Source organism: Sporosarcina sp. USHLN248 (assembly GCF_037144575.1).
In the GTDB taxonomy this organism is placed as follows: domain Bacteria; phylum Bacillota; class Bacilli; order Bacillales_A; family Planococcaceae; genus Sporosarcina; species Sporosarcina contaminans.
The window spans coordinates 1-57671 of sequence record NZ_JBBCZC010000017.1; the positions used below are offsets into that span (position 1 = coordinate 1).

Sequence of the window (57671 nt, forward strand, 5' to 3'; positions counted from 1 at the left end):
GTTTTAGGGTAACAAACGCACTTTCTAGACATAAATGAATACTCAGATGAAGGCTGGCAAGCTTATGTATTTTTCATTGCATTCTTCTGCACTTTTATCTTGCAAAACACAGCGTTACAGGATGGTAGTATTTTCATAGTGTAATTCATTTAAGTTTCTTCTTCCCAATATGCTAAACTTGTATGTCCGAAAGGAAATCAAGAAGGTGGAACTCATATGGGAAGAAAAGAACATAAACAGCAACAGAAACGATTGAATACAAGAAAAAAAAGGTCTAACATAAAAAAAACAATCCGAATACTATTATTCGTAATGCTACTTGTAATCCTTTGTGGGTTGGTTATCGTGAATTTATTAATCTCATCAAGTGATGTGAGTAAATTAGAAGAACCTGAACCGAGACCGACGTTTATTTACGATCAAAACGGAGAGATCGTTAGTAAAATTTCGAATGCTAACATTGAAGGAGTTGATATCAATCAAATTCCTAAAGAGTTGATTGAAGCTGTCATCTCTGTTGAGGATCAACAATTTTACAAACATGGTGGGATTAATTATTTCGGGATTGCGCGGGCATTTACTCAAAACCTGGTAAAAGGGAAAGTTGTTGCTGGTGGGAGTACGATCACTCAACAGCTTTCAAAAAATGAATTTCTGACGCATGACCGTACGTACTCTCGTAAATTCAAAGAATTGATTCTTACGAAGAAAATCGAGAGAACCTATTCAAAAGATGAGATATTGGAACGCTACCTCAATCAAATCTATTTTGGCGAAGGAGCATGGGGTGTTCAACGAGCCGCGCACATCTATTTTGGAAAAGATGTAAGCGAATTGACGTTAAGTGAATCTGCTACATTAGCGGGATTAATTAAAGCACCTACGCATTACTCTCCTTATAAAAACATGGAAAAGTCGGTGAAACGGCGCAACCTTGTTTTATCGTTAATGAAAAATGAAAAGTATATTAGTCAAGCGGAGTTTGATGAAGCGATCGGACAAGAAATTGTGTTAGCCGATTCAACAATGACAGATTATAAAGGGAAATACCCCTATTATATCGACTATATAATTGACGAGGCGGTCAACAAATACAAGCTAACGAAAAATGAAGTGCTCTATGGAGGATTACACATTTATACAGCGTTAAATCCTGTCATCCAAGATGCACTTGAAGACGTGTATGAGGATGATCGTTATTTTCCAGAAAGTAAGCCCGATCAACTCATTCAAAGCGGTTCGGTCTTCTTGAATCCTAAAACGGGTGGAATTAGTGCCTTGGTTGGGGGCAGAGGAGAATATACGTATGGACGCTTCAATAATGCGACCGAGCTCGTTAGACAACCGGGATCATCCTTGAAGCCACTTGTCTACACGGCTGCGCTCGAGCAAGGCTATCATATGTCGGATTTGCTCGTTGATGAGCCCATCAACATTAATGGATATTCCCCGCAAAATATAGACCATAAATTTAGAGGGCAAGTGACGATGTACGATGCAGTCGCTCATTCGTATAATATCCCTCCCGTCTGGCTCTTGAATAACATCGGAATAGAAAAGGGTGTGCGCGCCGTAGAGCGGTTCGGAATCCCATTGGATGAAAATGATCATAATCCTGGCCTGGCATTAGGGGGCTTGCACAAAGGTACTTCACCCTTGCGAATGGCTCAAGCTTTTTCTGCATTCGCGAATAATGGAGTCATGATGGATGCTCATGCTATTTTAGAAATAAAAGATTCAGAAGGCGAAGTCATTGGAAAATGGCGTGAACAGTCTGTAGAAGTAACAGATGCGGAAATTGCCCAGCAAATGACCTATATGCTGCAAGGCGCTGTCGAAGAAGGCACGGCCAAGAAAGCCCAGATTTCAGGAATAGACGTAGCCGGTAAAACAGGTACCACTCAGCTGCCATTCACGGGTATGGATGGATCAAAGGATCACTGGTTCGTCGGATACACTCCAGACATCGTAGGTGCGGTTTGGTTAGGCTATGATCAAACGGATCCTGAACATTACTTAACATCGACGAGTAGCTACACAGCGCCTCCGATTTTTGGGCAAGTCTTATCAAGGTCAATGAGTGAATACCCTACGAAGAAATTTGATTTACCATTAATCGCGAAAGATAAACAAGACCTTGAAAAACAGAAAGAAAAGTTGAAGGAGAAAGAACAGAAACTCGAAAAAGAGAAGAGGAAAAAGGAGAAGAAAGAAGAGAAAGAACGGAAAAAGAGAGAGAAGAAAGACAAGAAGGAAAGAGAGAAAGAAAAGATAAAGAAAGAAATGAAGAAACGGCAAAAAGAGATGGAAAAAGAAATAGAAAATGGCCTTAACCGGTTTAAGAAGTGGATTCAGGAAGAATAAAGCAAAATGGAAAAAGGATATTGAGAAGTTGGTCTCGTGTAATGATCAACTTGATTTCGATGCATTTATGAGGTAGTGGTTAGCTACCTTTGTCTGGAGTTAAGAAGCTTCGTCGCAAAGAAAATATAAACAGGTTCTGATCATTAAAGAAAAATGATTAGAGCCGGTTCTTTTGCGTGAACTCGAAGTTGTAGGATATGAATATAGAACAGGATAAACTTTATCAGCATTTACTTTCAAAGTAACAGTTTTTCAATGGATTCAACTGCTTAGCTATATTAATTTTCCAAAGGATCAAGAAGAGGGGGAGTCTGATATAGGAAACGAACGGGCCGTTTCAATCGATTGCACTCCCCTTAAAGGTTTAGGAATTTTGACCGTTAATGATGAAAATACATAGGACTATGGCAATTAAGGACCGAATGGGAAACCATTTTGAGCGATAAGGAAGACTTAATAGATTACCGCCTTGCGCAATATAGGCCTTTCTGAAACGGTAGTGACTGATTGCACTCCCAAAGCCAAGTAACAAATCCAGCCATACCCGATGCGTTCGACAAACAGATGTAAACCCTGCCGTCCAACAGTCTTATTTTGGTAATAGATGAATGTAGTCAAATGGTTTAAAATTTGATTGTTGGTATAATAGTCTTAATGATATTTCATTTATAATTTTAAGGGGAAATATATATGTCGACGGAATTGATAAAATTTTTATTAGGAAATATTAAAAATAAAAAAATAGTAGTGTTATTAATTATAGGAGGAATTCTTTATTATATAAATCAATATTCCCCATTATTGTTCGATAAACTGATAGTTATGTTTATAGATTCTATAACGATTATTATTGATAATATAATTGTTTTCACATTTTTATTAGTTATAATATCTTTATTATTTATATTAATAAAGTATAGTGATCAAAAGCATGATGAACTTAAATATAGAGATTTGGGATTGAAAATATATAGGTCTGGTACTGAAAAACCGTTTAAAGTTGAAATCTATGAAAATATTAGAATGTCAAAAAAAGATACATGGAGAGAAGTTTTTTTTATCAACAATAGTGGAAAACATCTTGATCATGTTGAGGGGCAAATAGATTTTTATGATAAAAAGAACAGAGTATTTTCTATTCCATTCACTATATACCTATTAAAACATGGATATGGTCATAAAATAGTCAAACAGGAATTTAATCCATATATAGAAAGATGGGAGGAATATGATTTTTATATAAAATCATCAAGTTATGGAGAAGACTTCGTTAGTAATAGAAGGTTTTCTGGAGAGAAGTATATAAGGATTCCAGACCAAATTGAGCTAAAGAAATGGTATCACAGTTTGGGGAAATATAATTTGAAATGGATATATGAACAGTTTACTAATTTGTATCTTCACTTTAGATTTACTTTTAAAAATGAAGGGTTTTTAAAAAAACTTAAACTATTAGTATTTTCTTTAATAGGACTTGGATTATTTGGTTTCATAATTTTTATCATACTTGATTCCATCGATATTCTCAAAAAAATTATTAGTCATTGGTATAAGTCAATTAAGGAAATTTGAAGTTCTTATCAATTAAATGATTAGAGTTAAGAGAAGGTGAAAATATCTTTTCACTAATATTTTTTAAGGGGGACTTAAATAGGCAAGAAAAGTTAGATTGAGTAGAAAAGGATTTGATTCAAAATCAGGTGGGAAACCAAATCCAATTTTAAATGGAAATCTAGTTTCTATACCGATACTCCGTGCTGGATCAGGTGATTTCTATACATATAGTTTGCCTACGTTAGTTATACGGATGTTCATGCAAGAGTTGGGGGCAAAGCATCATTATGTAGAACACATAGATCCCGACACTAGAAAGACAATTCTGCAAAATTGAACTACTGAGTGGAGATGACTATTTGGACAGAGCAGACCATCCGAAGGGTTATTAAATAAAATGAAAGGTGGTAAAGGAGATATATTATTATTTTTTGGTTTGTTTAAAGAAGCAAAAATTACAGATGGAAAATGGAAGTATATACATAACGCCCAAAACATACATGCAATTTATGACTACTTGGAAGTGGATGAAGTGTTTGATATTAAGAAGGGGGAAGTTCCGCCTTCGTGGGCACGGTACCATCAACATTTTAGAAATAGGGAAGAATATGCAACTATGAGAAATGTATTTATATGGCTACTGAATCACTTACAACCTCCTCAGACAAATTAGGTTATGGAGTATTCAAACATAACGAAGACGTAGTATTAACAAAGCAAGGTTCAAAAAAGAGATCATTATGGAACCAGGCCACTGAAAAACTTGCGTTTTATAGATACAGTAGTTTACTAACAAAAGGGAAACGTTTAGAACGGATTGAAAGAGCTAATGGATTCGCATCATTAAGAAACGTTGGAAAGCCCGACTATAAGCGATAACTTATGTACGACTTTTTTTGAATCCTATGAAGTGATATTCATTAGCAGAAAATAGAATGGAGGAAACGGGATTTTTCAAAAGTAGTGTATGATTGGCAATGTCGCTAGTGGGTGACTAGGCGATCCCGCTGCTCACCACTAACATTGAAAGAAGAAGAGCCCACTTTAAGAGTGAGCTCTTCATGAATCTGATTACGCTTCTCGCAACTTCTTAATTATTTCCTCAGCATACGAATCAGTAAACCGAATGCTCCCATGATCCCGTACAATTCGCCCTTCCTTCATGCGAATATCAAGCCAATCGGTTATAAAGGAAGGCGCATATCCACCTTGGCCGAATTCCCCGCCAAATGCGATGATGTTTTCATAAACAGCTTCATATTGGTCGCGACTGGTGTCTGGATACGACTTCGTATATAACCAAAACTGCACATCGTACATGACATATGATAATTCATCTGCGTGGAAAGAAAAATGGCCTTTTTCTTCAACAATCCGTGTGCAGATGCTGCGGATTTTCTGTTCTACCTGTTCCAATTCGGTTACCCCTGAGCAGAGCTCCGCAAGCAGGGGAGAAAATTTGCCGTGCGCTACTTTATCCAAAGCTACTTCTTTGTCCTCTTCAGAAGTATCATAATGTTCATCGTTCACTATGCCTTTAATAAACACCTCAAAATTATCGGCGAGGAATGTAATCTCATAATCACCTTCTTGATCGACATGAATCACTTCAGGCTCAGAGGAAGCTTGTAACATAGTTCTTTCTCGATCGAATCAATCAGTTCATCCGTAGGTTGTTCGGATTGATTCGATTCATTTGCGTACTCGCTGTCCTCCAGAAATCGGCTATAAACATATCAGAAAAAGATGTTCTTCTGCTTTATTCCCCCGGTTAATTTATACGATTTTTCCATTTTTGTCTCCTGATGATATCTATAATTGTTGGTAGCCTATACCATACAAATAATAGTAACATTTGAGAGAAAGGATTTTAAAATTATCCTACCATTGATCTATTAATGAAGGGGAATAAGGGGTTTGTGAAGAAGTGTACTTAAACGGAGCAGGTTTGTGAAAAAACGAGGGAATTAGTAAGGAATATAATCAATATCTTTTGTAAACATCTGTAACTTTATAATTGTAAACGAATTATCTCTTGGAGGTATAAATATGAATGGAATTGATGTGTTAAAAAGGTTTGGCTTTCAAATAGACAAAGAGCCTAAAAGTATTTATCCTTTTTCACCTGTATATCGAATAACTGATAAAGGGAAAGAGTTAATTGTTAAAAGGACACAAAATCCGATAGAGGAAGCAAGAAAATTAGTAAATTATACTACATATCTAAAGAATAATGGTATTAAAGTAGTCATCCCTGTGGATATTCAAATGGACAATCCACAAGATATTGGAGAGGAAACATATGTTGTCTATCCTTTTATTGAAGGAACAACTTATAGAGGAACTGATAATCAAATATTTGATGCAGGTAAACTGCTGGGACAAATACATCAACTATCTCTTGAGGATAATAAATATGAGTTGGAAGAATATGATGTTTATGATTTTAACAATGAAGAAATTGAAGAAAGTGTTCAAGCAATCGAAGAGTTTGCAAAAAAAGTTAATCATAGAATTGATGGCATTCTATTAAAAGAAAAACTGTTACAAATCGTTACCCAACAAGAAGAGCTAAAAATTGTTGGGTTGCCAAATGTCGCAACACCACACGATTATAAAGCGAATAATTTAATTTATTCTCCGAAACCTTATTTAATTGACCCAGATAATGCTAAATGGATTCCTCGAATATTTGATTTAGCGTTAGTTTTACTTTTGTTTCATAATGAATTATCAACTGCACCAGATGAGATATTTACACCGAATCAATGGGAACTTTTCCTGTCTGGGTATAAAGAATCGGTCAGTTTAACTGATTTAGAAAAGAGTTATTGGCAAAAATCCATAGAACACGTATTTTTAGATGAAGTAATGTGGCTAATGGCTGAGTTTGAGGAAGATTGGGATAATCCTTCACAACTAAAGCTTTTTGATAGCTTGATAGATTTAGTATTCGATTCATCAAAGTATAAACTTAATTGACATTAATTAGTTGTAAAACTTTACCCTTAATAATGTAAAGTGGAACTTGATTCATGTTTCAACTCCTCATGAGCCCAAAGAGAAAAATTTTGTTTTTTTACCAGTTCTTAGTGTATTGTTTGATTAAACGAGAATTGTCTCATACCCTTGCTATTGCCATTCCTCTAGTTTCAGGACTTTTTCGAATGAACTGCGCATAAGTAGGACACACACATAAAACGCTAAGACATCTTATCGTTTTTTTTTTATAAATTAACAGAAAAGACAACTATTAGATCAATCAGCTCTGAGGAGTAAAAATTCTTCGAGATAAACCTTCCGAGATTACTGCCTCCCTGACAAATTCCGATGTATATATTTAAAAAAATACTGAATATTTCCGCTGGATCAGATCTCATTGTGCTAAGATATATAATGATATTCAACAAACGGCCAGATAGCTAAAGTGGAACATCGCTGAATGGGCTATGCATTATTTTCTAAAGGGAAATACTGTTAAAGAGGGATTATCAAATATGTTGTGGGTAGAGGGGGGCTAAAGTTGGGATTTGTTGATGACTTAGCAGGTGCTATATATGATATTTTAAAGTTTTTTATATGGGCAATTAGCTACTTAGTTGCAGGGGCGATAATTGTTGCAGTTCCTATGTACTTGACAGTTTGGGTGATTGGTTTATTTCAGTAATCATATTGGGAAGCCGTTGCGGTTAAGCAATTTGCGTCCGTTCTGCAAACGGCCCAGTTAGCTGAACAAAAATATGTTTAAATTGAAACTATTTCCAATAGATATCGTTAAACTTATGCATGGAGAATTGTTGTGAAATTTGCACTTTGTTTTTGAGAGGAGAATTGAGAAGTGAGGAAAAAAGCTATCATTGCAGGGATTTTATTTAGTTTAATTTTGTTAGTCGCGTGTAATACAACCGAGGTATTAGAAAGCGAGCAAGAAGTAGTAATTTCCCAAGAAAACGGTGGAGATGATGGAATATCAAATTTCTTATCTGAATTACAAAATGAAACAAATGAATCTATTACAAAGGAGACGGAACTTGAAAGTGATTCACTAGCAATAATGGTTGGTGGGAGTATTAACGAATTAACAGTTTCAGTAGGTTTTCCAAAGGATGCCAAAATTGATAATACATTGATTCAGCAAATAGTTGAAGAGTCTATTAAGAATGTTTCTGAAACAGAAACAGCAACAGATAGTGAAGAAGAAATAAAAACGAAAATAAAAATAAAGATTGAGGAATACTAACGGGATGTTTTGATTTATCAGCAAAAAATCGGTTGGCCGGAACAAGTAATAGAGTAAGTCTATCCTTATCTATAAGTTTCTGGATAAATAATTAATTTGAAGGATATAGTCAATAATTATAATAGGGGCTGTCCAATATGTTCCTGAAATAGAACAGGTGAGGAAAACGATTCGTTTTTCCTCACCTGTTCTTGTATTATTCTCATTTAAAATCCTGAAAGTAGCTCGTGGATGCCAGCCACTTTTAGAAGATTGTGGGCCAATGCCCAAACGGGTAGATGAATAGATCGTCTTTCCGTGAATGTCCAGTTCTTTGTGGATTGAATATCATTCTTGTAGTTGCAAATCTGTTCTTTCACATGTTTATTGAAAAAAGCAATCAAAGCTGATCTTATATTTTTTGACTATGGACCCAAGGAAATAAATGGCCAAGTTGTAATAGATCATTCAATATGCTATGGTTTAAAGTACAGACTAATAGAAATATTATAAATGGCCGCATGATCTAAAAACTCTTAAAAACTAAATAGTATGCACTAGGGGTGTTATTTAACTGAGATGAGTAGTGACTCAAACCCTTTGAACCTGATCTAGCTGAAACTAGCGTAGGAAAGTGTAAACTCTTGGATATACGAAGAGGGATGACTCTGTCTTCTTTTTGGTATGTCATCATAGTGTTACGCAACTTTCCTTTTGGAAGGTTGCGTTTTTTAATTTTTAGCTGCCATTTACCGTTTCAAATAATATACGTACAGGAGTGGTTGGGATGAGTAAAGTCGTATTGGTAACAGGAAGTAGTCAAGGGTTAGGGGCAACGATCGTAAGGACATTGGCAAACCAAGGATTTCGGGTAGTCGTCAATTACAATAAGAGCAAAGAGGCAGCCGACAAAATTGTTTCCGAGATTGGAAAGGAGCATGCGATTGCCATTCAAGCGGATGTCACCAATCGTACAGAAGTGGATCGTATGGTAGAAGAGGCAACTGACTATTTTGGGCAAATTGATGTTGTGGTGAATAATGCATTGATCGATTTTAAATTTGATCCAATCAAGCAGAAACCTTTCGCAGAACTATCTTGGGAAGATTATCAAAGACAGTTGGATGGTACGTTAAAAGCAGCATTTAACGTAATTCAAAGTGTCGTCCCTCAATTTATGGAACGACAAAATGGAAGTATTATTAGTATAGGGACGAATTTATTTCAAAATCCTGTCGTACCTTATCATGAATATACGACAGCGAAAGCAGGTTTAATCGGTTTTACACGTAATATAGCTGCCGAATTAGGGGCGTATGGCATAAAGGCGAATGTCGTTTCAGGGGGCTTATTGAAAACAACTAACGCCAGTGCTGTTACAACGCCGGAAGTATTCGATTTAATTGCCAACTCAACGCCGTTGAAGAAAGTCACCACACCTCAAGACGTTGCGAATATGGTCGCTTATTTGGCTTCAGAACATGCAAGCGGCATTACAGGTCAGAATTTTACCGTCGATGGCGGTTTAACAATGAACTGACAAATGGGGGTGTGAAAAATGGCTGAAATGAAAGGAAAACATTTAAACTTAGGTGTTTTGCTGTATGGCTGCGGACACCACCAAGCTGCTTGGCTAATGCCTGATTCAAGTGTTGAACGGATTGGTGATATTACCTATTATCAGAACTTGGCTAAGTTGGCGGAAAGGGGCTTGCTTGACGTCGTATTCTTTGCAGATAATCAATCATTTGTAGGCAAAGAAACCAGTGATATGCCGGCGTTTTGGTTTGATCCACTGATCAATTTAACAGCCATATCCCAAGTGACAGAGCATGTAGGGTTAGTTCCAACGATCTCAAGTACTTTTTCCAATCCATTTACGGCTTCACGGCAGCTTTTGAGTTTAGACCATATAACAAAAGGTCGTGTTGGTTGGAATCTTGTTACTTCAATGACTGATGTTGAAGCGCAGAATCATAGTATGGATAAGCTACCATCTCATGATGATCGCTATGAAAAAGCAGATGAATTTGCAACGTTAATGAATCAGTTGTTTCTTTCCTGGGACAGTAAAGCGTTTCTGCATCAACGTGAAGAGAAAAAGTTGATCGATCCTTCAAATATATCGCCATTTCATCATGAAGGTACCTATTTTAAGGTGCGTGGACCGTCCACTACGCCGAAAAGTCCACAAGGTAAACCGGTCGCAATGCAGGCAGGGGCGTCCAAACAAGGTATTGCATTAGCCGCAAAGCATGCCGATGCTGTTTACTCAGTGTCGTGGAACTTCAAGCAAGCAAAAAGATTTCGAGAAAAAATCAATGAGCAAGTGAAACAAAGCGAGAATAGCGACAAACATATTAAAGTGTTCCCAGGCTTAGTAACTTATGTCGGTAAGAGTCGTGAAGAGGCTTTCGCTAAGAAAGCGGCATTAGACGAACAATTACCTATTGAAACGGCTTTAAGACAGCTGAGCATTTTTGTTCGACAAGACTGCTCCAATTGGGCACTTGATGAAAAGGTTCCACCATTGCCGCCTGTGGAGGAATTTACTGGACCGGTCGGCCGATATGAGACGATATTAGAAATACTTCAGGATACAAACCCAACAGTAAGGGAGCTATTGGGGTATCTAAATGCTGGAGGAGGACATTTCACACTCATCGGCACGCCTGAAGAGATTGTCAATCAGATGGAGCTTTGGTTTGAAGCAGGGGTAGCAGATGGTTTTAATCTTATGCCTCCCACATTGCCCGGTAGCTTAGAGGACTTTGTTGAATTTATAGTACCCGAGCTGCAAAAGAGAGGTCTTTTCAAAAACAAATATGAAGGCCACACGTTGCGTGAACATTTGGGACTAGCCTAGTAAAAGATTAGTAATTGGCAAGTGATTCTATACTGCTAACCTTTAAAATCAGCACCGTGCAACGTTGTGCTATTAATATGATCAATCCCTTTACGAAATATATCAATCATTTAGTGGATAAGAAAGCTGGACGATAGTGAATCGAATTGCGTACAGTTTTTTCATCGCGAAAAACTCACGGACAATAAAATCCTTCGATCGGTTTATCAAATAGCATAAACATATCTTTGAAATACGTTTCATCAACTAACTTGTCCAAAACGCCTTTGTAATACCCCGTCAAATTACGGATTGCTTTCTTCTTCGTAGCCATCACAGTAATCATTAAAGCACGATACGCAAGGTCTTCGAATACGTGGAGATCGTCTTTGTAAATATCAAACTTCAACATGCTTCCAGATAGGGCCCTATGAATTCCGTAGAATTCACGGGCCATTTTTGTGTCTCCGATCGTTGCGGCAAGCAAGTCTTTCATTCGACTAAATAGACTTGTGGAGTACTTTGACGATTCCGTAGGAGACGTGTAGTTAAGATCTTTAGATTTTAATAAAGATTTAGAAAGAGTAGCTTCGTCTGCCGGAAGCTGCCCTTTTTCCTCGTTCTCATGCGGTTTGTCGTCATGGTCACGGTCGTTCATTTTCCCCTGGTCATCGAAAGGCAAAATGCTGTAAATGTTGGCGCCAAGCCCGCTCATGACCGGTCGGATGTAATGGATTTTCTCGATGATGCGTAGGTTGACGAGTTTGCGGATTGCCCGTCTTACTGTTACGTTGGATTTTCCAATCGCTTCCTCGATCGTTCCGTGTTTCAAATGAGCAGCCCCATATTTAACGGAGTAGCGGCGAATGACGTCTAAAACTTGGCGATCTGAATTCGTCATTTCATCATAGTGCATCATCACATGCTGTTCAGCTGCAGCGTCCATTTCCTCAATTGTGTGAAATCGTGCGTATTCTTTCAGATAATGTGTCATGCTCATTCCCCCTTTACCCTCTATATAGAAGGGAGGGGTCAAAAAGGATACTCTGGAGACAGAGAAATTCGAAATAGTTCTAAAAGCCTATGAATACCTCTTGATTTGCCTTACCTTGAATCCTACGAACTTGACGAAATGGATAAAGAGGAGTATTATATTTTAGCCGTAGAGTTAAAGTTATTTTAAAATAACATTTTCCGTAGATATAAAGAGAATTAAGAAGTAAAAGGTTGGTGAATTACATGAGAAAACAACGGAATGTGAAAGATTTTCTTTTGCACAACTTTTTAGGAATCTATGCAGTCGCTGTCTTGATGATATGGGTGAAAACATATATTGCTCAGGCTACACAATTTGATTTAGGGGTAGAAGGACCACTTCAACAATTCCTATTACTGATCAATCCACTCGGTTCAGCATTGCTGTTTTTAGGAATTTCTTTTCTGTTTAAAGGTACGAGAAAATATACTGCCCTTGTTATGATTTACACGCTCATGTCGATTCTTTTATATGCGAATATCGTCTATTATCGATTTTTTAGTGATTTTATTACATTGCCTACCCTTTTCCAAACGCAAAATTTCGGAGATTTAGGCGGCAGTGTCCTTTCCTTGTTAGAGCCTTATGATATTTTGTTCTTTGTGGACGTAATCGTCATGTTGTACCTTCGATTTTCACGCAAGGTACGAAAAGAGGCAAATCGAATTGGGTTTAAAAAAGCAGCCCCGATACTTGTAGGGGCCTTAGTCCTTTCGTTGGTCAACTTAGGGCTTGCCGAATCGAGCCGTCCGCAGCTATTGACGCGCGGCTTTGATCGGAATTATATTGTGAAATATTTAGGGATGTACAATTACTCGATTTATGACTCGGTGGAAACAGCAGCGGCCTCATCACAGCGGGCGCTTGCAGATAGTAGTGACATTACAGAAGTAATCAACTCTACACAATCTACTTACGCCGAACCGAACAAAGAGTATTTTGGGATCGCAAAAGGAATGAATGTCATCTATTTGCATTTAGAATCATTCCAAAGCTTCCTCATCAACTACAAATTGAACGGGGAAGAAGTGACACCGTTTTTAAATTCATTAACAAAAGATGAGAATACAGCGTATTTCGATAACTTCTTCCACCAAACAGGCCAAGGCAAAACGTCCGATGCGGAATTCATGTTGGAGAACTCCATTTTCGGTCTGCCGCAAGGATCTGCTTTTATTACGAAAGCGCAAAATACGTACCAAGCTGCGCCAAGCATTTTAAAGGATCACGGATATACATCCGCTGTCTTCCACGGCAATAACGGCAGCTTCTGGAATCGGAATACGATCTACAAAGCGTTTGGGTACGATCATTTCTTCGATGCAAGTTATTATGATACGAGTGACCCGATCGACATGGCCGAATACGGACTGTTGGACAAACCGTTCTATGAGCAATCTGAAAGCATGTTAGCTTCATTGCCGCAGCCTTTCTATGCGAAATTCATTACGGTTGCAAACCACTATCCGTATGCGATGAATCAAGACCTAGTGACAATTGATAAAGCCGAGACTGGAGACGCTAGTGTGGATGATTATTTCCAAACGGCGCGTTATACGGACGAGACGATTCAAACAGTCTTCACTCGATTAAAAGAAATGGGTTTATATGATAACTCAGTCATTGTGCTGTATGGTGACCATTATGGTATTTCAGACAACCATAAAAAAGCAATGAGCAAAATCATAGGGAAAGACATTACACCTTATGAAAGTGCGAACTTGCAACGCGTCCCATTATTCATACATGTCCCCGGAATGAAAGGCGGCATCAACCATACGTATGGCGGCCAGACAGACCTTCTTCCGACGTTATTGCATTTGCTTGGAATTGATACGAAAGACTTTATTCAATTTGGTTCCGATTTATTCTCGGAAGAGCATAATGAAATTGTGCCATTCAGAAACGGCGATTTCGTCAGTCCGACAATTGATTCCATCAACGAGAAGTTCTATGATAGTCAAACAGGCTTGCCGCTCGACGATCGACACTTGGAGCGCGCTGAAGAAATGAAAAAAGAAGTGGATGAGAAATTGGGGCTTTCTGATAAAGTCGTAAATGGCGACTTATTGAGGTTTTATACGCCAAAAGGATACACCCCTGTCGATCCATCTCAGTATAACTACACAAAAGATGCAAATGTAGAATTAAGCGAATGATAAAAAGCAACAAAAGAAGCATGTTCTCTCTGAATGGGGAGGGCGTGCTTCTTTTTATGCCAGCAAATCAGTTACATGAACAAGGCAGCGGTAATGTCCGCGCTGTCGAAATAGATCCGCAAGAGGATAGCGATCACTAATGTTCGTTCCATTCGTGGGCTTTATCCTTAATCAAAATAATCCCCGTATAAGCTTTCGTATTCTTGCTTTGTCATTCCAAAAAAAATCGCATCATAGTATTGTCCATTCGTATACACCATATTTCTTAATTGTCCCTCACGTACAAAACCCATTCGTTCATGAAGTTTAATCGATGGTTCGTTGAAAGCATACACATGAGGTGTTACCTTTTGGTATCGTAGTTCCATGAAAAAGTATCGCAACACGAGCAAGATCATTTCTTTGGCATACCCTTTCCCCTGATAGTTTCTGGATAGAGCAATTCCATACTTGAACGTTCCATGTCGTCTCTTGCATTGGGAAGTACTAATCTCACCTATAACATTGCCATCTACATCTTCTGCAATCCAAAAAAACTGGTCTTCGGTTTTGGGGTTTTGTTCTTTTTGTATCCATTCTATGATTTGCTCACTCGTTTGGGGCAGTTGAATTTCATCTAAACGTCTCATTATTTCATCATCATAGGTTTGAAAAAAAGAGGCGTCTTTTTCTTCAAGTGCCCGTAATCGAATTTTTTTGCCTTGCCAATAGTTATAAGACATTGTATTCACCTTTTCTCTACTAAATTTTCGATTCATCGGAGGGAAAGTCGGACTTTAACAAGGAATACATGTATAAATCATCAAATTTCCCATCAAAGTATTCGTAACTTCTTAGTAACCCTTCTTTAAGAAAACCAAGTCTTTCAACCAATTTTTGCGATGCAATATTAGGTGGTTCAATGACTGCTTCGATCCTATTTATGTTCAAATGCTCGAAGCCATATTGGATGACAGCTTTTACTGCTTCTTGAGCAATTCCTTGCCCCCAAAAATCTTTGCTTAACACAAACCCAATATCAGCTCTGAAATGTTCAGAAACCATATTATAAAAAACACAGCTTCCGATAACTTGATGATCTCCTTTTAATGTAATTCCCCATCTAATCCCTCTTTTTTCATGGAACAAGGATTCATACCTTGAAATTGCTTTTATCGCTTCATCGACGGTTTGAAATGGTTTCGTACCATAATGTTTCATCACTTCATCATCGGATAGGTACTTAAAAATATCAGGGGCATCGTCTTTTTCAATCCGTCTTAATATTACTCGATTCGTTTCTAATATCGGAAATGTATCTGATTGATTGTTCATCAAAAATTCTCTCCTTTTTTGCCTATAAGGCTTAATGAATGTTGTACTTTTAAAACGATGAAATGGTCTTGCTTGAGCAAATGGTTCAAACAAAATAGACCGATAAAATGCATATGATCAAATTACAAGTCGTAATCTCATTGAATTTTCTTAGCCTTCTTAAAGGTCTTTTGAATAGTTTAAATTATCCAATAGCAATGATAAATAGAAACAATGATTCGGAAACAAACTCACCATAAAAAAGCACTGATCTCTTTAAAAAGAAACCAGTGCAAATTATCTATTTTCTCGAATAAACGATTTTTTTAATTGTTTCGGTTGAAAGAAAATATTCTTGAGCTAATTGGCAAATGGACTTGCCACTAGTAAATCCATCTCTTATAGAAGCGTTTCTTTCATCGATTTTCTTTCTTCCGCCTGAAAGAGATCCCCATTTTTCATACGTACACTTTTGTTTTGGGATATAGATTGTTTCACCTTGAACATATTTTTGGATCTCAACTAAAAGTTCTTCAGGTAAAATAGTCGTTGCTTAATATATTTCACTTTTGCCAGCCCCTTATTTTTTGGTTAATGAAAATAAGGTGCAAAGCCAAGTTTTTGGTCAAAAGGCGATTGTTTTTAATGCTAACTCATGCAAAGAAATCGCCCATTTATTACTCGACTTTGCATGAGTTCTTGCATATTTTGTTAACAAGAAATGTCTTTCCATTTTTGCAACTCCTTTCTTGCTGAATAAGATGAACAAAACAGTATAACCTCACCAACAGTCATTCAATAACTTCAAAGGATTCACAGCTATTGATCATTAGTTTATTGTATTGGCTATACTTGTATTTTGATTACTCAATATCAGTGTCTTTTAACCATGATGCTTTTAGCAATTTTGCTTATGCTTACAGTTAATACTGACAGCAAGAGGGACAGAGCGACGATTACTAAAGATAAAAAAAGCAAAAAAATACCGCTCCCTACATCGAATGGAGAAATCCGATAAACAGTGCTAAATACTTTGAAGTAAATGAGCATAAACGCAGCTACCAAGAGATAGTAGACAACCTTATATCTTTTAGTCAAGTTTGATCCCTCCGTGTCTAAAAAGAAACCAATGCAAATAACAAAAGGTGACAATCTGCCCCCTTTAAAAATCAATCCTATGCTTTCGAAGCATATTCCTTTGCCTCTTTCTTTTTAATCCCGTACCCTAAAAAAACTCCAAGCAAAAATATAATCAAAAAATTACCGTCAAAGTTTTTTGTAAACAAACCGATCACTACCCAAGCAACAAGTATTCCCGCTATTAACATTACTAAATCTTTAGACATTTAATTACCCCTTTTTCACAGAATATTTTTTGTGAGATGATCTATTTTACTGCTATGAAATTTTTTCAAAGTTTAGCTCTGTTACTATAGATTGCTCGACTTTTTAAAGAACTTTTACAATTATAACATAATTTCACTTAATTCTTTTCACACTTTGCGCGATACAGTTGAAATTGCTATCAGTTTCAACTTCTTTTTATTTGCTCACTGAATCCACTTGGATTTCCACGCTGACACATTCAAAATTCACACAGAAGTTCATAGTGGATACGGGATGTCTATTAAAAGTTGCAAAAGAGAAAAAATACAAGTTGAATCGCATCAAGCAAATTTCTCCTATAGCTGCCCACAATTATCCGCTGCCATTCATAGTAAAATCAACCGTCAGCATCCAGAACTGAATCTATATTGGGGCCGCATAATTAAAAGTAAATGCCCATATAAACATAGAGACAAACTATTAAAGGATGGTTAATTGACGCATGTATGGTTTATCGGTTTTTTATCAACCTTTGCTGGAATTAGCGCAGGAGGACTTGTTGCAAGTTGCATAAGCGGTTTTAAAAGAAGCATTGGCACAATCTACGCTATTTGTACCGGATTGATATTAGGGTTAATTAGCTTCGAATTAATGCCGGAAGCGATAGAAATGGGAAATTGGATCATTGTTGCCGTAGGTTTCATTGCAGGAGTGATCGTCTTTCATTATCTCCATGAAAAATTGGAGAGTAAACCAATGCCTGTGAAGTCGAGTGAAATTCGTGGTATGAGAATGGGGATATTTTTAGCGCTCATCATTTCGATCCATAACTTTCCCGTAGGTGTCGTATTAGGAGCTAGTGAACAGAGCAAATTTAGCATAGCATTATTACAGGCACTAGTACTGCATAATATTCCCGAAGGTATGATCCTGTTCACCCCGTTCTTCATTGCAGGAATTAGGGTTTACCTGTTATTTCTTCTCTCTGTTGTCATTGCAATTCCTGTCGCATTTGGTGCGTTGATCGGAGAAATGATCGGCATTCAAAACAATCTCTTATGGGCATTTTTAATTAGCTCGACAATCGGAACGATATATATGGTTGTAATCAAAGAAATCTTGCCAGAATCCATACGACAAGCCTCTAATCATTATAGTTTATTCATTGCGGTAATTGCTTTTTTCATGATGGGTATATATTTGCTTTATGTATAAAGGGGGTTATAGGGAGACTAAAAAACAGGTGAAAATAGGGCACTTTTATTTATGTGGAGCGATAGAACCAACCTTACATGTTACATCCTAATCAAGTGTTGAAAAAATGAAGATAGGCTTTTTCTGTGAAAATAAGGATTGTTTATACGCCTTGTGGGCACATTTTGCATTTTTTGAATGAAGTATGCATCTTTGACGGTCGTTAAATGGATCTGTTTACGCGATGTAAAGTATGCTGTCATACATGGATTGAGGAGCGAAAGTTCATGAAAGTTTTATTTGTTTCATTTCCTATGCTCAGCTTTTTTGGTAGGTGCCTAATAGTTTAATTTGCCACAGCAATAGGTGAATTTTAACAGTTAAGATGATAGAATAATTGTTGTGCTATCCCATTATTAATTGAGAAGAAAGTAGTGAAAATGTATGGCAATTGCATCGCATTCTGTTACCATTCCTGCATCTGTAGAGAACGTATGGAATTATGTGAGTCAAATTGAAAACTGGGCAACGATGGTTCCTGCCTATAAGGAACATGAACAAATTGATGAGCATAAGTCAGTTTGGACATTTGAAGGGAATTTTAAAGGTCTTAAAAAGACAGTGAAAATGGAATTGAACATTACGGAATTCCATGAGCCATCTATGATTCGTTTCGAATTAAATGGCATTACGGACAACTTTACAGGTAGTGGAGAGTTCACTGCTGAAGAAATGGATGGGAATACATCAATGATGGGGACGCTTGAAGTGAATGCAGGCGGCTTGGCTGGCGCTGTGTTATCACCTGTTATTAAAATGGTGCTGCCAAAAGTGACAACACGCTTAACAGAAAAAATTGCTCGCCAAATTAATCGGGAAGAGCTGCCGGTTTCGTAAATAAGATTGAGAAAAGTACCTGCCTGCACAGGTGCTTTTTATTTTGCCTTTGATTAGGTTGTAGGCAATGAAAGGGTACGCATAAAGGAATATTGGCATAGGCTATTCACATAAAGTAATTTTAGGAATCTGAGCAAACGATTGAAATTATTAAATCCGTAATGAACGAATACTTCTTAGTAAATCCATTTTAATTAGGGAGTGTAGTATGGGCGCGATTAATGGAAAAGAATATATTAGCCGATTGAATCAGCTGAACAATGAGATTTGGTATGACGGTGAAAAAATTGAAGGACCGATCTCCGAACATCCAGCCTTTAAGGGGATTATTCAGTCAAAAGCTGCACTTTATGATATGCAGCATGATCCGAAAATCACAAATGAGATGACTTTTCAATCTCCAGTATCTGGGGAGCCGATTGGTCTTTCTTATTTGCAGCCGAAAACGAAAGAGGACTTAACAAGAAGAAGAAAAATGATTGAACATTGGGCTCGGTATTCAGGTGGTGTAATGGGAAGAAGTCCAGATTATTTAAACACTGTTTTAACAAGTTTTGCTTCTTCAAAAGAGTTTTTAAAGAATAAAAATAGGTGTTTTCCGAATCACTTACAAGCATTTTATGAAATGGTAAGAGAAAATGATTTGTCGTTGACACATACTTTTATTTCTCCACAAGTAAATCGTTCCCCAACTTACATTGAAAACAGTGAAGAGCCAATCGCCGCAAAAGTAGTTGATAGAAATGAAGAAGGAATTATTATTAAAGGAGCCCGTCTTCTCGCTACGCAAGGCGGCTTAACAGATGAAGTGCTAGTCTTTAGTGTTGGGAAGTTTTTATTTAATGAAGATGAAGCTTTTGCTTTTTCAATTCCATCGAATACGAAAGGGATCAAGTTCATTTGCCGAGGGACATTCATTGGCGATGAATCTTCTTTTAATCATCCATTAAGCTCACGGTTCGAAGAGATGGATTCAATTATTGTTTTTGATAACGTATTAGTGCCTTGGGAGAGAGTTTTTTATTATAACAATGCGGAGGTAGCCGAGCAATTTCCACTTGAGAGCTCCTTCCATCACTTTGCGAAGCACCAAGTAGTAAGTAGACAGATTGTCAAAACAGAGTTCGTTTTAGGGATTGCTGAGCTTTTGATTGAAACGATCAATATTAGCGGATATCAGCATATTCAAGAAAAAATGTCAGAAATCATCATTGGTCTGGAAACGATGAGAGCCTTATTGGAAAAAGCGGAAAACAATGCGAAGGTCGATCAATGGGGATATATGCGGCCTGACATCTTTCCATTACAAGTTGCAGGTAACATTTTTCCTAAAATCTATCCACGTTTTATTGAAATCATCCAGTTAATTGGAGCAAGTGGGATGATCACATTGCCAACTGAAAAAGCATTTTATTCCCCTATAAGAATTGACTTAGACAAATATCTTAAAGGGGCTACGAAGAACGCAGAAGAACGTGTAAAAATATTTCGTTTAGCTTGGGATCTCACAATGAGTTCATTTGGTACAAGGCAAACCCAATATGAGAGATATTTTTTCGGTGATCCAATTCGATCAGCAAGTGAATTATATAAAAGGTACCCAAAAGATGAATCTGTAAAGATGGTTGGCAGTTTCCTGAATATAGGGAAGGCATAGTAACCGATCGTAATAGATTCAATGCACACACTAAAAGGAGATTGAAAAATTAACTATTTTTCAATCTCTTTTGACGTTCAATTATAGAAGGTCTATTCAATTCATTGCAAATGTGAAGTAGCTGTTATATAATTATCTCGAATTCGAGGTATTGTTTGATGGATGACCTAAATATGAGGATGATTCAAGGAATCATGCTTTCTTATAAATCTTTTAATAAATATCTCGAAATGAGAATATCTTAATTTGAAACAAATAGAGGTAGAAATAATAATGAATTCGAATACGAAAAGAAATGCGGCTGCCAACAATATAAGTGGTAAAGGAAGTGTTGAATCAGGATCAATATGAGATAGTGATGGGAATTATGTTCTGAAAGAAAAAGTGGAAAAGGCCGATTCAAAGTACAAGAACGAAATTAACCAAGAAAGGTGGATGTCCATGCTTTCCATTGATCCGCTTAGAAATACGGAAAGGGAGAATTATAAACTTCTGATTGGAAGCATTATTCCAAGACCTATTGCATTCGTGACGTCATTGTCTGAAGATGGTGTTTTAAATGGCGCTCCGTTTAGTTATTTTAATATTGTCTCTTCCAATCCTCCAATGATTTCTTTAGCGATTCAACGTTCGGGAGGAAAACAGAAGGATACGGCTCGAAATAGTATAAAGAAACAAGAATTTGTCGTTCATATTGTAGATGAAGACAACGTGGAAATGGTGAATCAAACAGCTGTAAGCCTGCCGCCAAATGAAAGTGAAGTGGAGGTGGCGCAATTCACTCTCGTAAATAGTACGAAAATTTCAGTTCCGGGAGTAAAACAAGCCAAAATTCGAATGGAGTGCATTTTAGAGCATTCCTTGCAATTGGGCGATAAAGAGCAGCCCGGCTGTGATCTACTCATTGGTAAAGTCGTTCAATTCCATGTCGCAAATGAGCTTTATGAAAATGGAAGAATTGATGCGGAAGGTTTGGCAGCTGTCAGTCGATTAGCAGGAGCAAACTATGCGAAAATCGGGGAGGTTTTTGCTATAGAGCGTCCTAAATAAGATGAAAACAATATAGACTATACTTAGGGAGGGGTGTACTTTATGAAATATGTCATCATCGGTGGAGATGCAGCAGGGATGAGTGCTGCTATGCAAATTATTAAACATGATCGGGAAGCAAAAGTTGTTACATTAGAAAAGGGTGGAATTTATTCGTATGGACAGTGCGGACTTCCGTATACGATCAACGGTTTGATTCCTTCAACGGATGATCTCATTGCGAGAAGCGTTGATACGTTCCGAAATAAATTAGGCATCGACGCGCGGGCTTATCACGAAGTACAATCCATCGATCCAAAGACAAAAACTGTTGCGGGTCAGGATTTACAATCCGGGAAGATGTTCAGCATTTCTTACGATAAATTATTAATCGCCAGTGGTGCGAGCCCTGTCATCCCCGACTGGAAAGGGATCGGTCTGAATGGTGTACACACGTTAAAAACAATTCCAGACGCTGAACGAATCATTCAAAATCTTAGTGAAGATATACAACATGTGACGGTTGTTGGTGGAGGGTATATCGGCCTCGAAATGGCGGAAAGCTTCCGAACCGTTGGAAAGAACGTTCGGTTAATACATCGTGGAACGTATGTTGGTAAGATGTTCGATGCAGATATGGCGCAATACATCCACAAAGAAGCTGAAAAACAAGGCATTGAATTAATTCTGAACGAGCATGTGACAGCCATTGAGGGAGATCGGTCGGTTGAATTGATACGAACGGATCAAAATCTGTATAGCACTGACCTCGTATTAATTTCTGCCGGTATTAAGCCGAATACATCTTTTATACAAGGGACTGGAATTACTACAGGGATAAGAGGTGCTATTCAAACGAATCGTTACATGGAAACGAATGTGAGGGACATTTATGCGGCTGGAGATTGTACACTTCACTATCATATGGTTAAAGAGCAGGATGACTATATTCCACTTGGGACTACGGCCAATAAACAGGGACGTATTGCAGGGCTGAATATGGCAGGGCAACAGAGAATGTTTAAAGGAATAACCGGTTCCTCTATACTAAAGTTCATGGATTTGTCATTGGGAAAGACCGGCTTATCAGAATGGGAAGCAAAACAATTGAACATCCCCTATGACGTTGTAAAGATTGAGGCGAAGGACATTGCCGATTATTATCCGGGATCTCGTCCACTTCATATTAAGCTCACTTATAGAAGTGACAATTTTCGTTTGCTCGGTGGACAAGTCATCGGGGAAAAAGGTGTCGATAAACGAGTGGACGTATTGGCCACTGCTCTCTTCAATGAAATGACAATCTTTGACCTTGAGGATCTCGACTTAAGTTATGCTCCCCCTTTTAATGGCAGCTGGGATCCAATTCAACGAGCTGCAAGACAGGCAATGAGAGGTTTGACAGATCGGAATTAAAAAGCGAAAGACCTCTACTATTACGAACTTTATGTTGTGGCGAAACATGGAGTTGTTGGTTTAACGAAAGTAGCGGGAATTGAATACGCAGCAAAAGGAATTCGTGTAAATGCAATTGCTCCTTGTCTGGTCGAAACCCCAATAACTAAAGGATGGATGATCCAGAGTTCCGTAAGACAGTTGTTGGTAATATTTCAATGGATCGCCCTGCGAAACCTGAGGAAATTACGGAAATGGTAGTATTTATATCTTCACCTGGAGCTACCTTTAGAGCAGGTCATACATTTGTAGTCGATGGTGGATAAATCGCTCATTAATGGATTATAAGGAATTCGATACTCATCTTAAAAATTTTACACATCAAAACAGCCATTGAAACGGAATTCGTGCCAATGGTTGTTTTCTTTTACTACACAAGGGCTAATGGAGCTAATAGTGTGTTGGCAAAATACTTTTTCTACATCAATAGGGCGGCAATGCTGCCTACACTGCCAGAAAGAATTCTCGATAAGATTTATAACGCTCTTTCAATCAACTACGCTTCTGCAGTCCTCTATACTACTCATGTTCATGATGGAAAGCTTATTTTCTATAGGTATTTCAAGAGGAAGAGTCAAAAAAACATCAACTCCTTAGTAGGAATTGATGTTTTATAATTAATCTAACCTTAAGCCTAATCCTAATCCCTTACTCTTTGTTTTCTCATCCATTGCGTAGCGACCCACTTTTCTCCGATAATTACTGGTGCGCCACCATGTAAAGTTAACTCATTCAACGTTTGATCGTTATAGAAGTACTCAAAGTAAACTGCCATCCCTTTTTTAGGTGATACTGAAAAATTCAGTTTAGGGAAAAAGGTTTCTCCACCTTCTTCTACATCATTCAAGTACATAACGAGCGTGCTAATTCGGTTATTTGTCACTTTGCTTGTTGCTGAAAAGAAATCATAATGCGGTTTATACTGTTGACCAGGCGTATACCGAAGGATTTGAAGACCCTCCGCATGTTCAATAGGTATATTCATAATCGTTGAGACTCTTTTTTCAACCCTCGCTACGATGTCGTTTTCACTTTCTTCAATAAACATACTGCTACTCGTTCTTAGCTCGTTTTCTACGCGTGTCGTTCCAATTTTTGAACGTTTCATTTTATCTGTAGACATGTTAATCAGTTCATTGCATTCTTCATCACTTAAAACATTTCCTAACACGACGACCAGTGGCTCCTCTAATCTAGCGACGATGGCTATTTCTCGATCCGTCACAATTTTACTTCCGACGTGATGAAAAATCGTTTGCTCTTTATGATCCGTTATCAACTTCGAACACCTCTTAAACTGTTTAATTTTCAAATCAAAAACGTTTGTGGGCAATAGATTACTTGAAATAACGGTCTTCTTGTAAGGTTTCCACTTCCTTTTGGAATTAAATTCAAGATATTTTACCACGTTATTTTATATTTCGTAAATGTTAAATTACGGGTTTGTTCGAAAAAATTGTGCTGATAGGCTATAGAAAATCATTATTGAACTGAATTGTCTGATACAATAGGGTAATCTGTCTTATGTTCTAATAGATTACGGCTTACGGAGGAGATGAATTTCGTCTTACGTCTTCGAATGACAAACGCTTACTACGATCGAAAGGGGAATATGTTATGGCAATAAATAAGGGAAAGTTCAAGATCCGCTCTATGCAAAGTTTGCACTATGAACAACGGTGGTTGTTTGTGTAGGGCTGAAAATTGCGAACCGCCTTAACGTTTATAGTTATGACTTTGCTGCCTTGAATATTTTATTTTAAGGAGCGGAGCAAACGTGAAATATGTGAATGCAAAAAGTATCTTTCCAAAAGAACTGTTACGGGAAATTCAGAAGTATGCAAATGGCAAGATGGTTTATATCCCTATTTTAAAGGGAGCACAAAAAAAGTGGGGAGAGGTTTCGGGTTCAAAAGATTTCTTGGACTATCGAAACAAGGAAATCCGACAACAATTTTTGATCGGGGTAACGATCGATCAGCTTTCAAATCAATATTTTCTTTCTCACGATAGTATTAAAAAAATTGTTTACTCAAAAAAATAGTTATCATCTGTCACATTGGATTACATCTGATGTGACTTTTTATATAAAGAACGTTTTATAATCGTTTATTATCTATGTTCGTTTGTCTGTCCTTATTACAATTACAGCATAGACAAATAGATCCATAAAAGGAGAAACCGATGAATATTGATGTTCGATTAACAGATAAAAGTGAAGCGTATCTTATAAAAAATTTATATCCGTTATACCTATATGACCTTTCCGGACACTATGGCAGAATGCCGAATGTTCACGGGATATATGAAGAGAGTGACGATTTTCGAACAATAATTGAGCAGTATGAGGTTCAAAATATTTGGTGGGAAAAATCGAAAGTTTTATTTCCTTACATTATTTTAGTAGATGGAGTGCCAGCAGGGTTTCTTCTCCTCGCAACCCCACCTCATTGCAATAAAGGAATTGACTATTTTGTAAATGAGTTCTTTTTAATTCAATCTTTAAGAGGGAAAGGGATTGCCGAACGAGCTGCTAATATCGTATTCGACCAATTTAAAGGAAATTGGGAGCTGTTTACGAACCCATCGGAGAAAAATATTGTTGCACAAAAATTTTGGAGAAAGGCAATTTCAAATTACACGAATGGAGTTTACACGGAGGTCAAAAAAGAAACATTCGATGGCTATAAACTTGTTTTTCGCTTTAATAATGCTGATATGATTTTATAAAGGTGAAGGATTGGAAGATAGTACAAGCTATTAGGTTAAGACATGCACAATCACTTTATGTTTTTGGTAAGGAATAAAGGGGTCGAACCTATGAGGAATTCTTATGGATGAAGGGAAAAGGGAGAGGCTGAAAAATAATGTCACTTTTCAACCTCTCTTTTTGAATAGCTTAATCCAATCCATTCTCCATAACTTCTTTCACCAAACGCCGTACTTCATCCGTCGTTTTCGTATTCATCAATTCATTTCTCAATTCAGCAGCACCTCTAAATCCACGAATGTAGATTTTGAAAAAGCGGAGAAGCGGCTTGAACGGGCGTGGTTCTTCTTCAGTTGAATATTGATCATGTAGATCCAATTGCAGCAGTAGCAAATCGAGATATTCTTTTACGCTATGCTCTCGTGGTTCTTTCTCGAAAGCGAATGGATTCGTGAAAACACCACGGCCGATCATGACGCCATCAACACCATATTGATCCACTAATTTCAGTCCTGTTGCACGGTCAGGAATATCACCGTTGATCGTTAACAATGTATTTGGCGCAATTTCATCCCGTAGTTTTTTTATTTCTGGGATTAGTTCCCAATGGGCGTCCACTTTACTCATTTCTTTTCTTGTGCGAAGGTGAATGGACAAGTTTGCAATGTCTTGCTCCAAGATATGACGCAGCCAATCGTGCCATTCGTCGATTTCGACATAGCCTAATCTCGTTTTGACACTAACCGGCAATCCACCTGCTTTTGCGGCTTGGATTATTTCAGCTGCGACTTCGGGGCGCCGTATTAATCCTGCACCTTTCCCGTTCGCTGCAACGTTTTGTACCGGGCATCCCATATTTAAGTCGATGCCACGGAAACCTAACTTTTTCATGTCGATGCTCATCTGTTTAAAATACTCAGGCTTGTCTCCCCAAATATGGGCGACAATTGGTTGTTCATCCTCTGTGAACATCAAACGGCCGCGAACACTTTCCCTCCCATTCGGGTGGCAATAGCTTTCCGTATTCGTAAATTCCGTGAAATAGACGTCTGGCGGTGCCGCTTCAGCGATCACGTGACGGAACACAACGTCTGTCACATCTTCCATCGGTGCTAATATAAAAAACGGCTTCGGTAGATCAAGCCAAAAATTTTCTTCGTTACTCATTTTGTTTCCTCCTGTTGCATGCAAAATCCTTTGCTCATCATAAGATTGTACCATTTATTTTCTTTCGCTACACCTATAGTATCCCCGAAATAGACTCCTACAAATGATTAATTCTCTATTCGGAATGAAAATGAACGTTCTTCCATAAATATTCCGTCCCTGTATGTCCGTTCCACGAAAGTAATAGTATTTTCATGATCGATGAGTAGGACTGTCGATGAGCGGGTGCCATATCCTTCAGATTTAATAAATAGAGGAGAAAGGATCCGTTCCAATTGTTTTCCCACTCCTGTATTAGGAAGTTGCTCATCTGGAAACGGTTCGGCATGCTGCAGCACGTCAAACAATTCGCTTGGCTGAATCGCGCGTTTTTGTTCAACAATTCGATGAAGATCCATTTTCCCTTTAATAACTTTTGGCCATGGAGTATTAAGAAAATGGTTACACAGTCCATGTGTCCCAGCGGAAATCTCCTTCACTTCATTTTCAACATTCGAGTAATAGAACAGCTCATCCACAGTGCCAGCAATCACGTTAAATCCTGCATATTCTGAGCGCTTCAATTGCAACGACTTTAGAAATTCAGCGGCGGTCATATCAGAATCGAGGAAAGCGGTCACTATCTCACCGCGCGACCGGATCTCTTTTTTCTGTTCAGAAGGATCCCTGTAATACGTCAGTGCGGCAAATCTACCGTTTTTCGTAATGCCAAGCCATGTCCCGTGTTGCGATAAATCCCTCCCAGCTAATAGATGAGGCTGATCCTCCCAGAAATGTGCCGGTGCTGTCGGGCGCTCGTAAAACTCGTCCCGGTTCGCTGCAACGATCAATCGGTAGATCGGATGGTCTTGAAAATGAAAATTAATTAAACACATGACAACATCACTTCTCCTTTTGAAAAGTATACATTGTTATTTGGGTCTTGAACTATAGTAAATAGTCCCACACTTCTGGACGTGATTTCACACATCTAGAGATGGCGAGTTGCATTCATAATTGAAAATGCCATCTATTTGGGAATATAGTTATTGTTAACAATACGGTTGAGGAAACTTTTACATAAATGAAACAGTGGTAGATCAGAAAAAGTACGAATCCGACAAAATCGGGCATGGAATGTCGGGATGAAACATTCAACTCCTGTTATTCTAATGAGGAAAGGAGGTCAGTTAAATGGATTTGCTAAAGAGCATGAATGATGCAATGCGGTATATTGAGGATAACCTCACTAATGAAATAGATTTTATGTTGGCGGCAAGAATCGCTCAGTGTTCCGAATATCATTTTAAAAGGATGTTTTCTTTTCTTGCGGGGATAACATTATCAGAATACATTCGTAGTAGACGATTGAGCTTGGCGGCATTTGAGCTCTCAAATCGTAATGTAAAGATCATTGATATGGCGATTAAATATGGATACAACTCACCAGACTCTTTTACTAGAGCTTTTCAAAACTTTCACGGTGTAACGCCATCAGAAGCGAGGAATAACGGACAGCAATTAAAAGCCTTTCCACCAATGACCTTCCAATTATCAATTAAAGGAGGAAATGAAATGAATTACCGTATCGAACAAAAAGGCGAATTTAACATAGTCGGTATGATGAAAAGAGTTCCTATTATTTTTGAAGGCGAAAACACAGAAATTACAGCAATGTGGAAGTCTTTGACGATGGAAAAAATAGAACAATTAAAAGAACTTTCAAATGTTGAACCTGCAGGGATTATTCAAGCGTCAACAAACTTTTCTGAAGAACGTATGGAGGAAAAAGGAGAGCTTGATCAGTATATAGGGGTGGCAACCACACAAAGATGCCCTGAAAACGATTCACAGTTAGAAGTTCCTGCCTTAACTTGGGCAATCTTTGAATCAACTGGGCCTTTCCCAAGCACACTACAGGAAACGTGGGGAAGAATTTATTCTGAATGGTTTCCATCTTCCAATTATCAAGTAGTAGAGGGGCCGGAAATCTTGTCGATTAAAACACAAGATTTAACTTCACAATCTGTAATAAGTGAGATTTGGATCCCGGTAATAAAAAATAATTAAGCTTTACATTGGAGCTGTTTTGGAGCTGTTTTGACAGCTCTTTTTTTGGTGTTAGGATTTTTATGAAGATATCAGAAAAAACTACTTATAACATCACTTCTTCTTTCCTAATATATTGTAAAACTCACAATTGTTCCATGACCGCAAAATAATGACCGTCTGCGAAATTAAATGTTCTGCCTGAAGGCATGTTTATAATATCTACAACTGTAACGTTTTTGTTTAATAAGTCACTGTACAATTGATCGAATTCATTCGTGAAAAATAATAAAGAAGGGGTTCCGAGATTTACATCTGGTGACATGTTGGAAATGAAATCTTGATCGTGGAGAATGATGCTTGTTTCGGCTTCCTGAGTTGGAGCAACTTCTATCCATCTTATACCTTGTCCATTGTTTTCTTCTGAAATGACACGAAACCCTACTTTTTCTGTCCAAAATTCCTTTGCCGCCATGTTGATCCTTAACATACAACATGATTTGACCTACTTTACTAATCATTGTTCGTTCTCCTTCCTGCCAAATTAAAAATCATCCTATTGATTTCATTCTACTCTTTCCATCAACCAATACTTACATATTGCAAAAAGTAAGATGAGCTCTGTATATAACTAATATAGCAACTCCTAACAAGTGGTCAAAGAACAGCGGCAAAGCATAAGGTAATAGTGACATTCGTTTAGTTAGGAGTGGTAGGCATAAAAACTCCGTGGATGAACTCAGAAGAAATTAAGCGGAGAGCTTTTATTCGCCAATTTGTAGTGAGTACGGTCGGTGTCGAAGGGGAGGCGAGTGAAGAAACAGCAATCGACAGTTCTATTCGCGAAAAGTTGGAGGAGCATTCAGAAAAAAAGTGTTCCACTTCCATTGATGAACATACGGAAGATTTTGAAGCAACTAGTATTTATCCTTTCGTAAAGAAATTAAAGGATCTTCAAGACAATCGCCAAAGATTCCCTGTTGAAATCCTTTCCGAATTAGATCCGGTGACGGAATTCGCTGAAATGGTTCAAGTTCAAAATGATATAGAGCAACCTGAAATAGACGAACTTAGTTGTGTTCCTGCTGACAGTTCTAAATCGATCAATGAAAGCACATCAGACATAATCGACCATACGTTCATAAATACGGGGATACTATTTACTATAGAAAATATGACGATGCGTTTCGGGTTCACTCAGCTACTACATGCATTAAAACGGATAGAAAACATGAAGGCGGTTCACTCAACAACGACCGATATGATGATAGAGAGTGAACCTATTCAGCTTTCTAGTACTGATGCTCCTCTTCAATCGATTCATGATTTGGAGCGTATTAATGAGGTCTATGAAAATGAGAGAGCAAATAGACAAATGGCAGTGGAACGATTACTAAAACTTTTGAAACAGGTTAAAAATATAAAGAAAGCAATTTCCAAAAATGCAGAGCATGTAGTCCACTCACAAATTGAAAAGGACTCTATACATAATTCTACTCTGAAAATGTCCACTTCCCACTTTGAAATGGCGGTATCAAAAATCTCCCATGAGGATTCCGGGACTGACATGGCTATTGAACCTTACGAAGAAAATAGGAAATCGAAACAAATGATGATGGAGCAATTGATAGATTTATTGAAAAGAGTTCAATTGACAAAGAATGATGAGCGAATTGACAATGCGTTTTTACAAGCTGAAATTGTTAAAACTTCGGATACTCCATCTGCTTGCAATGGATCAAATGAAAGCATCGACATACCTGTAGAAGACGAACATGACGCCCTTAGCGAATCCAAACAAATGGCCGTGGAACGGTTTGTTAGTCTCCTGAAAGAAATAGCTAATCAAAAAGAAAAACGGACGCAACATACGCAAATAAAAATGGATGATCACGATGATGAAACGATTAAACCTCTCAATCAGCTATTACGATCGAATGCTATACATTCTAAAACTACAAACATCCCGTTTTCCACAATGATTGAAGTTCATGATTTTCTTCATGCTCCTTTATTTGGCGAGGTTAGCCAACATACATTTGAGTTTGTAGACCCCGACAATACAAAAAACATTCAAATGGACACAAAATTTGTAAGCACGACTGCCCATTATTTAGAGCAAATAACATGTCATTTAATAAGCTCTTCCATTCATGAAGTACTAACAGTTTCGAATGCCTCTCAAAAGAATGTCCAGCAGCATAAAAATAAACCATTCAAATCGAATATAATCCCTTTGCATAGCAAACAGAAAAAAGGAGAATCCAAACGGACTGAAATTGAAGGAGATTATAAAAGGATTAAAGTTCCATTCGTTGTTGGAGAGTATTGCATTGAAATAAGTATGGAAGAATCGATTTTGTTTGATGAAAAGGTCATAAGCATTAAAGAAATTTCGAAAAACATCGTTTTAGAAAATTGCCATTTTACACCTACTCGATTATCAAAGCCGCTACACGACGGAGCAAGTGCTGCATTTGGAGGCATTCTTTCTTTGGATGGAGTCATTGTGCAAAACATTCGGTATAGTGAATTGGACACTCAAGAGCAACAAAAGACAGAACCAATCTGCTTACTTGAGAGTATTCTATTGGAATTAAAGATCCAATTATTGCAACAGCAGGAAATGCATATTAAGGAATAGGAGAGAAGATGACCTGTGCGCTGTTATAGGGTCATCTTTTTTAGGTTTCATGAATTCATCCATTCCAATAGAAACTACAATTGTGTTTAGACGATTACATAAGACAATAGTGAGAATATTGCCCGAGCGCAGTAGCAAAATAAACATAATGTATGAATGTAAGTAAATAAAAGATAGAGAAGGAGAGATTCAAATAATGAGTAATGTAGAAGAAAACAATATTACTCCAGCATGTGAAGTATTATCGTTGCAGCAAATTCCTTTAGACGACGATCCGGTAGCACTGCAACAAGATGTCCGTACGCCAACGATTAAAGTCCCTACCGTTTTGGCGGAAAGAAAGCTCCAAATCGTTGTAGAGACGGATATTACACTGACACCACCTGCAACAGAAATTAAGCGGGTTACAAAGAATGTCTTTTTAGAGCAGGTGAAATTAGTTCCTGTTCGATTCCGACAAATCGGTGATACAGACTTCTTTGAAGTGACGAGAGCTAAATTGTTCGTAGCAGGATTCATTCGCAAGGATATCGAATATGCATCGAGCGCGTGCAATGGAGCACTTCGTGATCGAATTGCTGATGTGCCGTTTTCCGGATTTGCAGAAATTACGGAAGGTGAATTCCTCAACTTCCCAGTTATTGGAGTTTCAGATAGCAGCAAAGCTCATTTCTTAAATGAGAAAAGAGATACAGTTCCTCGATTGGATAAATATTTCTTCCAAAACTTAGTGAAGTACAACGAACAACCATATGGAGAATTATTAGGAGCTAACTTCTTTGAACTTGACTTTTCACCTGTACGAACTGAACCAGAAGGAACGTTCAGCACATTACGGGAAAAAATTGTTATGGACCTGTACTTAAAAGTATTGCAAGTCCAACAATATCGAGTTCAGGCAACAAGAATTCTTCCAATATTTGATGAAGGAACTCTCGGTATTTAACTATAAATAACCTTTTAAGTATGTTTATAAGAAAACTACTCCCTCTTCGCTTTATATTATATTGGAGTCGAGGCATTTACTCTCCTCATTGCACAAGCCTATAGTATATAGGAAATCATATAGCTACATCGTTATTCGGACGGCGGGTACTCTTAAAGTAGTAAGCGCCGTTCAGCTTCGACGGATTTTTTTCCGTAAAAAGGTTGTGAATGATCTTCCAATGAGGAAGCTGTACAATGATTTGTTTTGATACATCATTTCATAATACTTTTTGTTAATCGTAAATGAAATAATTTCGACTGTTGGATTCGTTTGTTATTGTGCTCATTTGATGGGGGATAATTGGAGCCTGCCTGCAGGGCAGAACAGGACAAGAAAACGCTTTATGGATATAACTCATTCCCGTTTGAGGGGATGATTTTTTCATTTTTATGAGGAGAAATATTTCGTCGTGTTCAAGAATATACTGATCATATTCGCTATATTATAGGACTGGTAAGGAATATCATTTCCGTTCCGATCTATATTTTCGGTGGAAGGAGGCGCAATATTCAATGATCGTCGATCTTCATAATCATGTTCTACCCGGTTTGGACGACGGAGCGCGATCTATTGAAGAAGCCATCTTGCTTGCTGAAAACGCAACCTTAAACGGGATTACCCATATTATTGCTACTCCGCATTTGAACGATAAATATAGGAATTATGCTCAACAGATTAAACAAGCAGTTGCCGATTTTAACAAGGAACTCATGCGAAATCAGATCCCTGTCGTGATTTTTCCGGGACAAGAAGTTCAGTTTTTTAGCTGTATGAACGCAATGAGAGATGGAGATGTAATAGCTTTAGCTGATAGCGGTAAGTATTTATTAATAGAGCTGCCTGATGATCATTTTCCCGAGTTTACATTTGACCTCCTCTTTTCTTTGCAACTTGAAGGCTACATGCCGATCATTCCTCATCCGGAAAGAAATGTTGTTTTGCAAAAGGAAAAACAGCTGCTGTATGAGTTAGTGGCAAAAGGTATTCTTTTTCAAATTACCGCAAATAGCTTATTTGGTGCAAATGGACGGGCTGCAAAAAAATGTTCTTTGGAGATGATCAAACATAATTTAGTGCATTTCATATCATCAGATGCACATCATCCAATACGCCGCCCCTTTTTATTAAAAGAAGGCTATCAATATATTAGACGAAAGTTTTCGAATGACCTTCAAAATTACTTTATTGAGAATGCAAAACATGTCTTGCTCGGTACGAATTTTCAGCCATTGCCGCCAATCCGTTTTAAGCAAATGAAAGTATGATAGAGGAATCGTTAAGTAGTTGGAGGGTGAATATGGACGCTAAAATAGGTATTCAGCAGCTTGTAAAGGCGGTTAGAAAAAGACTTGTCCTAAATAGTTTTCTATTTGTTTTTTTTGTATCGGCTACAGGAGTCGTTAGTTATTTCTTCTTGCCTCCAATTTATAAAGCTTCGACGCAAATGTTAATTAACACAAAAGAGTATAGAGGAGAACAATTAAATGCTCAAGATATCCAAACGAATCTTCAGTTGATCAACACGTATAGTGTCATTATGAAAAGCCCCGTCATTTTATCACAAGTAATTGATAACTTACATCTCCAAACGACTCCAGATTTACTGGCGAAGAAAATAGCAGTGACGAGTGAGCAAAATTCACAAGTCGTAAATATAGTTGTTGAAGATCGGGAATTGAAAAACGCAGCGGCCATTGCGAATATGACTGCTGAAGTATTTCAAAATGAAATTAGTGTCTTAATGAATGTTGATAATGTGACGATTCTATCTCCTGCAATTGATCAAACCTATATTAAACCCGTTTTTCCCAATACCCCACTTAACATAGTAATAGCTGCTGTCTTAGGACTTATGATTGGCATTGGAATGACCTTTCTTCTTGAACTGTTCGATACGACGGTTAAAACAGAACAAGATATACGGGAATTGATCGGCATCCCAATACTTGGCTTCGTAAGCCCTGCTACAAAACACGAGAAGAAAAAGTCATTTGAAAAGAGGTGAGAGATGTTGATCAAAAGAAAAAAATCGGACACTTCCGGTCGAATGCTCATGATGGGCTATTTCAAATCGGTTTTTTCGGAACAATTCCGTTCCATTCGAGCGAATATTAATTTCTCGATAAAAGACAAGGGCGCTAAAACGCTGCTCATTACTTCTGCTTCCGTAGGAGAAGGGAAATCTACAATCGCCTCAAATCTTGGGGTCGCATTTGCTCAAGAAGGGAAAAAAGTGTTATTAATCGATGCGGATTTACGGAAGCCGACGATGCATTTTACATTTAATCAATTTATCTCTCCAGGCATTACGAACTTACTTCTTAGCAATTGGAGTATCGAGGATGTAGTAAAAGATTCAGGAATAAAGGGTCTGCATATTATTACTTGCGGTCCAATACCTTCCAATCCGGCTGAACTGATAAGTCATCGCAGTATGGATCAATTCATTGCAGAAGCCAAAAAGAAATATGATCTAATTATTTTTGATGCACCTCCGTTATTGTCAGTTGCAGATGCACAAGTTTTATCGGAAAAATGCGATGGGACAATCGTAGTTGTCAGCTTAGGCAAGACAGAAAAAAGGAATATGGTGAAAGCAATCGAAGCACTTCAACATTCAAAAGCAAATATTGTCGGAGCGGTACTAAACAATTATAAGCTTGATAAGAACCATCATTACTATGAGGCTTATGTTGAAACAGAGTAGCTGTTGATAAACGTGTAGTAGCGAAGAAGGAGCAAATACACTTTCTTCAGTTCTGCATAAATAGTTGTATTCTAACTCATTGATTAAAGCGCCTGCATTGAAACGAAGATCAACGTTTTTAGGATTCATTGTCGGTTAAAAGACCTTGGAAATTAATCTTGACGGCAAATCGAACTCTTCGTGGTTCGATTGACTTAAGCCATGCCCGCGGAAGGGTACGCCTGTAACGGAAATCAGATTATTCGGGTTTTGGAACGGTTAATCTAATTATGAAATCCATTCACCAATATAAATTCTTTTTTTCATAGGTAGAAGTGTGTACGATAAATAAATAGCAAAGAAGGACTTGCCATTGAAACGATGAAAAAAACAGCATTTCTCTTAATGATAATTGCTGTTCTATCAAAAGTAACTGGATTTCTGCGTGATATTACTTTATCGTATTTTTATGGTGCTACTTCAACAAGTGATGCTTATATTATTTCAATAACGATTACTTCTGTATTGTTCAGTCTTATTATTTTAGGCATATCTACCGCATATATCCCGATGTTTAAACAAATTGAGCATGAAAAAGGCCATCCTTCTGCGTTACATTTTACAAATAACCTTATAACGATTGTAGTAATGATCACTACAGTCGTTATTGTTTTAGGGTTTTGTTTTTCGCATTCCATCGTCAAACTGTTTGCGTTCGGTTTTGACGGTGCGACTTTGGAGACAGCTATTCTCTTCACTCAAATTGGTTTATTGGGCATTTATTTCACAAGCTTAACTCAATTGTTTACAAGCTTTCTTCAATTGAAAGGCAAATTTATCATTCCTGCGATGATCGGTTTGCCTTTTAATGTAATCATTATTATTTCAATTATGATTAGCGATCAATTGGATATACTTTTTTTAGCCATTGGCAGTGTAATGGCAGCCATTATTCAAATGCTTTTCTTATTCCCCGCTTTACGCAAAACGAACTATCGATATGTTCCCACTGTTAATTTTGCAGATAAGCATATTAAAAAACTTTTTGTACTTGTTCTTCCGGTTATGATTGGCATTTCAATCGATCAAATTAACTTAATGGTAGACAAAAGCATTTCTTCCACTATAACAGAAGGCGGGATTTCTGCTCTGACGTATGCGAGCCGATTGAATGATTTTGTACAAGGTATCTTCGTCATTTCATTTGTTTCAGTAATGTTTCCACTCATATCCAATATGGCAGCAGAAAAAAATATGAAAGATTTCAAAGCATCGATCGGTGATGTGTTGTCTACTATAACAGTCATTGTCGTACCAGCGAGCGTTGGTGTTATGATTTTGGCGGAACCGATTATTCAATTGCTTTTTGGACGTGGACATTTTGATGCGCTGGCGATTGAGATGACTGCTCATGCGCTATTTTTCTATTCAATCGGAATGATTGGCTACGCTTTCCGAGAAATACTCAATCGGGCATTTTACTCTCTACAAGATTCGAAAACACCTATGTACAATGCTGCTATTGCAGTATTCTGTAATATCGTTTTAAATCTTATACTATCTTTCTTCATGGGAATTAGTGGACTTGCACTCGCCACAAGCATTTCAGCACTGTTCTGCTCCACTTTGCTTTTTATCAATTTAAGAAGGAAAATTGGAGAGTTTGGTTTAAAAAGGATGTTGATCACTTTCGGAAAAGTATTGGCAGCTTCAACGGTTATGGGGGTAGTTGTATATGGCTTGAATGGCTATGTACTATTTGCTTGGAATCCTTTGATCAAAATGGCGACCGTTGTTAGTTCAGGAGTTGTTGTATACTTTTTATTTTTGAATCTATTAAAAGTAAACGAGTCGAAACTTATAATGCGATATGTCAGGCAGAGAGTTCTATCGTTTAGAAAATAGATGATGCTTAGGCGTACTGAAATAAGTGGCATGTACGGGATGATTCCGTGCATGCTTTTTTATTGGGGAAATTATACTTAGTTTAATTGCCTTATCGCTCGAATGAAAGTGCATCTAAATGCATACGATTGATTAGCAAGAATATATAACGTGAGGAAGAATTTCCTGTGTTTGTCATAGAAAGAAGCGGAGGGGGTTGAAATTGGAACGAGAAAGTCAGTGGCATGTAGATACAAAGCCTTTGACAGCAAATAAAATACAATTTGGAAAAAGAGTCTTTGATATAGTAGCAAGTTCTATTCTACTACTTTGTTGTATTCCTTTATTCATAGTCCTGTCGATAAGCATCGCAATTGCTTCAGGATTCCCTGTGTTCTTCACACAGACAAGGACAGGGCAGAATAATAAGCAATTCACAATTTATAAGTTTAGAACAATGAGATTCGACAAACGTAAAATCGACGATCATCGATATGAGTGGGATGAAGGAGTGCCGGAAGATTTTACATTTAAAAGTGGGTTTGATTCGAGAGTTACTTCAATAGGCAAGGTGCTACGGAAATATAGTTTGGACGAGTTGCCACAGTTGTTCAATGTTTTACTTGGCGATATGAGCATCGTGGGACCGCGACCGGAAATACCTGAAATAACAGAACATTACAATTTGCATCAGCGCAAACGACTTTTAGTGAAACCTGGCATGACTGGTTATGCCCAAATTAACGGCCGTTCTGAAATTCAGCATGGCAAAAAGATAGAACATGATCTCTATTATGTTGATAACCAATCGTTCTTTTTGGATGTAAAGGTAATTCTATCAACGGTCAAGCTTGTATTGAAAGGGAACGGATCCTTTTGAGTGCCACTAAAATGTCTCCGTTTTGTAAAGGTGATAGGGTGTCAGTCGTAGATAAAAAACTGAAAATCGTCCAAATCATTACGAATATGGAGCATATGGGAGGAGCGCAAATCCATGTTCGCGACCTCGCAAATTATTTACAATCCGAAGGACATACGATTCATATAGTTACAGGGGCAGACGGAAATGCACATCAGTTACATGATAATATATCGATTCATTGCGTTCAGCATTTAATCCGTGATTTACGGCCAATAGATGATGTGAAAGCTTTTATGGAAATACGAAAACTATTAAAAATGCTCAAGCCTGACCTTGTGGCAACGCACTCCTCCAAAGCCGGTATTGTTGGCCGGATGGCTGCCAAGTCACTCCATATACCAGTTATCTTTACAGCGCATGGCTGGTCGTTTACCGATGGTGTAGTAAGATCAAAAAAGGTATTTTACCGTTTTGTTGAAAGGATTGCAGGACAATTTACGTCGGGTGTCATTGCTGTCTCTGAGTATGATCGACAATTAGCTCTTCAACAGAAGGTTCTTCCTGACCGGAAAATCGTTTGTATCCAGAATGGCGTGCCTGAACTTGTGAAGCATAAGAGGGCAGTAGCATCCTCTAAAACCCTCAATCTTGTGATGGTTGCTCGCTTTGCACATCCTAAAAAGCAAATGGATCTTCTTCAATCGCTTTGTCATTTACAACATCTTGACTGGACAATGCAATTTGTCGGTGACGGTCCCGAGTTGGAAAATGCGAAGCGTTTTGCAAAAGCGAGTGGAATTGCTGATAGAGTCCGTTTCGAGGGAAGACAAGAAGACGTTACTACGATTTTAGAAAGAGCAAATATTTTTATTTTTGTTTCGCAATATGAAGGGTTGCCGCTTTCCGTTTTGGAGGCGATGCGGGCTGGTTTACCAATTATTGCAACAAATGTTGGGGGTATGGAAGAAGCTGTCACAACTGATAATGGCATTTTAGTTCGTGTAGGAGATTTAGTCGGCTTGCAAAAAGCAATTGAAAAACTTGTAGTGGATTATGATTTACGGATTGAAATGGGCAAACGTGGAAGAGAACTATTTAAAGAGCGGTTCACATTTCAAAAGATGATGAACGAGACGGTAGACTATTACAAATCAATTGTCGGAAGGGAAGATCGTTAGTGAAAGTTTTATTGACAGGGGGGGCCGGCTTCATCGGTTCGCATGTTGCCAACCGATTAGTTTTAGAGGGATATGATGTTGCCATAATCGATAATTTGTCTTCAAGTTCAAGTGAAAATCTTCCGGAGAATGTCAAATTTTATCATTTTGATATTAATGATTGTTTTGTTGAAAAAATAGTCGAAACAGAAAAACCAAATATTGTCATCCATTTGGCTGCCCAGACATCTGTTGTGCATTCCATGAAAGAGCCTTTTTTCGATTTTCAAACAAATACGGCAGCAACGGTGAAATTGCTGCAATATGCCGTTGAATATGGTGTTGATCATTTCCTATTTGCATCTTCAGCTGCCGTTTATGGGGAACCTCTCCATTTGCCAATTAGTGAACAGCATCCTGTTAATCCGCAATCATTTTATGCGGTATCGAAATATGCAGCTGAAAGATATATTGTTAATTTTGCGCAACAGTACAATCTTACTTCAACAATTTTACGATTTTCGAACGTTTATGGGCCAAAGCAAAATACACAAGGTGAGGCAGGCGTTGTTGGCCGTTTTATATCAAAAATAGTAGAGAAGGAAAATTGTATTATTTATGGTGGAGCTCAAACGAGGGATTTCATATATGTAAAGGATATTGCGGATGCCGTTTTAAAAGCAATTGTGGCGAAAAAAGAAGGAATTTACAATGTGAGTTCCAACACGGAAATTTCCATAAGACAGTTGTATGAAATGATTTCAGAAAAGCTGTCTTCGGATGCTCCCCCTTCTTTTTTAAGCTATAGGGATGGTGAGTTGCATAGAAGCGTCTTATCCAATGAACGGGCAAGGAAGGAGCTTTCATGGCACCCTATCTATTCAATTTCGGAAGGCTTGGATGAAACAATAAATGATTTTCTCTTATGCAATGAGTTTAGGATGGAAGGGCGATACAATGAAGCTTATTCGAATCAATACATTGGAACAATTACACAAGGTTAGAGGCGAATGGGCTCAAATTTTAGAAGACAATCAAAATTCAAATCCGTTCATAGAGTTTGAATGGATTTCACTCTGGATTGAATGCTTAGGCAGCCAAAAAAATATTGAAGTGATTGGAATACAGAACGAACTTGGAAGCTATATCGGGTTTTTTCCTTTCATTAAAAAGAAGAGCTTATTTGGTGTTATTTATGAAATGATTGGGTATGGGCAATCGAATTATATGGACTTCATAATCCGGCACGATGATCGAAACGAAACGATTCGATTCTGTTTTGAAAAAATGATAGAAGAGGAACCGAATGCTCTATTTATTTTGCATGGTATTTTGGAAAGCAGTCCGACGTATCCAACTTTAATAAGTCTTTTGAAACGAGGGAAATACGGATACAGTTTTCATAAGGTTGTTGCTCCATACATTAATCTAAATAAAATTCAAATGGATCACTACTTGGAAAAACGGAAAAAGCTGCACCGGTTGGAACGGAGAGAAAAAAGGCTGCATTTATTGGGCAAAGTGGAACATCGAGTGTGTACGGTCGAAGAAATGGACACGATTTTTTATTTGCATGATAAAAGATGGCAAAAGAAAAATGACACAAGTGGTTTTACGAATGAGGCGGAACGTACCTTTTATAAGAAATTGATGGAAACGGATAGTGGCCAAATGAGACCAGTCGTCGATGCACTTTACGTTGAGGGAAAAATGATTGCATTTGCTTATGGGTTCTCATGCCGTAATCGGTATGTAAGTTTTGTCTTAGGATATGACGATGATTTTGAATCGTTTAGCCCCGGTAGAATGTTAGAAAAAGAATCGATTATCCGTTTTGTGAATACGGACGTAACCATTTTTGATTTAAGCATTGGATATGAGCCCTATAAATTTGAATGGAATACGCATCTTGATCACGCTGTTAAGCTTATCTTCTCATCAAAAGGATTCCGCTCCGCTATTAGAAGGATTATACGATCAATGAGAGAAAAAAGCATTGAACGATTGAAAAAGAATCGAAAGACGGTGCTTTTCAAAAGGGATACATTAGGTTATATGAAATACATGACTATGAAACTGTTCAGAAATCCAGATCGGAATGCGAGAAAAGAGGCATTTCGACAGTTGTTTCGTACTGTTAAGTCATCCATTTGGCAGAAAGACGAGTCTTTTATTATGAAGAAGGGAGTGGAAAGGACGAAAAAGGCAGGTCTTGGTAAAGGTTTTTCGGAATTGCAATTGAATGATGCTCTTTATAATAAAAGATTCAATAACCAAGACTTAAAGACTGTTTGTACGAAGTTATACGGAGGGTACCAAGGCTATTACAGAACGGGCGAGCGTGGCGAGGGAGAGATCGTTTGGGCAAACAGAAAAGTGCTCAGGCTGAAGAACATTCCATATATTAAAGAATTGCGAAAAAATGCGATCTGGCTAGAGGGCTGGAATGAGCATAATGTACAGGATATATGTGAATTCGTTCATAAGGAACATCTTATAAATTCTATTTTAGTTGAAGTGGAAGCTAAGGATTTTGAAGGCATTAAGATATTGAAAAAAGTCGGTTTCCAAATTGAAAAATCTGCCGCAAGTCGTACGATATTTGGCAAGAAAAACGTTCAGTTGTTTGAAAATTATCGTCTATAGGAGAGGCCGCTTTGATATCCATACAACGGAAAATATTGTGTGTAAGCATTTGTCATCAATATTTCGTTAAAAAACTTGTCCCCATGAAAAGCAAGGATACTTTAACCGGCTTCTCTCACGCTCGTATTCAAATTGAGGGTACAAGGCCGCTCCAAACAATTTATATTGACTTGCTTAAAAGCGAGGAAACATTACTTATGGAGATTGAAAAGGAAAACAGAAGGCAAATTCGAAAAGCGGAAAAACAACAGATGCAGTATATTGTATTGGAAAATCCAACTGCTTCAGAGTTGAAAAAGTTCCAAAGGTTTTATAATCGGCATGCAAAATTAAAAAACACATATAGATGCGGTTTCTATCATATAGAAACAATGAAGAAGTTAGCTGAAAAGGGGCATTTGGTCTTCACGTATATGGCAGATCAAAGTTGCAAGATGATTTATTGTTATCGCGTATATGTGACAGACGGAGAAATGGCGATGACCCTTTACTCGGCATCGAATACATTCTTAAAGACTCTACCCAAGACGAAACGCCAATTAAGTGAAGCAAACCGTTTTTTGATTTGGAAAAATATGATTAGATTTAAAATGAAAGGGGTTAAAGTCTTAGATATGGGAGGATTGACGGACGAACCATCCATTCGCAAGTTTAAAACAGGCTTCGGGGGAGTTGCGGTCACAGTCTATTCCGGCTATACGGCAAATACGATCATAGGGAAACTTACACTCATTCTGAGGAATCAATTACTTGGAAAAAGCAGGAGAAGGAATGAGTGATCGAGGGGCATTTATTGTTTCTTTAGATTTTGAGCTGAATTGGGGAGTCCACGATGTCTTTACGAAAGAACAATATGGAGAGAATATTTTAGGTGTCCGACAAGCAATTCCAAAAATCCTCTCTCTGTTTCGACAATACGATATTCACGCAACGTGGGCAACGGTAGGGATGCTTTGTTTCTCCGATAAAAAAACATTGATTGACCACTTTCCGACGCTTCTTCCCACTTATGTAGATCAAAATTTTTCGCCTTTCGGAAAGATGTGTGATGTTGGGGATCATGAAGATAATGATTACTATCACTTCGGGGAATCACTTGTTTGCGAGATTGTAAAAGTTCCTCATCAGGAAATCGGAACACATACATTTTCACATTTTTATTGTTTGGAAAATGGGCAGAATGCAGATCAATTCAAGGCGGATATACAAGCAGCGAAAAATATTCCATGTTTGAAAAACCTAAACATAAAATCGCTCGTCTTTCCGAGGAATCAAACGAACCGCTCCTATTTAACAATTTGCAAACAGATGGGGATCGAAGCATATCGTGGAAACGAACAGAGTCGCTTTTATCATGCTAGTGGATATAAAGGCAGAAACAAAATGAAACGTCTCATAAGGCTAATAGATTGCTACGTCAATCTAACGGGGCATCATACTTTCAAGATTCAACAGGTAGACCTAAATTGTCCGATCAATATTCAATCTAGCAGATTTTTAAGACCATATCATCCCAACTTGAAGGCTTTTGAACAACTACGGCTCAATAGAATTATTAAGGGAATAGAGCATGCTGCTAAGCGTGGAGAAGTGTATCATCTATGGTGGCATCCTCATAATTTCGGAAAATATACAGATGAAAATATAGCTTTTTTGGAGAAAATACTTCACCATGTAGCCGATATGCGTGAACGATATGGCATGCAAAGCATGAACATGGGAGAAGCGGCAGCTGCGTTACAGTATGAATCGAATGAATCACTGAATCCAAAAGTGCGAGGTGATATCAATCATAGTTATTGAACGAAATGTTTTTAACACAAGTATTAAGACATTTTACTTCAATCAAGGGGAAGCACCCACCTTAAGAAATGATGGGGCGGCTATTATTGGTTATTTACATTCCTCCGTTCATAGACCATCCCTTCGACGTTTTGAAACCAATCAAATTGATTTATTGCAATCCGAGGAAAAGTTATTGTTAGGGACAAACAGCTCCACCCGAAGGCAAATTAGACGCGCGATGGAAAAGGGTTTTGAATTGATCGCTTTAGATAGTCCGACGGATTCCGACTTAATAAGATTTAAAGATTTTTACAATGCGTTTGCAAGGGACAAAAGGACGGATCTTTGCAATGAGTATCATTTGGAGACGATGAAGTTATTGCGTGAACAAAACGCACTTATGATTACCTATTTACAAGATTCGGATGGCGAAACATTATGTTATCGTGTTTATATTACCGATGGGCATCTTGTAAACAATCTATACTCTGCCTCACATTTTCGACTGAAAGATGATCAGCCTTCTAAAAAAATTTAGGCATCGCGAATCGGTACCTTATTTGGAAAAGCATGCTGTTATTTAAAGAAATGGGATGCAAAGTATATGATATGGGTGGCCTAACGGATGATGAAAACATTCGTCGATTCAAATTGGGATTCGGGGGAGATATAGTGCCGGTTTATTCCGGTTATGAAGCACAATCACTGTATGGAAGTATCCTATTAAAGGCGCGGAATGTAAAAGTGAAGCTGACGAAGGGGATTTTATAATTTGTTGTTTTAACGTAGGTCAATCGTTTGGATTCAAGGAAGAATAAACACACTCAACACTATGTCCAATGTAGCTTATTAAAGAGGCTGGGACAAAACCCACCTCTGAAATGAAAAAGCCGGTGAAATTTTACGACGAGTAAAATTTCACCGGCTTCGATAATTTTCGAATAAAAATAAGGACCACTTCTGATAAAATAAAGTCACTACACAATACTTATCGGAAAGAAGGGTCCTTATGTTTAAAAATTATAACATGAATCAACTCGTTTTGCCTTTAGATTTAGAAGTGAAACTACAAAAAAATGATATCGCCTTCCATATCCATCATTTAGTTGAAAGCATTCCTTACGAAGCATTTGAACCATTTCTTCGAAAAGAGGGCTGCCCTGCCTACCATCCACGCATGATGCTTAAGATTATTTTATGCGCCTACACGCAATCTGTCTTTTCGGGACGCAAAATTGAAGCACTTTTAAAAGATAGTATCCGTATGATGTGGCTGGCTCAAGGATATGAACCTACCTATCGCACAATCAATCGATTCCGTGTTGATTCAGAGGTGAAAGATCTCATTCGCCAATGTTTTGTCCAATTTCGTTGCCAATTGATCAAAGAAAAACAAATCGATCACGAAGCGGTTTTTATAGACGGTACGAAGATTGAAGCAAATGCGAATAAATTTACGTTTGTCTGGAAGAAGTCTGTCGATCAATATCACCAAAGCTTAATTGAAAAATCGAATCATCTTTATAATGAACTACTTGAAAAAGAAATCATGCCGGAAATCGAACGGGAAAGCGAAGAGGAATTATCACCGGAAGAACTCGCTCAAATGGTTCAAAAAGTGGACGAAGTGATTTCGGAGTATGATCAAAAAATTGAAGGAACAGCGGACGTCAAAGAACGCAAAGCCTTAAGAAGTGAACGGAAAATTCCAAAGCAGGCACGCAAAAACCTAATCGATTTCATCACGCGAAAACGGAAGTACCAGAAGGACTTCGAAATATTTGGCACAAGAAATAGCTATTCGAAAACAGACCATGACGCGACTTTCATGCGTATGAAGGATGACTATATGAAAAACGGCCAATTGAAGGCCGGCTATAATGTACAAATTGCCACCGAAGGTCAATACGCACTCGCCTACAGTCTATTTCCGAATCCGACAGACACACGCACCTTAATTCCTTTCCTGGATGTAATCGAGCAGAACTACTTTGAATTACCGAAGCATATTGTCGCAGACGCAGGGTATGGCAGTGAACAGAACTACGATGATATCCTCTCGAATCGTAAACGGGAGGCGTTAATTACATACGGGATGTACCTAAAAGAACAAAAGAAGAAGTACAAACAGAACAAGTTCAATTCTGCAAACTGGCAGTATGATGAAGAAAATGATGTGTATACGTGCCCGAATCAGCAGCGCCTCCTATTTAAGTATCACTCTGTCCGCACGGATAAGGCTGGTTTCACGCGAGAATTTAAAGTTTACGAATGTGAAGACTGTTCAGGGTGCCCATTTCGTTCATTGTGTACGAAAGCAAAAGAAGGAAACAATCGAACACTTATGGTGAACGAGAAGTGGGAACAGCAAAAGAATATGTAAGAGAAAAGCTTTCAGAAGAAAAAACAGGTTCAATTTATCGTCAGCGAAAAATTGAACCTGTTTTTGGATTTTTGAAGGCTAATTTGCGTTTTACTCGATTTTCCGTTCGAGGGAAATCGAAAGTGGAAAACGAAATGGGCCTTGCGCTAATGGCCGTGAATCTAAGAAAATACACGGCCAACAGTAGGGATCACACGCAAAAATAGAGAAAGGTGAATTTGAGCGTACTCAAATTCACCTTTCTCATTGTTTAAAGCTAGTTATGTCCCAGCCTCTTTATCTTTAGATGAGGTTTATTTATTTGACCAATTTTAGGTCTAAAAGTGCAAGAAAAGAAAAGCAAGAGCTATAATGTCCTTGTTTTTTTCTGTTCAGATATTCAAAAAAACCAGGGACGTTGTTGTCAATTCTCCCCTCTTTTATCTTACGGATGATCATTTCTTTTAAATCCTGTTCCAGGTCATCTTTATAATTGGGGCTTGTTTGAGACAACGAGGCAGATATTTTAGGCTGCACTTTACTGATAATGAATTCAATGTCCTTTTCTTTTAAGTCCATTATCGTTTCTCCTTTGAAGCTAAGACTTTAGTTAGTTTATTTATGGCAGTTTTTAATGTATCTATCTTTTTTCAAATCTTGCAAGAAGATATACTGTAACGGCGATAGGGAATCCTAAGTTACTAATAAAACTAACTAATTGCTCCAGCACCATGTGACAATCCCTTTCTAATCTTTGTTAAAGCCCTACGCTTTGCCTTTGTTACAGCTTGTTGGCTAATGCCTAGAACACTTGCAACCTCAATATCCTTCATCTCTTCAACAAAAATATAATAAAGAATTCTTTTTTGCTTTTCAGTTAAGTTATTTATTGAAGCATGTAGGATAGGATCTTCACTAATTTCCTCTAAGTTTTTTGTGATGCACTCAATTCCTTTGAAATCAACTACCAAATCAATATAATGCACACCATTATCATTTTCTTTGTCTAAAGTTAGTTTATATATTTCATTTCTTCTTCTTTGTTTTTTATCAAAATGTCTACTTTCAAAGTGAATCATCTTAATGAAGTAACTAATACAACGAATTATATAGAAATGTTTTTTAAACTGTTTGTCCAAAACCTCTTTATTTCTTTTGTTCGGGTTATTCATATAATCTTCCAAAACCTTTATGTTTTCCTCTCTATGTAAGAAATCCTCTATCAATGTGTCACTTTCTAAGATCATAATAAGAACCCCTTTCATAATGGTTTTAAGACCGTATGTTCGGTTTCTTTTTTTAAAAAAATACGTCAGTGATATGCCGTCAAAAATAAACTGATTAGCGTTTTGTTTATCATACATTACATTATACCAATTTTCTAAAAAATAACAAGGCATTTAGATTAGTAAGCTATCCAAGGTCCATTCTTAATATCATTCTTCTTTTTTATTTGTATGCCTATTAATTAAAGGGATAAAAGTACAAATAAAAACAACTTAAATATTAAAATCGGTTGTTTTTTCTATCCTTCTCTCCCCTTTATATATTGTAAGAAAAAAAAGGAGTGATTTGGATGGGAGTACAACCATGTCCAATATTTGGATTGCATCAAATGAGGCCAGGAGCAAAAGCAATTATATGGAATTCAGATGGAACAGTAAATCTTACCAACAAGTACGGCTTAAGTTACCATTCGGTATGTGAATGTGGTGAGAAATTCATTTGCTCTGGACAGCCACAATATAATCCACCATCGCAAATTGGTTGGTGGGTTGCAGGGAACTTACAACCCTCTGGAGGTATGGGAGGGGCTCTTACGTATCGAGTGCCTGAATCCAGTCTTAAGTATACAACTGACGTTCGCATGGAGGGGTATCGTTTTCTGATCTAACAACAAACGGAGCCTATATTGGCTCCGTTTTGCGTTTACTAAATGCTATTTAATTTACTTGATATACTCGATATCTTCTGTATCTTCATAATCCGCAGGGGATTTTCCGATGTCATCAGCGATAAAAATCCAACAATTAACCTCTTCTGTAAGAACGCCACTATAATCCTTAGTTATTTTTATTTGTTTTGTTGGTTTTCCAAATGCTTTTACATCTTTTACATTCTTGTCTTTCGGTTGGATAGCCATGATATAAGGTCCATCCTTCTCTGTGGGACTAATAAGTGTTGCCTCCCCAGTTTCATAAGTGAAAACCCATTTTAATTCGTTGGAGTCATCCTTTAGTATGGTTATTTCGACTGGCTTACGAATATTTTTAGTCAAAACAAAAATATAGTCACCCTTTATCTCGTAATGAAAAATATCTTCGGAATTAGGATGACCCTGTTCCTCCATAATGGAGTTAATTCTTTCTTCTAATGTTCCAGAGTTATTTGTAGAATAATCGACTGTTTGATCAGGATTAACTTCCTTGGAGATATCCGTGTCTTTGCCTTTATTAGAACAACCGAAAAGAAGTATAGCCATAGTGAAGATTAAAAATAACTTTTTCATTTTAAAACCCTCCTTAATCCTTTTGATAATTATACGTTTTTGACCCAAAAAAAGATTCACTCTTCAAATTTTTTAATACAAACCTAAGAGAGGTAAGGCTTCCAATTCTTCTGGATAATCACAAACTACAAAGATACAAAGGCTCTCTCGATCGCAGATCGCTGCCTGTTCCATCCATGCATAAAAACACTTATTTTTTTCATCACTACCTAATACGTCATCGACCTCTTTTGAAAAGACTTGGAATATATAATGGATTTCTTGCTCCATGGATGCAATCCCTTTTGCGAGGCCATCCGGATGTTTTGAGTGTTGAAGATACATCACCAAATTATGGTCATAATCAACCATTGAGAAATCACCGTTCCCCCAACGATTTAACACATCTAAATAGTCATCAGCGTGTTCATACTTCCCTTTATTTTCTTCCACCACTTGCTTCAAAGTGTCGATTCGTACAGGCGTTATCATAATCGATTGTTCTTTTTCATCCGCAATAATCTTTTGGTGGGTCATTTCTTGGATAACTTCTTGTATTAAACTTTCAGAAAGCGGTTTTACGCCACTTTCCCATTCATCAATCCAGTTAGAATGTATAACATCTTCCCAACCAAGTCTCGTATCAACCGTTGATACAAATTCCTTTTTATCGCTTTTTTCATCCGTTGTTTCACTACTCTGTCGTTCATTTTCAGAACTACTATTCCTCGTTACATTTTCATTTTCATTCATATACAAATACGTGCCACCTATACTAATGACCGCTGTTAAAAGCGTTATCCCGAAAACATGAGCAACTCAGGGCAAAGTTTTATCTCATTGAGTGGATATAGTGTACTTAATAATCAAATTAAGGTTACTAATTCGGCTTATGTTACATACACTCTTCTTCTTACAAAATTCCTCTTTCCGTTTTGCATAAAGTCAATGAGTATATACACAAGCAATAGAAAAAGTAATACACCGATAAAGGCTACGTCGTAAATTGTATTCAAACTACCTCTCCTCACTATTTAATCTCTAGCCCGACTGCTGCAATCATTTTCGTATTAATCGAACTGTTGTCCAAATTATTACATGATTGATGTATTACTATGACCATTATTTTTTATGCAGTATGCAAAAAGGAGTTTTAGTGATTTCAAGAAATCGCAAGACGTAGTAAAGAAACCGATAGTAAAAAGGTGGTTTTTTATATTTGGACGAAGGTTTGTTTTGTTCAATTTGAGTATACTCTGCCTCACATTTTCGACTAAAAGATGACCAGCTTCCAAAAAAAAATTAAGCATCTCGAATCGATACCTTATTTGGAAAAGTATGCTTTTATTCAAAGAGTTGGGATGCAAAGTATATGATATGGGTGGCCTAACCGATGATGAAAACATCCGCCGATTCAAAATGGGGTTCGGGTGAGAGGTTGTGCCAGTCTATTCCGGGTATGAAGCACAATCCTTGTATGGAAGTGTTCTATTAAAAGCATGTAATGTAAAAGTGAAATGGACGAAGGGAATTTTATAATCAGGTATTTAACGTAGATGAATCTAAATCAAGGGAAAATCAACACTTGATAGCTTATTTATATAGTCTGAACCCATCATCAGAATTAATGACGATGGGTTCTTTGTTTCAAGTTCATGGCTTACCCAATTCTATTATTTTTTGTAATATATTCGAACGGTCAATCACGTTGTCCCACAAGTAATATTCACGATTCAGATTGGAAATGAACTCATGTTTTTCTAATTGGCTATGATCAAAATGATTAATATTAAGTTTGAAAAAAGAACAGTTATTTTTTTGTTCAAACTGCCTGACCCACTCATAATCCGTCGTAATTACTTTTAATCCTAAAGCCAAATATTCAAGAAGCTTGGTGGAAGTTTGTATATTAAACGGATACCGATCCGGAATGAAATTAACGCCATATTCAGCTGTACTGGCAATTTGCGGAACCTCGTTATATCGTACCTTTCCAGTGAATGTAATGTCTTTATTATCCTTATAAGCAGTGTAGAGATCATCATCCGCAGGGCCAATTAATAATAGCTTGCCTTTCATTTTAGTAGTGAAGGCATGTAATAGCTGATCAATTTCCCTGCATTTTGAAATGGAACCGATATAAACAAAATCGAATTCTTTATTTTGCATTTCATTCTGTAGAAAGATACGGTCAATCCCCATATCTCGATAGCAGTACGGGATCGTATCTTTAAAATTGAAACCTGATTTAACATTGGCGTTTAAAAAGACCCGTAAGTTTGGCTTACGGTTTTTGAGTGTCTTAATTGTATTTTTTAAAACTGGAAATGTTCCCGTTGATAAGGAAGCATACTCATGTATAAGGATTTGGTCTGTTGCTTTTAATCCGCCAACCCCTTTAAATTCCCATAGTATATCATATTCATTCTGGTCAAAATCTCCGTTTAACTTTGATGAATCATAGGCGATGAACTCTTTTGTTTTATTAAAATATCGGATATAAGCTTCTATTTCGGGCAGAAACGCTTTTTCATTTCTAATGAACAGCATTTTCTTCATATAATACTCCCTTCGTAAGCTTCTATTCAGAAAACGATTTGTAGTTCGAAGCATTGCAAATACCTAAAAACAAAGTAAATAATAAAGAAGTTATGCCTAAACCACCTAAATTGATTGAAATGGAATTCGCGGAAATGCAAAGTAGAAATGCACTTTTCAGTACATATTGTGGAATATTATTTTTAGCTCCAATATAAAAAGCTTTTATTATGACGAAGCTGTACAGGAAGAATGTCGGGTAACCGTAAGTGATTATAAAATCTAAATACGCATTATGGGAGCTGCTAATAGAAGCACCTATGTTCTGTAATACTCCTGCAACAGATCCATGACCATACCCCCAAATCGGTTGTTCTTTTATGATATTAAATGAAAGCTCCCAAAGATAGTCTCGGGAACTGAGTCCATTATAAAATCTAAAATATCCTGTGTTTAAAAGAAAGGTTAGGGAAAGATAGCCGGCTATGCATAGTGCAACAAAGGAGAGTAGTGTTTTTTTGTTCCATTTCTTTTTATGGAAATAAAATACAAATACAACGATGAATAAACTAATCATTGCCGCCCTAGAACCGGAGAAATATAATGCTAAAAGGTTAATAAAAGCGAAGAGCCTGTATATACCCTTGTTGCTCATACACAAAATAAAACCGATCGCACATAGAGTTCCAAAATAGTTGGGATCAAAGAAAATGGATGATACTCTTGGATAATGCGTTGGACTATAGCCTAAAAAGTTTCCTTTCATTCCTATGATAATGCCGATTGCCGAAAAAAAAGTGATCAGTGAGCTTAGCTTTCTCGCCTTTTGATCAAGATTATTTAACAGAGTTGGTAACAATAAAAAAAATATATAAAAGGTGAAAATGATCAATAAGACGCTAAATAGACTGTGATAGGTTACCAAACCAACTGTAAGTGATGAAAGAAGTGTGGATAGAAGCATGGAGCTTGATAAAACGAAAATTATATTATTGTTCCTCAAGGCTTTAAGATAAAACGGAATGTTTGATTCCGTTGTTCCAAGAATTATGATGATTACTCCCAATATAAAAATGGACAAGATCATTGCTTGGTAGGCATGTCTATAAATTGTATATTCGTAGGAAAGAAAACCTATGAACATTAATAGAGAAAATAGTATTCCGATTAGTTGTTGTCTACTGAATGTCAACACCAATGATCCACCTTTTTATTGTGTTTATACATTCTATTAGACAGTATTGTTATTTATACGCTGAGAGTGGTACATCGCTATGCGTCAATGTTTCGTTTGCTCATACAAAATCCCTATTTGTCCATGCCAATGTACAAATAGGGATTTTGTATGTTCTGCTATTTATTTGCTCAAGCCTCGAGTTTCCCAAAGCTAAATTCCTTCCAATCATGAATCTCGTATGTCGGTTTCGCAGCGCTCTTATTTTCTTTCCGTTTTGGGTTGTACCAACACGTATCAATGCCGAAGTTGTTGCCGCCTAAAATATCGGAGGATAACGAGTCGCCGATCATGAGGACGCGGGACTTGTCCGTCACTTGTAATTGCTTGAATACGTACTCAAAAATTTCTGCGGAAGGCTTTTGAACACCTGCTTCTTCTGATGTAATGATTGCCTCAAATGTGTTATTCAGTGCTGAACCGCTAATTCTTGAATATTGAACGTCTTTGAAGCCATTCGTGACAATCGCTAATCTGAAATCCGAAAGACTACTCAGCATTTCCTCGACGCCATCAATTACATGGATCTCCTTGCCTAAATGATCAAGATATGTTTGGCCGAATGCTTCCGCGTCATCCTCAAGGCTATGCATCTCAAACAAACGTTTAAATCGTTCCGTTTTCAACTCTCCCAATGTGATGCGGCCGTGCTCTAAATCGTCCCATAGCACATCGCTAATCGCTCGATAGCTCTCTCGAAAATCACTTAAGCCATTTGGATAACCAATGGAGCTAAAGGAAAGTGAAAATGCATTTTTTTCACTCTCGCTAAAATCCATTAACGTATCGTCTAAGTCAAATAAAAATAGATCATATTTCATGTAGAGTGCCTCCATTCTTTAGATGCAGTTCATGATAACGTAGGGAAAGTAATGACGAGACGGCCATCGATGTTCATTATTTCTACGATTGCATGATCAAATAGATAAGGGGTATCGTTATGATCTTGAGGCTTGATGGTCTCGTACATATTTTTTACCGATAAAACCGGAAATGTCACTGGTATGTAGCGCCCATTATGATAGGCTTTCATATTGCCCATTAAAAATAATTCTTTGCTTGATGCTGCAAAACTTAAATGGCCCATCTCTTTATTTCCAAACATTAATTTTACATCTTGCAGCAATGAAATGATACATAAAACGAAATCATTCATAACTTCGGGAGACAGTTTTTCAAAACCTATCTCGGAAAGCAATGCGTTAAAGTCATTCCGAATTTCCTTAAAGGAAAATAAATGATAAATCTTTCGATTGCCTCTTTGATTAAGATTGTCGATTATTTGTTTACAATCCTCAAAAAATGCTTGAACTTGCCCCGTTGTATTTTCTCTATGGACGATAAAATTTCCAAGTTCCTTCATGACTCTATTATTTTCCGTATATTTTCTTGCGAATGATAAAAAGCCAAAAACGTCTTTTTCATCAAATCGTCTTTCAGCAAACTTATTGTAATAGAAGTTAAATAGCTGTCTTTCCTTATTATCCATAGTTTCACTCCTCATATAGCGGAAGCTAATGATAGCATGCGCATCTGTTCAATTCTTTATCATAACACGTCCAGCCTCCCAAAATAAAATGACCGCCGGCAAATGACGAATATTTGCCGGCAGTGAAAGACATTTTTTCATTAAAAACAAGTGAACTGATCAATTCGATTCAAATCTATACCGAAATATTCCCATCTTCTTCGACTTGGTCTCCAGCGGTAGCCTGCTACTGAGGTGCGACCAACGAAAACTGGGAAGAACCAGAATCCGCTATGTCTAGATGTCCATACAAAAGTGTATCGGAACAGGCATCCACGGATGGCCCCTGGATCGACAGCGAAGGTTTGGAATGCAGGGTATTCCGGTGTGAAATTTGGTGGCGGCGCTGTTGGAGCTTGTTGTACTCCCTGACCCGGAAATCCGCCCGGGCTGCCCGGTACTTGTGGAGAACCTATAGGTGGAAACCCTTGGCCTGGCGGGAAGTTAGGACCTCCCTGACCCGGAAAAAATCCTGGCCCACCAGGAAAACCCGGTCCCCCTGGAAATCCTGATCCCCCTGGGAAACCTGGTCCTCCTGGGAATCCCGAACCTCCGGGAAATCCAAACGATCCACCTTGGCCAGATGGGAAGTTAGGATCAAAAGGAAGAACGGCCTGAGATGTCGGCGAGTACGGCATATCATAGGTCGAGTTCATACCAGCGTACATCATTTCTTGACCATAACCTTCCATTCCGTAATTAGGCATAGCGCCCGGCATCCATTCATTCATTCCGTAGTTTACCATTGTTTTTTCCTCTCCTTCATAACCTTCTGGCAATTTTGGATACCAAAACTCTTCTTCATCTTGATTGTTTGCAAACATACTCGACATTTTTCCTCCCCTTTCGCATTCTCCATATCCTATGTGACAATAACGTAAATGGGTTGGACTCTTGGGGTATAAAAACTTTTTTTGTGCCGGCGAGTCTAATAGATAGAGGGACCAATTGGAGGTGGGGAATTGACGGACATAGAACTTGCGAAAAAGGCGATCAAAGGAGATGATGAAGCGTTTTTGCGATTGCTTTCCGAGCATAAGGAAGCTCTTTACCGAACGGCACTATCCTATTTGAAAAATGAAGAAGATGCATTGGATGCCGTACAAGAAGTAACGATGCGGTCCTATGACAAAATAAAAACGTTGCGAATGCCAGAATATGCAAAAACATGGCTTATCCGAATTATGATGAACCATTGCCGTGATGTACTAAATAAGAAGAAACGTTATGTGCTTGATGCAAATGCAGGTAAATTAGAAGGAATAAGCGATGATTTTACATATCTTGAAATCGAAGAGGCGCTTAGCCGACTGTCTGAGAAGGAACGGCAATTGATTCATTTGAAATATTTGCATGATATTAAAATAAAAGATATAGCAGATATGACGTCAACACCGGAAGGAACTGTGAAAACGAGGCTATATAAGGCGGTTAAATCATTGCGGACGTTTTTTGAAGGAAAGGAGGAGAAAGAACTTGATGGAAGAGGAAAGAAAACTGAAGAAATGGAAAGCGGAAATTGAGAAGGCAGCCCTACCCGAAGAACGGTTGGAAGCTGCTATTCAGAACGGGTTTGAACATGCAAAAACGAATAGAAGAAAGAAATGGCGGGTTGTTAAGCGCAGCGTTTTCTCTACAGTTTCAGCTGCAATTCTGATTCTCGCTTTTGCAGCCTTAATACGCGTATCGCCTGCGTTCGCAAATGCAATTGCTTCATTTCCAGGTATGGAGCGGATTGTTGAAATGATTCAGGACAATAAAGGACTGCAAATGGCGATTGAAAATGATCATTTCCAAGTAATCGACTCAACCGATTCGACAGAAAATGTGGAAGTGACATTGAAAGGGATCATTACTGATGAATCGAGCCTTGTTGCATTTATTGAAATAAAATACAAAACAAATGAACAAATAGATTTTGTTTCCGATTATCGGATATTGGATGTTGATGGAAAAGATGCTGTCAATGTAAAGAACTCATCCAGTAGCTATCACGATGAAGATGGAGCAGATCTAACAAGCATAGTGGAAATCGAATTTAACGAACCATTGCCAATGGAGCAATTGATGCTGGAAGTTCAGTTTGCAAACGACACGGACAGATCCAAAATTACAGAAACTGTTCGCTTGCCATTCCAAGTGCAACTGCAGCCTGTGAAGAAAGAACAAATGAAGATCAATGAAACGACCATCGTGGAAGGGCAAGCAATTAAGATCAACAGCATCACAGTCGGTCCAATTAAAACAGCAGTAGAAGTTGAGTACGCTCCTGAAAATACGAAAAAAATATTTGGTTTTGAAGATCTACGAATTGTAGATGAAAATGGAGAAGAATGGACGTCCATCAAAAACGGCATTTCCGCGAGGTATGTAGAAGATCCATATAAAGTAATCTATTATTTACAAAGCAATTATTTTCAAAGCAGTGATGAACTGTATTTGGAATTTAACAAGCTAATGGCTTTAGAGAAAGACGAAGCATTTATCGTTATTCATACCGAAACTGAAGATATTCTACAGCAGCCAAAGGATAAACGATTCAGCAATGTAAAGATGCATGGGTCTTCTTTTATGGAAGTCGAATTACAAGGTGGAAAGGATTACTACCATGATCCATTTTCCACATTTTATGACGCCGAAGGGAAAGAGCTTCGTTCAAAATCGGGTTCTTTTTCAAGGGTAAATGATAAAAAAGTTACAATCGGAGTCGAATTACCGAATGAGGACTTTGCGAATCCTTTGGAGTTCCCTCTACATGCCTATCCAACGTATATAAAAGGAGATGTCCGTGTGAAAATCAAATAGTAAAAAATCCATGGCAATCACCATGGATTTTTTATTGCATCAATACACTAAAACAACAGCACATTACCATAGAACAAACTTTCGCAAAAGTCAACAAAATTAATTTATTTTCGTGTACGATAGGAATAAGGGAACGAAATTAATTTGGCGAAAGGGTGTTTGAAATGGTTGAACTAACTGGGGATTCATTGACGTTAAAGCAAATGGAAGAGATTTTATATAATGATGACAAGATCACCTTGAATAGCGATGCGTTGGCACGGGTGAAGAAGAGCCGTGAAGCAGTCGAGAATATCGTTCAAAATGATCGAACTGTTTATGGCATTAATACGGGCTTCGGCAAATTCAGTGATGTGAAAATCGATGAAAAGGATACGAAAGCTTTGCAACTACATTTGATCCGTTCGCATGCTTGTGGAGTAGGAGAGCCTTTTCCTGAAGTCGTTTCTAGAGCGATGGTCGTCCTCAGGCTCAACGCGTTAATGAAAGGCTTTTCGGGCATTAGGGCTGACGTGCTGGAGCGCTTTGCGTATATGGTGAATCACAAAATTCATCCTGTCATTCCTCAACAAGGCTCTCTTGGCGCATCAGGTGATCTTGCACCGCTCTCCCATTTGGCGCTCGTTTTAGTAGGGGAAGGATTCGTTTGGAAAGATGGCAAGCCAATTTCTGCTAAAGATGTTTGGAGAGAACATGGACTAAGTCCGATCGTTCTTGAAGCGAAGGAAGGGCTTGCGTTAATTAACGGAACACAAGCGATGACTGCTCAAGGCGTCGTCAATTATTTAGAAGCAGAAAAGTTGGCATATGACAGTGAATGGATTGCTGCGATGACGATGGAATCGCTAAAGGGTATAACAGATGCTTTTCATCCCGCTATCCATGAAGCGCGCGGCTATGCTGAACAGATCAGTGTTGCGGAAAGGATGTTGGAATGGCTGAAGGGGAGCGGTTTAACGACAAAACAAGGCGAACTGCGTGTGCAAGACGCATATTCCATTCGGTGCATCCCTCAAGTCCATGGCGCAACTTTTCAAGTTCTATCGTATGTAAAAGAGAAATTGGAAATTGAAATGAATGCCGCAACGGATAATCCGCTCATTTTTGATGATGGGGAGATCGTTGTTTCAG

57 protein-coding genes, 4 pseudogenes and 1 riboswitch (1 of these 62 running past the window's edge) are annotated in these 57671 nt (G+C 37.8%); of the genes and pseudogenes, 38 read left to right on the forward strand and 23 right to left on the reverse strand.

Annotated elements, in window-relative coordinates; genetic code table 11:
- Positions 1-216: 216 nt before the first annotated feature.
- Positions 217-2364 (forward strand): transglycosylase domain-containing protein, encoded by a 2148-nt coding sequence (locus WFH04_RS08600; protein ID WP_336823645.1) that lies wholly within the window; start codon positions 217-219, stop codon positions 2362-2364.
- 223 nt (positions 2365-2587) lie between these two features.
- Here the strand turns inward: WFH04_RS08600 and WFH04_RS08605 are convergent.
- Positions 2588-2945 (reverse strand): annotated as a pseudogene (locus WFH04_RS08605) (amino acid permease); the annotation flags it as partial.
- A 109-nt stretch (positions 2946-3054) separates the two neighbouring features.
- Here WFH04_RS08605 and WFH04_RS08610 point away from each other — a divergent pair.
- The gene (locus WFH04_RS08610; protein WP_336823646.1) at positions 3055-3936 is read left to right on the forward strand and encodes a hypothetical protein; all 882 of its coding nucleotides are present in this window, start codon (positions 3055-3057) and stop codon (positions 3934-3936) included.
- Between the two features lie 97 nt (positions 3937-4033).
- Positions 4034-4591 (forward strand): annotated as a pseudogene (locus WFH04_RS08615) (Nmad3 family putative nucleotide modification protein).
- Between the two features lie 398 nt (positions 4592-4989).
- On the opposite strand, the gene WFH04_RS08620 reads toward WFH04_RS08615, so the two are convergent.
- Positions 4990-5553, reverse strand: a complete 564-nt coding sequence (locus tag WFH04_RS08620) for a hypothetical protein (protein ID WP_336823647.1) — start codon at positions 5551-5553, stop codon at positions 4990-4992.
- 414 nt (positions 5554-5967) lie between these two features.
- Here WFH04_RS08620 and WFH04_RS08625 point away from each other — a divergent pair, with 414 nt between their 5' ends.
- The 5 genes from WFH04_RS08625 to WFH04_RS08645 all read left to right on the forward strand — a co-directional run bounded on the left by WFH04_RS08625 (position 5968) and on the right by WFH04_RS08645 (position 11003).
- Complete coding sequence (locus WFH04_RS08625) at positions 5968-6900, forward strand: aminoglycoside phosphotransferase family protein (protein WP_336823648.1); 933 nt, start codon at positions 5968-5970, stop codon at positions 6898-6900.
- 541 nt (positions 6901-7441) lie between these two features.
- A complete protein-coding gene (locus WFH04_RS08630; RefSeq protein ID WP_336823649.1) occupies positions 7442-7585 on the forward strand; it encodes a hypothetical protein in 144 nt (47 codons plus the stop codon).
- 171 nt (positions 7586-7756) lie between these two features.
- Positions 7757-8158, forward strand: a complete 402-nt coding sequence (locus WFH04_RS08635) for a topoisomerase (protein ID WP_336823650.1) — start codon at positions 7757-7759, stop codon at positions 8156-8158.
- A gap of 528 nt (positions 8159-8686) precedes the next feature.
- Positions 8687-8787: riboswitch (TPP riboswitch) on the forward strand.
- A 137-nt stretch (positions 8788-8924) separates the two neighbouring features.
- Positions 8925-9677 carry a 3-oxoacyl-ACP reductase gene (locus tag WFH04_RS08640; protein WP_336823651.1) on the forward strand — a complete coding sequence of 251 codons (753 nt, stop codon included), beginning with the start codon at positions 8925-8927 and terminating at the stop codon, positions 9675-9677.
- An 18-nt stretch (positions 9678-9695) separates the two neighbouring features.
- Entirely contained in the window at positions 9696-11003 is a 1308-nt protein-coding gene (locus WFH04_RS08645; protein WP_336823652.1) for an LLM class flavin-dependent oxidoreductase, read from the forward strand.
- Positions 11004-11178: 175 nt separating this feature from the next.
- On the opposite strand, the gene WFH04_RS08650 is transcribed toward WFH04_RS08645, so the two are convergent.
- Positions 11179-11976: a hypothetical protein gene (locus WFH04_RS08650; protein ID WP_336823653.1), complete on the reverse strand. Its 798-nt coding sequence runs from the start codon at positions 11974-11976 to the stop codon at positions 11179-11181.
- Positions 11977-12221: 245 nt separating this feature from the next.
- Here WFH04_RS08650 and ltaS point away from each other — a divergent pair, with 245 nt between their 5' ends.
- Positions 12222-14177 carry a lipoteichoic acid synthase gene (gene ltaS / locus WFH04_RS08655; RefSeq protein ID WP_336823654.1) on the forward strand — a complete coding sequence of 652 codons (1956 nt, stop codon included), beginning with the start codon at positions 12222-12224 and terminating at the stop codon, positions 14175-14177.
- Between the two features lie 167 nt (positions 14178-14344).
- Here ltaS and WFH04_RS08660 read toward each other — a convergent pair whose 3' ends face one another.
- From WFH04_RS08660 to WFH04_RS08680, 5 genes are all read right to left on the reverse strand, one after another.
- Positions 14345-14899, reverse strand: coding sequence for a GNAT family N-acetyltransferase (locus WFH04_RS08660; RefSeq protein WP_336823655.1), 555 nt, complete (start codon positions 14897-14899; stop codon positions 14345-14347).
- A 19-nt stretch (positions 14900-14918) separates the two neighbouring features.
- Positions 14919-15491 carry a GNAT family N-acetyltransferase gene (locus WFH04_RS08665; RefSeq protein WP_336823656.1) on the reverse strand — a complete coding sequence of 191 codons (573 nt, stop codon included), beginning with the start codon at positions 15489-15491 and terminating at the stop codon, positions 14919-14921.
- Between the two features lie 280 nt (positions 15492-15771).
- A complete protein-coding gene (locus tag WFH04_RS08670; RefSeq protein ID WP_336823710.1) occupies positions 15772-16014 on the reverse strand; it encodes a CD3324 family protein in 243 nt (80 codons plus the stop codon).
- Between the two features lie 329 nt (positions 16015-16343).
- The gene (locus WFH04_RS08675; protein ID WP_336823657.1) at positions 16344-16568 is read right to left on the reverse strand and encodes a hypothetical protein; all 225 of its coding nucleotides are present in this window, start codon (positions 16566-16568) and stop codon (positions 16344-16346) included.
- A gap of 77 nt (positions 16569-16645) precedes the next feature.
- A complete protein-coding gene (locus tag WFH04_RS08680) occupies positions 16646-16816 on the reverse strand; it encodes a hypothetical protein (protein ID WP_336823658.1) in 171 nt (56 codons plus the stop codon).
- A gap of 475 nt (positions 16817-17291) precedes the next feature.
- On the opposite strand from WFH04_RS08680, the gene WFH04_RS08685 reads away from it, so the two are divergent.
- From WFH04_RS08685 to WFH04_RS18355, 7 genes are all read left to right on the forward strand, one after another.
- Entirely contained in the window at positions 17292-18011 is a 720-nt protein-coding gene (locus tag WFH04_RS08685) for a ZIP family metal transporter (RefSeq protein WP_336823659.1), read from the forward strand.
- Between the two features lie 423 nt (positions 18012-18434).
- Complete coding sequence (locus tag WFH04_RS08690; protein WP_336823660.1) at positions 18435-18887, forward strand: SRPBCC family protein; 453 nt, start codon at positions 18435-18437, stop codon at positions 18885-18887.
- A gap of 208 nt (positions 18888-19095) precedes the next feature.
- The gene (hpaB, locus tag WFH04_RS08695; protein WP_336823661.1) at positions 19096-20544 is read left to right on the forward strand and encodes a 4-hydroxyphenylacetate 3-monooxygenase, oxygenase component; all 1449 of its coding nucleotides are present in this window, start codon (positions 19096-19098) and stop codon (positions 20542-20544) included.
- Positions 20545-20985: 441 nt separating this feature from the next.
- A complete protein-coding gene (locus WFH04_RS08700) occupies positions 20986-21594 on the forward strand; it encodes a flavin reductase family protein (protein ID WP_336823662.1) in 609 nt (202 codons plus the stop codon).
- Positions 21595-21636: 42 nt separating this feature from the next.
- On the forward strand, positions 21637-22989 hold the full coding sequence (locus tag WFH04_RS08705; protein ID WP_336823663.1) for an FAD-dependent oxidoreductase: 1353 nt from the start codon (positions 21637-21639) through the stop codon (positions 22987-22989).
- A 36-nt stretch (positions 22990-23025) separates the two neighbouring features.
- Entirely contained in the window at positions 23026-23229 is a 204-nt protein-coding gene (locus WFH04_RS08710; RefSeq protein ID WP_381480436.1) for an SDR family oxidoreductase, read from the forward strand.
- Entirely contained in the window at positions 23187-23294 is a 108-nt protein-coding gene (locus tag WFH04_RS18355; RefSeq protein ID WP_381480435.1) for a hypothetical protein, read from the forward strand. The genes WFH04_RS08710 and WFH04_RS18355 overlap by 43 nt, the downstream gene beginning before the upstream one ends.
- 374 nt (positions 23295-23668) lie before the next feature.
- Here WFH04_RS18355 and WFH04_RS08715 read toward each other — a convergent pair whose 3' ends face one another.
- Positions 23669-24436: a 2OG-Fe(II) oxygenase gene (locus WFH04_RS08715; RefSeq protein ID WP_381480434.1), complete on the reverse strand. Its 768-nt coding sequence runs from the start codon at positions 24434-24436 to the stop codon at positions 23669-23671.
- A 369-nt stretch (positions 24437-24805) separates the two neighbouring features.
- Between WFH04_RS08715 and WFH04_RS08720 the strand changes: the two genes are divergently transcribed.
- Entirely contained in the window at positions 24806-25072 is a 267-nt protein-coding gene (locus WFH04_RS08720; protein WP_336823665.1) for a CD3324 family protein, read from the forward strand.
- 140 nt (positions 25073-25212) lie between these two features.
- A complete protein-coding gene (locus tag WFH04_RS08725) occupies positions 25213-25758 on the forward strand; it encodes a GNAT family N-acetyltransferase (protein ID WP_336823666.1) in 546 nt (181 codons plus the stop codon).
- Between the two features lie 169 nt (positions 25759-25927).
- On the opposite strand, the gene WFH04_RS08730 is transcribed toward WFH04_RS08725, so the two are convergent.
- Positions 25928-26905, reverse strand: a complete 978-nt coding sequence (locus tag WFH04_RS08730; RefSeq protein ID WP_336823667.1) for a tRNA dihydrouridine synthase — start codon at positions 26903-26905, stop codon at positions 25928-25930.
- A 107-nt stretch (positions 26906-27012) separates the two neighbouring features.
- Entirely contained in the window at positions 27013-27780 is a 768-nt protein-coding gene (locus WFH04_RS08735) for an NRDE family protein (protein ID WP_336823668.1), read from the reverse strand.
- A 298-nt stretch (positions 27781-28078) separates the two neighbouring features.
- On the opposite strand from WFH04_RS08735, the gene WFH04_RS08740 reads away from it, so the two are divergent.
- Positions 28079-28954: an AraC family transcriptional regulator gene (locus WFH04_RS08740; protein ID WP_336823669.1), complete on the forward strand. Its 876-nt coding sequence runs from the start codon at positions 28079-28081 to the stop codon at positions 28952-28954.
- A gap of 124 nt (positions 28955-29078) precedes the next feature.
- Here WFH04_RS08740 and WFH04_RS08745 read toward each other — a convergent pair.
- Positions 29079-29454 (reverse strand): annotated as a pseudogene (locus WFH04_RS08745) (VOC family protein).
- A 212-nt stretch (positions 29455-29666) separates the two neighbouring features.
- On the opposite strand from WFH04_RS08745, the gene WFH04_RS08750 reads away from it, so the two are divergent.
- The 15 genes and pseudogenes from WFH04_RS08750 to WFH04_RS08820 all read left to right on the forward strand — a co-directional run bounded on the left by WFH04_RS08750 (position 29667) and on the right by WFH04_RS08820 (position 46174).
- Positions 29667-31577 carry a BC_2427 family protein gene (locus WFH04_RS08750; protein ID WP_336823670.1) on the forward strand — a complete coding sequence of 637 codons (1911 nt, stop codon included), beginning with the start codon at positions 29667-29669 and terminating at the stop codon, positions 31575-31577.
- A gap of 196 nt (positions 31578-31773) precedes the next feature.
- Positions 31774-32523 carry a CsxC family protein gene (locus WFH04_RS08755; RefSeq protein ID WP_336823671.1) on the forward strand — a complete coding sequence of 250 codons (750 nt, stop codon included), beginning with the start codon at positions 31774-31776 and terminating at the stop codon, positions 32521-32523.
- Between the two features lie 554 nt (positions 32524-33077).
- Entirely contained in the window at positions 33078-33830 is a 753-nt protein-coding gene (locus WFH04_RS08760) for a tyrosine-protein phosphatase (protein WP_336823672.1), read from the forward strand.
- Positions 33831-33862: 32 nt separating this feature from the next.
- Positions 33863-34570 carry a YveK family protein gene (locus WFH04_RS08765; protein ID WP_336823673.1) on the forward strand — a complete coding sequence of 236 codons (708 nt, stop codon included), beginning with the start codon at positions 33863-33865 and terminating at the stop codon, positions 34568-34570.
- Between the two features lie 3 nt (positions 34571-34573).
- A complete protein-coding gene (locus WFH04_RS08770; RefSeq protein WP_336823674.1) occupies positions 34574-35272 on the forward strand; it encodes a CpsD/CapB family tyrosine-protein kinase in 699 nt (232 codons plus the stop codon).
- A 360-nt stretch (positions 35273-35632) separates the two neighbouring features.
- Positions 35633-37156 carry a murein biosynthesis integral membrane protein MurJ gene (gene murJ / locus WFH04_RS08775; protein ID WP_336823675.1) on the forward strand — a complete coding sequence of 508 codons (1524 nt, stop codon included), beginning with the start codon at positions 35633-35635 and terminating at the stop codon, positions 37154-37156.
- A 202-nt stretch (positions 37157-37358) separates the two neighbouring features.
- The gene (locus tag WFH04_RS08780) at positions 37359-38015 is read left to right on the forward strand and encodes a sugar transferase (RefSeq protein ID WP_336823676.1); all 657 of its coding nucleotides are present in this window, start codon (positions 37359-37361) and stop codon (positions 38013-38015) included.
- Between the two features lie 38 nt (positions 38016-38053).
- Positions 38054-39175 carry a glycosyltransferase family 4 protein gene (locus WFH04_RS08785; protein ID WP_336823677.1) on the forward strand — a complete coding sequence of 374 codons (1122 nt, stop codon included), beginning with the start codon at positions 38054-38056 and terminating at the stop codon, positions 39173-39175.
- A complete protein-coding gene (locus tag WFH04_RS08790; protein WP_336823678.1) occupies positions 39175-40158 on the forward strand; it encodes an NAD-dependent epimerase/dehydratase family protein in 984 nt (327 codons plus the stop codon). Before WFH04_RS08785 ends, WFH04_RS08790 begins: the two co-directional genes overlap by 1 nt.
- Positions 40112-41800 carry a GNAT family N-acetyltransferase gene (locus tag WFH04_RS08795; RefSeq protein ID WP_336823679.1) on the forward strand — a complete coding sequence of 563 codons (1689 nt, stop codon included), beginning with the start codon at positions 40112-40114 and terminating at the stop codon, positions 41798-41800. The genes WFH04_RS08790 and WFH04_RS08795 overlap by 47 nt, the downstream gene beginning before the upstream one ends.
- Before the next feature lie 197 nt (positions 41801-41997).
- Positions 41998-42579, forward strand: a complete 582-nt coding sequence (locus WFH04_RS08800) for a hypothetical protein (RefSeq protein ID WP_336823680.1) — start codon at positions 41998-42000, stop codon at positions 42577-42579.
- The gene (locus WFH04_RS08805; RefSeq protein WP_336823681.1) at positions 42551-43603 is read left to right on the forward strand and encodes a polysaccharide deacetylase family protein; all 1053 of its coding nucleotides are present in this window, start codon (positions 42551-42553) and stop codon (positions 43601-43603) included. The genes WFH04_RS08800 and WFH04_RS08805 overlap by 29 nt, the downstream gene beginning before the upstream one ends.
- A 175-nt stretch (positions 43604-43778) precedes the next feature.
- Complete coding sequence (locus WFH04_RS08810; protein ID WP_336823682.1) at positions 43779-44123, forward strand: hypothetical protein; 345 nt, start codon at positions 43779-43781, stop codon at positions 44121-44123.
- Positions 44124-44155: 32 nt separating this feature from the next.
- A complete protein-coding gene (locus WFH04_RS08815; protein WP_336823683.1) occupies positions 44156-44356 on the forward strand; it encodes a hypothetical protein in 201 nt (66 codons plus the stop codon).
- Between the two features lie 256 nt (positions 44357-44612).
- Positions 44613-46174, forward strand: a pseudogene (locus WFH04_RS08820) (IS1182 family transposase).
- A gap of 91 nt (positions 46175-46265) precedes the next feature.
- Here WFH04_RS08820 and WFH04_RS08825 read toward each other — a convergent pair.
- The 3 genes from WFH04_RS08825 to WFH04_RS08830 all read right to left on the reverse strand — a co-directional run bounded on the left by WFH04_RS08825 (position 46266) and on the right by WFH04_RS08830 (position 47194).
- On the reverse strand, positions 46266-46526 hold the full coding sequence (locus WFH04_RS08825; protein ID WP_336823684.1) for a hypothetical protein: 261 nt from the start codon (positions 46524-46526) through the stop codon (positions 46266-46268).
- A 61-nt stretch (positions 46527-46587) separates the two neighbouring features.
- Positions 46588-46680, reverse strand: a complete 93-nt coding sequence (locus WFH04_RS18360; protein WP_381480409.1) for a YvrJ family protein — start codon at positions 46678-46680, stop codon at positions 46588-46590.
- Entirely contained in the window at positions 46658-47194 is a 537-nt protein-coding gene (locus WFH04_RS08830) for a sigma-70 family RNA polymerase sigma factor (protein WP_336823685.1), read from the reverse strand. Before WFH04_RS08830 ends, WFH04_RS18360 begins: the two co-directional genes overlap by 23 nt.
- 329 nt (positions 47195-47523) lie before the next feature.
- Here WFH04_RS08830 and WFH04_RS08835 point away from each other — a divergent pair, with 329 nt between their 5' ends.
- The gene (locus WFH04_RS08835) at positions 47524-47841 is read left to right on the forward strand and encodes a hypothetical protein (RefSeq protein ID WP_336823686.1); all 318 of its coding nucleotides are present in this window, start codon (positions 47524-47526) and stop codon (positions 47839-47841) included.
- A 54-nt stretch (positions 47842-47895) separates the two neighbouring features.
- Here WFH04_RS08835 and WFH04_RS08840 read toward each other — a convergent pair whose 3' ends face one another.
- The 8 genes from WFH04_RS08840 to WFH04_RS08870 all read right to left on the reverse strand — a co-directional run bounded on the left by WFH04_RS08840 (position 47896) and on the right by WFH04_RS08870 (position 54568).
- Positions 47896-48456, reverse strand: coding sequence for a putative periplasmic lipoprotein (locus WFH04_RS08840; protein ID WP_336823687.1), 561 nt, complete (start codon positions 48454-48456; stop codon positions 47896-47898).
- Between the two features lie 72 nt (positions 48457-48528).
- A complete protein-coding gene (locus WFH04_RS08845; RefSeq protein WP_336823688.1) occupies positions 48529-49188 on the reverse strand; it encodes a DUF6241 domain-containing protein in 660 nt (219 codons plus the stop codon).
- Positions 49189-49325: 137 nt separating this feature from the next.
- On the reverse strand, positions 49326-49451 hold the full coding sequence (locus WFH04_RS08850) for a hypothetical protein (RefSeq protein ID WP_336823689.1): 126 nt from the start codon (positions 49449-49451) through the stop codon (positions 49326-49328).
- A 637-nt stretch (positions 49452-50088) separates the two neighbouring features.
- Positions 50089-50994, reverse strand: a complete 906-nt coding sequence (locus WFH04_RS08855) for a glycosyltransferase (RefSeq protein WP_336823690.1) — start codon at positions 50992-50994, stop codon at positions 50089-50091.
- Between the two features lie 22 nt (positions 50995-51016).
- Positions 51017-52117, reverse strand: a complete 1101-nt coding sequence (locus tag WFH04_RS18365) for an O-antigen ligase family protein (protein WP_408020179.1) — start codon at positions 52115-52117, stop codon at positions 51017-51019.
- A gap of 221 nt (positions 52118-52338) precedes the next feature.
- Positions 52339-53028, reverse strand: a complete 690-nt coding sequence (locus WFH04_RS08860; protein ID WP_336823691.1) for a YjjG family noncanonical pyrimidine nucleotidase — start codon at positions 53026-53028, stop codon at positions 52339-52341.
- A 29-nt stretch (positions 53029-53057) separates the two neighbouring features.
- Positions 53058-53696, reverse strand: a complete 639-nt coding sequence (locus WFH04_RS08865; protein ID WP_336823692.1) for a hypothetical protein — start codon at positions 53694-53696, stop codon at positions 53058-53060.
- A gap of 140 nt (positions 53697-53836) precedes the next feature.
- Positions 53837-54568, reverse strand: a complete 732-nt coding sequence (locus WFH04_RS08870) for a hypothetical protein (RefSeq protein WP_336823693.1) — start codon at positions 54566-54568, stop codon at positions 53837-53839.
- Positions 54569-54697: 129 nt separating this feature from the next.
- On the opposite strand from WFH04_RS08870, the gene WFH04_RS08875 reads away from it, so the two are divergent.
- The 3 genes from WFH04_RS08875 to hutH all read left to right on the forward strand — a co-directional run.
- On the forward strand, positions 54698-55258 hold the full coding sequence (locus WFH04_RS08875; protein ID WP_336823694.1) for a sigma-70 family RNA polymerase sigma factor: 561 nt from the start codon (positions 54698-54700) through the stop codon (positions 55256-55258).
- Positions 55215-56540, forward strand: a complete 1326-nt coding sequence (locus WFH04_RS08880) for a DUF4179 domain-containing protein (RefSeq protein ID WP_336823711.1) — start codon at positions 55215-55217, stop codon at positions 56538-56540. Before WFH04_RS08875 ends, WFH04_RS08880 begins: the two co-directional genes overlap by 44 nt.
- Positions 56541-56704: 164 nt before the next feature.
- A protein-coding gene (gene hutH / locus WFH04_RS08885) for a histidine ammonia-lyase (protein ID WP_336823695.1) crosses the window boundary here: on the forward strand, positions 56705-57671 show its 5' portion. Its footprint extends 512 nt past the window's final position; only the first 967 of its 1479 coding nucleotides appear in the window; it begins with the start codon at positions 56705-56707; its stop codon lies off the right edge, out of view.

What these genes read in the sequence shown, in the direction of transcription:
- WFH04_RS08600 (WP_336823645.1), top strand. Translation starts at nt 217, where the DNA reads ATGGGAAGAAAAGAACATAAACAGCAACAGAAACGATTGAATACAAGA.
- WFH04_RS08610 (WP_336823646.1), top strand. Translation starts at nt 3,055, where the DNA reads ATGTCGACGGAATTGATAAAATTTTTATTAGGAAATATTAAAAATAAA.
- WFH04_RS08620 (WP_336823647.1), bottom strand. Translation starts at nt 5,553, where the DNA reads ATGTTACAAGCTTCCTCTGAGCCTGAAGTGATTCATGTCGATCAAGAA.
- WFH04_RS08625 (WP_336823648.1), top strand. Translation starts at nt 5,968, where the DNA reads ATGAATGGAATTGATGTGTTAAAAAGGTTTGGCTTTCAAATAGACAAA.
- WFH04_RS08640 (WP_336823651.1), top strand. Translation starts at nt 8,925, where the DNA reads ATGAGTAAAGTCGTATTGGTAACAGGAAGTAGTCAAGGGTTAGGGGCA.
- WFH04_RS08645 (WP_336823652.1), top strand. Translation starts at nt 9,696, where the DNA reads ATGGCTGAAATGAAAGGAAAACATTTAAACTTAGGTGTTTTGCTGTAT.
- WFH04_RS08650 (WP_336823653.1), bottom strand. Translation starts at nt 11,976, where the DNA reads ATGACACATTATCTGAAAGAATACGCACGATTTCACACAATTGAGGAA.
- ltaS (WP_336823654.1), top strand. Translation starts at nt 12,222, where the DNA reads ATGAGAAAACAACGGAATGTGAAAGATTTTCTTTTGCACAACTTTTTA.
- WFH04_RS08660 (WP_336823655.1), bottom strand. Translation starts at nt 14,899, where the DNA reads ATGTCTTATAACTATTGGCAAGGCAAAAAAATTCGATTACGGGCACTT.
- WFH04_RS08665 (WP_336823656.1), bottom strand. Translation starts at nt 15,491, where the DNA reads ATGAACAATCAATCAGATACATTTCCGATATTAGAAACGAATCGAGTA.
- WFH04_RS08680 (WP_336823658.1), bottom strand. Translation starts at nt 16,816, where the DNA reads ATGTCTAAAGATTTAGTAATGTTAATAGCGGGAATACTTGTTGCTTGG.
- WFH04_RS08690 (WP_336823660.1), top strand. Translation starts at nt 18,435, where the DNA reads ATGGCAATTGCATCGCATTCTGTTACCATTCCTGCATCTGTAGAGAAC.
- hpaB (WP_336823661.1), top strand. Translation starts at nt 19,096, where the DNA reads ATGGGCGCGATTAATGGAAAAGAATATATTAGCCGATTGAATCAGCTG.
- WFH04_RS08700 (WP_336823662.1), top strand. Translation starts at nt 20,986, where the DNA reads ATGCTTTCCATTGATCCGCTTAGAAATACGGAAAGGGAGAATTATAAA.
- WFH04_RS08705 (WP_336823663.1), top strand. Translation starts at nt 21,637, where the DNA reads ATGAAATATGTCATCATCGGTGGAGATGCAGCAGGGATGAGTGCTGCT.
- WFH04_RS18355 (WP_381480435.1), top strand. Translation starts at nt 23,187, where the DNA reads ATGGATCGCCCTGCGAAACCTGAGGAAATTACGGAAATGGTAGTATTT.
- WFH04_RS08725 (WP_336823666.1), top strand. Translation starts at nt 25,213, where the DNA reads ATGAATATTGATGTTCGATTAACAGATAAAAGTGAAGCGTATCTTATA.
- WFH04_RS08730 (WP_336823667.1), bottom strand. Translation starts at nt 26,905, where the DNA reads ATGAGTAACGAAGAAAATTTTTGGCTTGATCTACCGAAGCCGTTTTTT.
- WFH04_RS08735 (WP_336823668.1), bottom strand. Translation starts at nt 27,780, where the DNA reads ATGTGTTTAATTAATTTTCATTTTCAAGACCATCCGATCTACCGATTG.
- WFH04_RS08740 (WP_336823669.1), top strand. Translation starts at nt 28,079, where the DNA reads ATGGATTTGCTAAAGAGCATGAATGATGCAATGCGGTATATTGAGGAT.
- WFH04_RS08750 (WP_336823670.1), top strand. Translation starts at nt 29,667, where the DNA reads ATGAACTCAGAAGAAATTAAGCGGAGAGCTTTTATTCGCCAATTTGTA.
- WFH04_RS08755 (WP_336823671.1), top strand. Translation starts at nt 31,774, where the DNA reads ATGAGTAATGTAGAAGAAAACAATATTACTCCAGCATGTGAAGTATTA.
- WFH04_RS08760 (WP_336823672.1), top strand. Translation starts at nt 33,078, where the DNA reads ATGATCGTCGATCTTCATAATCATGTTCTACCCGGTTTGGACGACGGA.
- WFH04_RS08765 (WP_336823673.1), top strand. Translation starts at nt 33,863, where the DNA reads ATGGACGCTAAAATAGGTATTCAGCAGCTTGTAAAGGCGGTTAGAAAA.
- WFH04_RS08770 (WP_336823674.1), top strand. Translation starts at nt 34,574, where the DNA reads ATGTTGATCAAAAGAAAAAAATCGGACACTTCCGGTCGAATGCTCATG.
- murJ (WP_336823675.1), top strand. Translation starts at nt 35,633, where the DNA reads ATGAAAAAAACAGCATTTCTCTTAATGATAATTGCTGTTCTATCAAAA.
- WFH04_RS08795 (WP_336823679.1), top strand. Translation starts at nt 40,112, where the DNA reads ATGAAGCTTATTCGAATCAATACATTGGAACAATTACACAAGGTTAGA.
- WFH04_RS08800 (WP_336823680.1), top strand. Translation starts at nt 41,998, where the DNA reads ATGGAGATTGAAAAGGAAAACAGAAGGCAAATTCGAAAAGCGGAAAAA.
- WFH04_RS08815 (WP_336823683.1), top strand. Translation starts at nt 44,156, where the DNA reads ATGCTGTTATTTAAAGAAATGGGATGCAAAGTATATGATATGGGTGGC.
- WFH04_RS08825 (WP_336823684.1), bottom strand. Translation starts at nt 46,526, where the DNA reads ATGGACTTAAAAGAAAAGGACATTGAATTCATTATCAGTAAAGTGCAG.
- WFH04_RS18360 (WP_381480409.1), bottom strand. Translation starts at nt 46,680, where the DNA reads ATGGTGCTGGAGCAATTAGTTAGTTTTATTAGTAACTTAGGATTCCCT.
- WFH04_RS08830 (WP_336823685.1), bottom strand. Translation starts at nt 47,194, where the DNA reads ATGATCTTAGAAAGTGACACATTGATAGAGGATTTCTTACATAGAGAG.
- WFH04_RS08835 (WP_336823686.1), top strand. Translation starts at nt 47,524, where the DNA reads ATGGGAGTACAACCATGTCCAATATTTGGATTGCATCAAATGAGGCCA.
- WFH04_RS08840 (WP_336823687.1), bottom strand. Translation starts at nt 48,456, where the DNA reads ATGAAAAAGTTATTTTTAATCTTCACTATGGCTATACTTCTTTTCGGT.
- WFH04_RS08845 (WP_336823688.1), bottom strand. Translation starts at nt 49,188, where the DNA reads ATGAATGAAAATGAAAATGTAACGAGGAATAGTAGTTCTGAAAATGAA.
- WFH04_RS08855 (WP_336823690.1), bottom strand. Translation starts at nt 50,994, where the DNA reads ATGAAGAAAATGCTGTTCATTAGAAATGAAAAAGCGTTTCTGCCCGAA.
- WFH04_RS18365 (WP_408020179.1), bottom strand. Translation starts at nt 52,117, where the DNA reads ATGTTCATAGGTTTTCTTTCCTACGAATATACAATTTATAGACATGCC.
- WFH04_RS08860 (WP_336823691.1), bottom strand. Translation starts at nt 53,028, where the DNA reads ATGAAATATGATCTATTTTTATTTGACTTAGACGATACGTTAATGGAT.
- WFH04_RS08865 (WP_336823692.1), bottom strand. Translation starts at nt 53,696, where the DNA reads ATGGATAATAAGGAAAGACAGCTATTTAACTTCTATTACAATAAGTTT.
- WFH04_RS08870 (WP_336823693.1), bottom strand. Translation starts at nt 54,568, where the DNA reads ATGTCGAGTATGTTTGCAAACAATCAAGATGAAGAAGAGTTTTGGTAT.
- WFH04_RS08880 (WP_336823711.1), top strand. Translation starts at nt 55,215, where the DNA reads ATGGAAGAGGAAAGAAAACTGAAGAAATGGAAAGCGGAAATTGAGAAG.